Annotated in this window: 48 protein-coding genes (2 of these 48 running past the window's edge); 25 read left to right on the top strand and 23 right to left on the bottom strand. The window is 58.2% G+C overall.

Annotated features, from left to right (window positions below; genetic code table 11):
• Positions 1-2875, top strand: partial view of a bifunctional [glutamine synthetase] adenylyltransferase/[glutamine synthetase]-adenylyl-L-tyrosine phosphorylase gene (locus IEU99_RS02605; RefSeq protein ID WP_128889460.1) — the 3' portion only. The gene continues 272 nt to the left of window position 1, outside the view; the window shows 2875 of its 3147 coding nt (coding positions 273-3147); its start codon lies beyond the left edge, outside the window; the stop codon is at positions 2873-2875.
• Here the strand turns inward: IEU99_RS02605 and IEU99_RS02600 are convergent.
• On the bottom strand, positions 2872-3447 hold the full coding sequence (locus IEU99_RS02600) for a nitroreductase family protein (protein ID WP_128889461.1): 576 nt from the start codon (positions 3445-3447) through the stop codon (positions 2872-2874). The two genes, IEU99_RS02605 and IEU99_RS02600, sit on opposite strands and share 4 nt — an antisense overlap.
• 360 nt (positions 3448-3807) lie before the next feature.
• Here IEU99_RS02600 and IEU99_RS02595 point away from each other — a divergent pair, with 360 nt between their 5' ends.
• From IEU99_RS02595 to IEU99_RS02575, 5 genes are all read left to right on the top strand, one after another.
• Positions 3808-4056, top strand: coding sequence for a Cgl2226 family protein (locus tag IEU99_RS02595; protein WP_229718348.1), 249 nt, complete (start codon positions 3808-3810; stop codon positions 4054-4056).
• 95 nt (positions 4057-4151) lie between these two features.
• A complete protein-coding gene (thrC, locus tag IEU99_RS02590; RefSeq protein ID WP_128889463.1) occupies positions 4152-5594 on the top strand; it encodes a threonine synthase in 1443 nt (480 codons plus the stop codon).
• Between the two features lie 5 nt (positions 5595-5599).
• Positions 5600-5752, top strand: coding sequence for a hypothetical protein (locus IEU99_RS02585; RefSeq protein WP_164931143.1), 153 nt, complete (start codon positions 5600-5602; stop codon positions 5750-5752).
• A complete protein-coding gene (locus IEU99_RS02580) occupies positions 5752-6288 on the top strand; it encodes an NUDIX hydrolase (protein ID WP_128889464.1) in 537 nt (178 codons plus the stop codon). The genes IEU99_RS02585 and IEU99_RS02580 overlap by 1 nt, the downstream gene beginning before the upstream one ends.
• Before the next feature lie 84 nt (positions 6289-6372).
• The gene (locus IEU99_RS02575; protein ID WP_229718347.1) at positions 6373-7290 is read left to right on the top strand and encodes a DMT family transporter; all 918 of its coding nucleotides are present in this window, start codon (positions 6373-6375) and stop codon (positions 7288-7290) included.
• Between the two features lie 10 nt (positions 7291-7300).
• Here IEU99_RS02575 and IEU99_RS02570 read toward each other — a convergent pair whose 3' ends face one another.
• Both IEU99_RS02570 and IEU99_RS02565 read right to left on the bottom strand, forming a co-directional pair.
• Positions 7301-8527: an acetyl-CoA C-acetyltransferase gene (locus tag IEU99_RS02570; protein WP_128889465.1), complete on the bottom strand. Its 1227-nt coding sequence runs from the start codon at positions 8525-8527 to the stop codon at positions 7301-7303.
• Positions 8528-8536: 9 nt separating this feature from the next.
• Positions 8537-9322, bottom strand: coding sequence for an IclR family transcriptional regulator (locus IEU99_RS02565; RefSeq protein WP_128889466.1), 786 nt, complete (start codon positions 9320-9322; stop codon positions 8537-8539).
• 129 nt (positions 9323-9451) lie between these two features.
• Here IEU99_RS02565 and IEU99_RS02560 point away from each other — a divergent pair, with 129 nt between their 5' ends.
• Positions 9452-10195 carry a CoA transferase subunit A gene (locus tag IEU99_RS02560; protein ID WP_128889467.1) on the top strand — a complete coding sequence of 248 codons (744 nt, stop codon included), beginning with the start codon at positions 9452-9454 and terminating at the stop codon, positions 10193-10195.
• Complete coding sequence (locus IEU99_RS02555) at positions 10196-10837, top strand: 3-oxoacid CoA-transferase subunit B (RefSeq protein ID WP_128889468.1); 642 nt, start codon at positions 10196-10198, stop codon at positions 10835-10837.
• 106 nt (positions 10838-10943) lie between these two features.
• Here IEU99_RS02555 and IEU99_RS02550 read toward each other — a convergent pair whose 3' ends face one another.
• Positions 10944-12305, bottom strand: a complete 1362-nt coding sequence (locus IEU99_RS02550) for an MFS transporter (RefSeq protein ID WP_128889469.1) — start codon at positions 12303-12305, stop codon at positions 10944-10946.
• Between the two features lie 501 nt (positions 12306-12806).
• Here IEU99_RS02550 and IEU99_RS02545 point away from each other — a divergent pair.
• From IEU99_RS02545 to accC, 3 genes are all read left to right on the top strand, one after another.
• Positions 12807-14357 (top strand): hydroxymethylglutaryl-CoA lyase-like TIM-barrel protein, encoded by a 1551-nt coding sequence (locus IEU99_RS02545; RefSeq protein WP_128889470.1) that lies wholly within the window; start codon positions 12807-12809, stop codon positions 14355-14357.
• Between the two features lie 2 nt (positions 14358-14359).
• Entirely contained in the window at positions 14360-14890 is a 531-nt protein-coding gene (gene accB / locus IEU99_RS02540) for an acetyl-CoA carboxylase biotin carboxyl carrier protein (RefSeq protein WP_128889471.1), read from the top strand.
• A 66-nt stretch (positions 14891-14956) separates the two neighbouring features.
• A complete protein-coding gene (gene accC / locus IEU99_RS02535; RefSeq protein ID WP_128889472.1) occupies positions 14957-16321 on the top strand; it encodes an acetyl-CoA carboxylase biotin carboxylase subunit in 1365 nt (454 codons plus the stop codon).
• Between the two features lie 138 nt (positions 16322-16459).
• On the opposite strand, the gene IEU99_RS02530 is transcribed toward accC, so the two are convergent.
• The gene (locus tag IEU99_RS02530) at positions 16460-17407 is read right to left on the bottom strand and encodes a PDR/VanB family oxidoreductase (protein ID WP_128889473.1); all 948 of its coding nucleotides are present in this window, start codon (positions 17405-17407) and stop codon (positions 16460-16462) included.
• 260 nt (positions 17408-17667) lie between these two features.
• Here IEU99_RS02530 and IEU99_RS02525 point away from each other — a divergent pair, with 260 nt between their 5' ends.
• The 3 genes from IEU99_RS02525 (at position 17668) to IEU99_RS02515 (ending at position 21711) form a co-directional block, all read left to right on the top strand.
• Positions 17668-19008, top strand: a complete 1341-nt coding sequence (locus IEU99_RS02525; protein ID WP_229718345.1) for an oxygenase MpaB family protein — start codon at positions 17668-17670, stop codon at positions 19006-19008.
• A 29-nt stretch (positions 19009-19037) separates the two neighbouring features.
• Entirely contained in the window at positions 19038-20213 is a 1176-nt protein-coding gene (locus IEU99_RS02520; protein ID WP_128889474.1) for an oxygenase MpaB family protein, read from the top strand.
• Positions 20214-20334: 121 nt separating this feature from the next.
• Positions 20335-21711 carry an NAD-dependent succinate-semialdehyde dehydrogenase gene (locus IEU99_RS02515; RefSeq protein ID WP_128889475.1) on the top strand — a complete coding sequence of 459 codons (1377 nt, stop codon included), beginning with the start codon at positions 20335-20337 and terminating at the stop codon, positions 21709-21711.
• Between the two features lie 70 nt (positions 21712-21781).
• Here the strand turns inward: IEU99_RS02515 and IEU99_RS02510 are convergent, their stop codons facing one another.
• Positions 21782-23023 carry an RsbRD N-terminal domain-containing protein gene (locus IEU99_RS02510; protein WP_128889476.1) on the bottom strand — a complete coding sequence of 414 codons (1242 nt, stop codon included), beginning with the start codon at positions 23021-23023 and terminating at the stop codon, positions 21782-21784.
• A 326-nt stretch (positions 23024-23349) separates the two neighbouring features.
• Here IEU99_RS02510 and IEU99_RS02505 point away from each other — a divergent pair, with 326 nt between their 5' ends.
• The 4 genes from IEU99_RS02505 (at position 23350) to IEU99_RS02490 (ending at position 27182) form a co-directional block, all read left to right on the top strand.
• On the top strand, positions 23350-23898 hold the full coding sequence (locus tag IEU99_RS02505) for a DUF6230 family protein (RefSeq protein ID WP_229718344.1): 549 nt from the start codon (positions 23350-23352) through the stop codon (positions 23896-23898).
• Positions 23879-25354: a DUF6114 domain-containing protein gene (locus IEU99_RS02500; protein WP_128889477.1), complete on the top strand. Its 1476-nt coding sequence runs from the start codon at positions 23879-23881 to the stop codon at positions 25352-25354. The genes IEU99_RS02505 and IEU99_RS02500 overlap by 20 nt, the downstream gene beginning before the upstream one ends.
• A gap of 115 nt (positions 25355-25469) precedes the next feature.
• Positions 25470-26282 (top strand): NAD(P)-binding protein, encoded by an 813-nt coding sequence (locus tag IEU99_RS02495; RefSeq protein WP_128889478.1) that lies wholly within the window; start codon positions 25470-25472, stop codon positions 26280-26282.
• A gap of 6 nt (positions 26283-26288) precedes the next feature.
• Entirely contained in the window at positions 26289-27182 is an 894-nt protein-coding gene (locus IEU99_RS02490) for an oxygenase MpaB family protein (protein ID WP_128889479.1), read from the top strand.
• A gap of 79 nt (positions 27183-27261) precedes the next feature.
• Here the strand turns inward: IEU99_RS02490 and IEU99_RS02485 are convergent, their stop codons facing one another.
• Positions 27262-28842 carry a succinic semialdehyde dehydrogenase gene (locus IEU99_RS02485; protein ID WP_128889480.1) on the bottom strand — a complete coding sequence of 527 codons (1581 nt, stop codon included), beginning with the start codon at positions 28840-28842 and terminating at the stop codon, positions 27262-27264.
• 123 nt (positions 28843-28965) lie between these two features.
• Complete coding sequence (locus tag IEU99_RS02480) at positions 28966-29895, bottom strand: oxygenase MpaB family protein (protein WP_128889481.1); 930 nt, start codon at positions 29893-29895, stop codon at positions 28966-28968.
• Between the two features lie 95 nt (positions 29896-29990).
• Here IEU99_RS02480 and IEU99_RS02475 point away from each other — a divergent pair, with 95 nt between their 5' ends.
• The gene (locus tag IEU99_RS02475; RefSeq protein WP_128889482.1) at positions 29991-31538 is read left to right on the top strand and encodes an NAD-dependent succinate-semialdehyde dehydrogenase; all 1548 of its coding nucleotides are present in this window, start codon (positions 29991-29993) and stop codon (positions 31536-31538) included.
• 96 nt (positions 31539-31634) lie between these two features.
• Here IEU99_RS02475 and IEU99_RS02470 read toward each other — a convergent pair whose 3' ends face one another.
• The 4 genes from IEU99_RS02470 to IEU99_RS02455 all read right to left on the bottom strand — a co-directional run bounded on the left by IEU99_RS02470 (position 31635) and on the right by IEU99_RS02455 (position 35856).
• Entirely contained in the window at positions 31635-32411 is a 777-nt protein-coding gene (locus tag IEU99_RS02470; RefSeq protein WP_128889483.1) for a hypothetical protein, read from the bottom strand.
• 22 nt (positions 32412-32433) lie between these two features.
• Positions 32434-33705 (bottom strand): MFS transporter, encoded by a 1272-nt coding sequence (locus IEU99_RS02465; protein ID WP_128889484.1) that lies wholly within the window; start codon positions 33703-33705, stop codon positions 32434-32436.
• A gap of 71 nt (positions 33706-33776) precedes the next feature.
• The gene (locus IEU99_RS02460; RefSeq protein WP_229718343.1) at positions 33777-35117 is read right to left on the bottom strand and encodes a dihydrolipoyl dehydrogenase family protein; all 1341 of its coding nucleotides are present in this window, start codon (positions 35115-35117) and stop codon (positions 33777-33779) included.
• 25 nt (positions 35118-35142) lie between these two features.
• The gene (locus tag IEU99_RS02455) at positions 35143-35856 is read right to left on the bottom strand and encodes a DsbA family oxidoreductase (protein WP_128889485.1); all 714 of its coding nucleotides are present in this window, start codon (positions 35854-35856) and stop codon (positions 35143-35145) included.
• A 69-nt stretch (positions 35857-35925) separates the two neighbouring features.
• On the opposite strand from IEU99_RS02455, the gene IEU99_RS02450 reads away from it, so the two are divergent.
• Positions 35926-36495, top strand: coding sequence for a DUF421 domain-containing protein (locus tag IEU99_RS02450; protein WP_128889486.1), 570 nt, complete (start codon positions 35926-35928; stop codon positions 36493-36495).
• Between the two features lie 6 nt (positions 36496-36501).
• Here the strand turns inward: IEU99_RS02450 and IEU99_RS02445 are convergent, their stop codons facing one another.
• Together IEU99_RS02445 and gltB are read right to left on the bottom strand one after the other, a co-directional pair.
• Positions 36502-38049 carry a glutamate synthase subunit beta gene (locus IEU99_RS02445; RefSeq protein ID WP_128889487.1) on the bottom strand — a complete coding sequence of 516 codons (1548 nt, stop codon included), beginning with the start codon at positions 38047-38049 and terminating at the stop codon, positions 36502-36504.
• Positions 38049-42644, bottom strand: a complete 4596-nt coding sequence (gene gltB / locus IEU99_RS02440) for a glutamate synthase large subunit (RefSeq protein ID WP_128889488.1) — start codon at positions 42642-42644, stop codon at positions 38049-38051. Before gltB ends, IEU99_RS02445 begins: the two co-directional genes overlap by 1 nt.
• A gap of 455 nt (positions 42645-43099) precedes the next feature.
• On the opposite strand from gltB, the gene IEU99_RS02435 reads away from it, so the two are divergent.
• The 3 genes from IEU99_RS02435 (at position 43100) to IEU99_RS02425 (ending at position 45926) form a co-directional block, all read left to right on the top strand.
• Complete coding sequence (locus IEU99_RS02435) at positions 43100-43966, top strand: hypothetical protein (RefSeq protein ID WP_128889489.1); 867 nt, start codon at positions 43100-43102, stop codon at positions 43964-43966.
• Positions 43967-44167: 201 nt separating this feature from the next.
• Positions 44168-45517, top strand: coding sequence for a Na+/H+ antiporter family protein (locus tag IEU99_RS02430; protein WP_128889490.1), 1350 nt, complete (start codon positions 44168-44170; stop codon positions 45515-45517).
• Between the two features lie 202 nt (positions 45518-45719).
• Positions 45720-45926: a CsbD family protein gene (locus IEU99_RS02425; RefSeq protein ID WP_128889491.1), complete on the top strand. Its 207-nt coding sequence runs from the start codon at positions 45720-45722 to the stop codon at positions 45924-45926.
• A gap of 175 nt (positions 45927-46101) precedes the next feature.
• On the opposite strand, the gene IEU99_RS02420 is transcribed toward IEU99_RS02425, so the two are convergent.
• Positions 46102-47124, bottom strand: coding sequence for a PTS sugar transporter subunit IIC (locus IEU99_RS02420; RefSeq protein ID WP_128890792.1), 1023 nt, complete (start codon positions 47122-47124; stop codon positions 46102-46104).
• Positions 47125-47598: 474 nt separating this feature from the next.
• Between IEU99_RS02420 and IEU99_RS02415 the strand changes: the two genes are divergently transcribed.
• Entirely contained in the window at positions 47599-47874 is a 276-nt protein-coding gene (locus IEU99_RS02415) for a YrhK family protein (protein WP_128889492.1), read from the top strand.
• A 103-nt stretch (positions 47875-47977) separates the two neighbouring features.
• Here the strand turns inward: IEU99_RS02415 and glnA are convergent, their stop codons facing one another.
• On the bottom strand, positions 47978-49414 hold the full coding sequence (glnA, locus tag IEU99_RS02410) for a type I glutamate--ammonia ligase (protein ID WP_128889493.1): 1437 nt from the start codon (positions 49412-49414) through the stop codon (positions 47978-47980).
• A 166-nt stretch (positions 49415-49580) separates the two neighbouring features.
• Here glnA and IEU99_RS02405 point away from each other — a divergent pair, with 166 nt between their 5' ends.
• Positions 49581-50096, top strand: a complete 516-nt coding sequence (locus tag IEU99_RS02405) for an RDD family protein (RefSeq protein ID WP_128889494.1) — start codon at positions 49581-49583, stop codon at positions 50094-50096.
• 83 nt (positions 50097-50179) lie between these two features.
• Here the strand turns inward: IEU99_RS02405 and IEU99_RS02400 are convergent, their stop codons facing one another.
• From IEU99_RS02400 to sucB, 7 genes are all read right to left on the bottom strand, one after another.
• On the bottom strand, positions 50180-50956 hold the full coding sequence (locus IEU99_RS02400) for a DUF4191 domain-containing protein (RefSeq protein ID WP_123959871.1): 777 nt from the start codon (positions 50954-50956) through the stop codon (positions 50180-50182).
• A gap of 32 nt (positions 50957-50988) precedes the next feature.
• Complete coding sequence (lipA, locus tag IEU99_RS02395; RefSeq protein ID WP_128889495.1) at positions 50989-52044, bottom strand: lipoyl synthase; 1056 nt, start codon at positions 52042-52044, stop codon at positions 50989-50991.
• A 45-nt stretch (positions 52045-52089) separates the two neighbouring features.
• The gene (gene lipB, locus IEU99_RS02390) at positions 52090-52842 is read right to left on the bottom strand and encodes a lipoyl(octanoyl) transferase LipB (protein WP_128889496.1); all 753 of its coding nucleotides are present in this window, start codon (positions 52840-52842) and stop codon (positions 52090-52092) included.
• A gap of 105 nt (positions 52843-52947) precedes the next feature.
• Positions 52948-53340, bottom strand: a complete 393-nt coding sequence (gene gcvH / locus IEU99_RS02385) for a glycine cleavage system protein GcvH (protein WP_128889497.1) — start codon at positions 53338-53340, stop codon at positions 52948-52950.
• A 48-nt stretch (positions 53341-53388) separates the two neighbouring features.
• The gene (gene gcvT / locus IEU99_RS02380) at positions 53389-54495 is read right to left on the bottom strand and encodes a glycine cleavage system aminomethyltransferase GcvT (protein ID WP_128889498.1); all 1107 of its coding nucleotides are present in this window, start codon (positions 54493-54495) and stop codon (positions 53389-53391) included.
• Between the two features lie 12 nt (positions 54496-54507).
• Positions 54508-57327 carry an aminomethyl-transferring glycine dehydrogenase gene (gene gcvP, locus IEU99_RS02375; protein WP_128889499.1) on the bottom strand — a complete coding sequence of 940 codons (2820 nt, stop codon included), beginning with the start codon at positions 57325-57327 and terminating at the stop codon, positions 54508-54510.
• Positions 57328-57492: 165 nt separating this feature from the next.
• Positions 57493-57671: the end of a 2-oxoglutarate dehydrogenase, E2 component, dihydrolipoamide succinyltransferase gene (gene sucB / locus IEU99_RS02370; RefSeq protein WP_188358273.1), read on the bottom strand. It continues 1966 nt past the right edge of the window; only the last 179 of its 2145 coding nucleotides appear in the window; the start codon falls outside the window, past its right edge; the stop codon is at positions 57493-57495.

Raw genomic sequence — 57671 nt, 5'->3', positions numbered from 1 at the left:
CCTCTTCGCCCTTCTGGGCGGATCATCGGTGCTCGGCGATCACCTGGTAGCCCACCCGCACCTATGGCGCGACTTGGAAAAACCGATGCCGCACCGCGCTGGGATGTTCGTGGAATTGCTCGGCTGCGTTCAAGCAAAGCCAGCGCAATTTGAACAAACTCCACCAGAAGACGCAGAGCTTTCCTTCGGCATGTCGTTTGCTACCGAGGATCCCGCCATCGATGAGTGCTCTACTGCTGGAACCTACTGCGCAGGAATCGGTGGAACCGAGGCTGAGGTCATTCTGAGAAAGACCTATCGCAATCTGCTGCTGCGCATCGCCGCCGTTGATCTTGCAGGCACCTACCTAGAAGACCCTCGTAGGGAAGGGCAGCCGGAGGTAGATTTCAGCGTCGTCACCGCAACACTGGCTGATCTCGCAGATGCAGCCCTCACTGCGGCGCTGGCAGTGGCAGTGCGCAATACCTATGGCGATGAACCACTCGATACCCACCTTGCGGTGTTGGCGATGGGCAAATGTGGCGCCAGGGAATTGAATTACATCTCGGATGTCGACGTCATCTTCGTTGCCGAACCCCCAAGCCCAGCCGCCACCAAGCTCGCAGGGGAATTCATCCGAATTGGTTGCCGTAGCTTCTTCGAAGTCGACGCAGCCCTTCGGCCGGAAGGCAAACGCGGTGCGCTCGTGCGCACGCTCGATTCCCATGTTGCCTACTACAAGCGCTGGGCGGATACCTGGGAATTCCAAGCGCTGCTCAAGCACCGACCCATGACGGGCTACATTCCGCTTGCACAGCAATACTCCAACGCCATTTCTCCTTTGGTGTGGAACGCCAGCCAGCGTGACTCTTTTGTGGATGATGTGCAGTCGATGCGCCGGCGGGTATTAGAAAATGTGCCTTCCGCGCTGAAATCCCGCGAGCTGAAGTTGGGCGAGGGCGGTCTACGCGATGTGGAATTCGCGGTGCAGCTTTTGCAGCTCGTGCACGGTCGCACCGATGAATCGCTGCACACCTTGGCTACCGTCGACGCACTCTCGGCGCTGGTAGAAGGTGGCTATATTGGCCGCGAGGACGGCGCTGAACTGACTCGCGCCTATGAGTTTTTGCGCTTGCTGGAACACCGCCTGCAACTGCATAAAGTCAAGCGCACCCACACCCTTCCTGCGCCGCAGGACCAAAAGAACCTGCGCTGGCTCGCGCGCTCTGCTGGTTTCCGTAGCTCCAAACAGGGCAGTGCCATCGATGCGATGGATGAACAACTGCGCAAGGTGCGCCTGCACATCCAAAACCTGCACCGCAAACTGTTCTATCGTCCGCTGCTGAACTCGGTGGCAGTGATGGATGCCGACACCATCAAGCTTTCCCCCGAGGCAGCCAAACTGCAGCTCGGAGCACTCGGATACAAATTCCCCGACCGTGCCTTTGAGCATCTGCAAAAGCTGGCGGCAGGTTCGAGCCGCAAAGCGAAAATTCAGAGTATGCTCCTGCCAACCCTGATGGAGTGGCTATCGCAAACTGCAGATCCCGATGCCGGATTGCTGAATTATCGCAAACTCTCCGAGGCGTTGAATGATCAAACCTGGTTCCTCAGGATGCTTCGCGACGAAGGCATCGTGGGACAACGCCTGATGCGAATACTTGGCAATTCCCCCTATGCCTCGGACCTGATTCTTTCTACACCCAACGTGATTAAGCAATTTGGTGATGGCGCAAGTGGCCCCAAACTGCTTGATACCAAGATCGGTACCGTGTCGAAGTCGCTAGTGGCTGCTGCCGGGCGCCACGAAAATCCCAAGAAGGCGATTGCGATTGCGCGTTCACTACGCCGCAAAGAGCTCGCACGCATCGCCAGCGCAGACCTGCTGAACATGATGGAAGTAGAAGAAGTCTGCCGCGCTTTGTCCTATGTGTGGGATGCCGTATTGGAAGCAGCCTTGGGTGCAGAGATCCGCGCGTCGGTGGCGGAAGAAGGCCTTGAACAGCCACCTGCCCGTATTGCTGTGATCGGTATGGGGCGCCTCGGCGGCGCAGAACTTGGCTATGGCTCCGATGCCGATGTGATGTTTGTGTGCGAGCCAGTCGAAGGCGTGGAAGAAAACCAAGCTGTGAAGTGGGCCATCTCGGTGTGCGATCGCATGCGCCAGCGTTTGGCAAAACCGAGCGGCGATCCTCCGCTGGAGGTCGATCTTGGGCTTCGTCCTGAAGGGCGCTCGGGTGCGGTGGTGCGCACGCTGGAATCCTATGAGCGTTATTACGAGCGCTGGGGTGAAGTCTGGGAAATCCAGGCGCTGCTTCGCGCCACCGGCATTGCCGGTGATGTGAAACTCGCCGAACGTTTCCTCCTGATGATCGACCGCTTCAGGTATCCCGACGCTGGGGTGACGCAAAAAGTCATCCGTGAAGTGCGCAGGATGAAGGCCAGGGTGGATAATGAGCGCCTGCCACGAGGGGCCGACCCGAAGACACATACAAAGCTAGGCCGTGGTGCCCTTACCGATATTGAGTGGACCGTGCAGTTACTTACCCTGATGCACGCGCACAATGTTCCGGAGTTGCGTAATACCTCAACTCTGGAATCGCTCGATGTGATTGCTGATCAGCAATTGTTGGAAAAAGAAAAGGTAGAAACGCTTAAAGAGGCCTGGCTTGCGGCCACCGAGGCGCGCAATGCGATTGTGCTGGTCCGAGGAAAGCGTGTGGATCAACTGCCGCAACCAGGGCCACAGCTTGCTGCTGTGGCTGGTGCTGCAGGGTGGAATCCCGAGGACTATCAAGAGTTCCTAGAGCACTACTTAAGGCTCACCAGACGTGCGCGCCAGGTCGTCGATGAAGTGTTCTGGGGTGAGGCGATGCCCACCGAAGATGAGCGCTAGTAGCGGTTGTTAATACGGCGGTTGGCGGCCCTGCCTGGGTGCTCTGGTGTTTCCGCCGGGTATCCCATGCCGATAACCAGGCCGATGCCACGGTCTTCGCGGCCGCCAAGACCAATCGCCTGCAGCACCTTCGACTCATCCCAGCCGGTGGTGGGGGAGGTGGCAAGACCTTCTCCCTGGGCAGCGATAAGAGCAAAGCCTGCCAGCAGCATGGCATCTTTCATCGCAGTTTCACGCAGTGCTGCCTGATCGAGTTTGCCAAGGTAGCCGCGGACGAACTCGGCGCGCTGAGCGCCAAGGATCTCCTCGAGATCTTCAGGAATATCTGCGCGGGCGACGCTAATCAGTACCGCCGGTGCATCACGCAATTGTGCCTGGCCGGAGGCCTCGTACAGGGCATCTTTGACGTCCTGGTCGCGCACCACCACGAGGTCTGCTCGCTGGGCATTAAAAGCCGATGGGGCTTCCAAGGTGAGCTCTACTACCTTGTTCAGTACCTCATCGCTAATGGGTTGCTCGCTATATGCCCTGGTGGCGCGGCGGCTACGGATGGCTTCTTCAACAGTTCGCATTCTTAGCTCCTTAGGGCCTAAGCCCCTTCTAGGTGATGAATCAACAATAATGTAGAACCCGCCGGCTCGTGATGCAAACACCCAGGCTGGCCAGACTTTTCCTGGACCGGTTGTTCCTGGCGCGGCTGTTCCGAGCCCTGTTGTTCCTGACCCTGTTGTTCCTGACCCGGCCCGGTTGTTTCCGGCCCGGCTGTGCTGCAAAAACTTGGGCGGGCGATGTCTCACCCTGCGGCTCCGCTTGTGCCACTGGCCGGGTGTCAGCTTCGCCGCGCTTGTGCTGTGGCCTTGTTCGGTGTTGGCCCAGGTGCCGAGTGTGGGAACGATCCGAGCGGCTCACACGTTGAAGCAAATATGATCAACATGAGTTTAGATCTTGAAGGCGCAACCATCGGCGAGCTGCAAACCTTCCTGCGTGCAGTCGAATCAACTGGTGCAAAAAGCCGCACCCCACTGCAACTGGAGGGCACGGTGCTCAGCGTGCGCGCCGAGGCTGAACAAGCTCGCGGTGCAGCGGGGCCATTGCCGAAGGTTGAAGGTGATAAACCGCTTGGCGATCAAGCACTGAAATCAATCATCGACGCCCTGGTCAACCGGGCCACTGGCGCTTAACTCAAGGCCATGTTCGCTATCCGTCGTGGCATATTGGGTGCGCCTGCTGGGCTGGTGTGCCTTGCTTTCCCGCGATGCCCGCTAGGGTAGTAGCCGTGAAATATATTTCTACGCGTGATGCTTCCCAGACCCCAGCGAGTTTTAGCGACATTTTGATTGCAGGCTTAAGCCCCGACGGCGGCTTGTATCTGCCTGAGCACTATCCGCAGATCGATGGTGCCCAACTTGATCAGTGGCGCAAGCTTCTTGCTGAGCAGGGTTATGCAGCATTGGCAGCCGAGGTGCTCAAGCTCTTCGTCGATGACATTCCCGCCGAAGATCTTGAAGGTATTGCTGCGCGTGCTTATACCACGCAGAAGTTTGCCCACGAGGACATCGTTCCCGTCTCGCACCTGGAAGATCGCATCTATCTCGGCCACCTTTCTGAAGGCCCGACGGCTGCATTTAAAGACATGGCCATGCAGATGCTTGGCGAGTTATTCGAATACGAGCTTGCTCGCCGCGGCGATACGCTCAATATCCTGGGCGCAACCTCAGGCGATACCGGTTCTTCTGCTGAGTACGCGATGCGCGGCCGCAAAGGCATCCGCGTTTTTATGCTCACCCCGAAAGGTCGCATGACGCCGTTCCAGCAGGCTCAAATGTTCGGCCTTGATGATCCCAACATTTTCAATATCGCCCTCGACGGTGTGTTTGATGATTGCCAAGACGCAGTCAAGGCCGTGTCTGCTGATGCCGACTTCAAGCGCGTGCAACGCATCGGTGCCGTCAATTCCATTAACTGGGCTCGTTTGATGGCGCAGGTGGTGTACTACATTTCCACCTACCTCCGCATGACTGATAGCAATGAGCAAAAGCTAAGCTTCGCGGTTCCTACCGGCAACTTTGGCGATATTTGTGCAGGACACATTGCGCGCCAGATGGGCTTGCCAATCGACCGTCTGATCGTTGCCACCAACGAAAATGACGTCCTTGACGAGTTCTTCCGCACCGGCAATTATCGCGTTCGCAGCTCGGCGGACACCTTCGAAACCTCTTCGCCTTCGATGGATATCTCGCGCGCCTCGAACTTCGAACGCTTCATCTTCGATCTGCTCGACCGCGATGCCGAGCGCACCGCTGAGCTCTTCGGGCAAAAAGTCAAGCAAGGCGGTTTCTCGCTTGTCGACGACCCAGCGTTCCCCAAGGCAGCGCAAGACTATGGCTTTGCGTCTGCTACCTCCACCCACGCCGATCGAGTGGCCACGATTCGAGATTGCTACGAGCGCACCGGCACGTTGATTGATCCGCACACCGCGGACGGCGTCAAGGCCGCTCGCGATTGGACTGAGCAGGTAGCAACCCCCATCGTGGTGCTCGAAACCGCATTGCCGGTGAAGTTTGCCCAAACCATCAAAGAATCAATCGGTGAAGAACCAGAGATTCCCGAGCGCTTTGCAGGAATTATGGACGCTGAGCGCCACGTTGCTGATCTGCCGAATGATCCCGAGGCAGTCAAGCAGTACATCCTTGATTCCATTGCAGCATCGGAGGTGTAGTCGAAATGGCACAAGAACGCACGGCACCGGCGGAGTACTTCAATGAATTCGATCCCGCAGCGCTGGTAGAGCAACTCAAAAACGGTGCCCTCCAACAGGAAGAGGATGAATCGGCAACCGCCGAGGCACACCACGACGCCCAGAAGGAGCAAGACTAGTGGCCACCCCGGAATTCGTGTTGAAGCTGCGCGAGAAAATCGGCAATGACATGCTCTTTATGCCAGGCGTGACTGCCGTTGTCATCCGCGATGTTCCTGAAGGGGCTCCAATCAGTGCCGTCCCCGAGGTGCTCTTGGTCAAACGCGCCGATAACGATCAGTGGACGCCGGTTACTGGCATCGTTGATCCCGGTGAGGAACCACATATCGCTGCGGTGCGTGAGGTCAAAGAGGAAACCGGCCTTGACGTTCAGGTGGAGGCATTGTTGGGCGTTGGCGCAGCAGGCCCTGTGACCTACCCGAATGGCGATCAGGCTAGCTATATGGATACCGCGATGCGGTGTTCCGTTATCGGCGATGATCCACCCAGCGTTGGTGATGATGAGAACACTGAGGTGGCTTGGTTTTCCATCATGCAGATGCCGCCGATGAGCCCTCGTTTCCGCCTTGTCATTGGGGATGCGGTAGCACAATTGCGCCGTCCAGAGGGCTTCAGGCCTCGTATGGGATTTCAAAAGCGCGACCGCCAGCGCTAAAACCTGAAGGTGCTGAGTACCCGCTAGGCTTGGTCTAGGTCACAGTTTTCCTGGCCGATACGCCAATAGCGGGGAGGAGCGCTTGTGCTGTTATTAATCTGCGCCGTCCTAGTCGGGGCGGTGGTGCCAATCCAAACGGGGATTAACACCCGTTTGCGGCAATCGGTGGGCTCACCGATTATCACCGCAACCTACAGCTTCATTATCGCGGTGGCGTCGGTGGCGCTGCTGATGGCCATCGCCAGAAATAATCTCCTTGGCCGGCTCGATTCGTTGATCGGTCAACCCTGGTGGCTGTGGCTAGGTGGGTTTATGGGTGTTGCCTTCATCGTGGGCAATATCGTGATCTTCCCACGTATCGGCGCGGTGCAAACGGTCATTTTGCCCATTCTCGGTCAGACCTTCATGGGGCTCTTCGTCGACGCTTTCGGGCTCTTCCACTATCCCAGCATCCCTATGACGCCCGCGCGCCTTGGTGGCGCTGCCATCGTGTTATTGGGCGTAGCGTGCGTGCTTGAGCTTCCACGCCGTGGCGCAGGTGGGCGCACAGAAGGTGCACACACGTGGGCATGGCGTTGCTTCGCGGTGGCCATTGGGATGGGCTCTGCAACCCAAACTGCCGTCAATGGTCAGCTTGGTCGCGTGCTGGATTCACCGATCCTCGCGGGCGAAATTTCGCTCGTCGTGGGGCTTGTTTTGCTCTTGGCTCTCAGCGCTGCTGTGATCTGGCGGGGCAATGCGAAGGTTCGCCCTGCTTCAGGCCCCTGGTGGATGTGGCTTGGTGGCGTGCTCGGAGCGGCCTTTGTTATTGGCGGTGCCACTCTTGCCCCAATCATTGGCACCGGCACGATGGTGATCGCCTCCATTTCCGGTGCCATGATTACCGGTCAAGTACTTGAACTTCGTGGAGCCTTTGGAGCACCACGCACCAAGATCAGCGCGATCAGAATCATTGGTTTGGTGCTGATCTTTGGTGGCGTGAGCTTGGTGCGTTTTAGTTAATCGGTTTGGGCTAGGCGTCTTCGCGCTCAATCACCGCGGCGAGGCCTTGGCCTCCACCGATGCACATGGTCACCAGTGCGCGGTGCAGCGATTCGCGCTGCATGGTGTGCGCCGCCGTTACCATCAGGCGAGCGCCGGTTGCACCAACGGGGTGTCCGAGCGAGATGCCGGAACCGAGCGGATTGACGCGAGGATCTTCAGCATCAATACCCCAATGCTCAAGGCAGGCCAATGCCTGAGCGGCGAATGCCTCGTTGAGCTCGATGAGGTCGATATCGTCAAAGCTCAAGTCGAGGCGAGCAAATAGCTTTTCGACGGCAGCCACGGGCCCAATGCCCATTGTCTCCGGAGGAACACCTGCCACAGCCCAGCCGCGCAGACAGACGCTGATATCAAGACCCAATTCCTGAGCCTTTGCTCGAGTGGTCACGATCATCGCTGCTGCGCCATCGTTTTGGCCAGAGGCATTGCCCGCGGTCACGGTGGCCTCTTCATCGCTGCGACCCATCACAGCTCGCAGCTTGCTCAAAGACTCCTCGGTGGTGCCGGGGCGAATGTGGGCGTCTTGGTCAAAGACCACCGGCTCGCCCTTGCGCTGAGGAATCTCCACCGGCACGATCTCCTCGGCAAAAATGCCGGACTCCTGCGCTTTGGCTGCCCGCTCATGGGATGCAGCAGCGAAGGCATCCTGTGCCTTGCGGCTAATGCCGTATTCGCGACGAAGATTCTCGGCGGTTTCAATCATGCCACCGGGGATGGGGTGGTTCTTACCACCGGCGGTTTCACGCGCCTGGGCCAGTCGGTCGCGAAACACCATGTTGCCTCCCTTTTTACCCCAGCGCACATCAGCATCAACGGTGTATTCGGTACGCGACATCGACTCCGCGCCACCGGCAATAATGAGCTCGGCTGCCCCGGACGCGATATGGGCTGCTGCCGTGGCAATGGCTTGCAACCCGGAACCGCAGCGTCGATCAAGCTGCATACCCGGCACCTGGTTGCCAAGGCCGGCATTGAGAGCCACCACGCGACCAAGGGCCGGTGCAGCGCCATTGGGTGAAGCCTGACCAAGAATCAGATCGTCGATGACGGCGGTGTCGATCTGGGTTTCGTCGATAATTGCCCGAACCACGGCAGTAGCAAGATCTTCAACCGGGACGTTGACGAGCTCCTTGCCGTAGCGGCCGACGGCGGTGCGCTTGGGGTGGCAGATAACAATATCGGAAGGATTAGACATGGCCTTCTCCTAAGAAATGGTGGGGGAGGAAAGTGTTGTATTACGAAGATCGTTCGAGATCGCTTGGCAGGTGTTGAGCAAAGCGGGAAGAAAGCGGGTGCGCAATTCTTCCTCCTCGTGCATGGCGTAGGGGGTGGAGATATTCACAGAGGCAACGAGGCGTCCCTCGTGATCATGCACAGGGCCTGCAATGGACCTCAACCCTAATTCGAGTTCTTGGTCCACGATGCACCAACCCTGATCACGCACTTGTGCGATTACCTTAAAAAGCTCAGATTTTTTGCTAATTGTTTTCGGGGTAATCGCCTTGATGGTTGTGGCCTGCCAGTAGGCGTCGAAAGCCTTCTCGTCGAGGCCGGCGAGCAGCACGCGCCCCATCGAAGTGGCATAGGCAGGAAAGCGGGTACCGATTGTGATTGAGGTGCTCATAATCTTGCGTACCGCAGCACGGGCAACGTACACCACATCTGGACCATCGAGCACGCTGAGTGAACACGACTCATCCACTTCGCGCGAGAGCTGCTCGATATGCGGCTGCGCAATAGTGGGAAGTCCCAGGCTAGAGAGGTAGGCGTAGCCTAATTCCAGCACTTTTGGGGTGAGCCAAAACTCGCTGCCGTTGGTGGAGGCATAGCCTTGAGCCATCAAAGTGTGAAGGAAACGGCGGGCCGTCGCGCGTGCAAGCCCGGTAGCTTCCGCCACTTGGGCGAGCGTTTGGCGCGGGTGTTGTTCATTAAAAGCGCGAATTACTGCTAGCCCGCGAACCAGCGATTGCACCTCCGCAACCTCAGCCATCGTGCCTACTTTCTTCTTGCTCGAAGCTCCAAAATGTGAAGCGTTGTGGGGTTAAGACTAGCGCATTTTCCCTAAATGTGCGCACAGAGAACCCTTGTGCATTATGTGAACAGCGGATACCATGGACACATGTTGGACAAGGTATTGAAAGACGTGAAAGAAGCCGTCGCTGATATTCCTGAAGGCGCCTCGATCGCCGTCGGCGGCTTTGGTTTGGTGGGCATTCCCGCCCGGTTGATCGAAGGACTGCGTGAACTCGGCGTCGGCGAGCTCACCATCATCTCCAATAACCTCGGTACCGACGGCTTTGGGCTCGGTCTTCTCCTTGAAGATAAGCGCATCGCCCGCTCGATCGGTTCCTACCTCGGCACAAATAAGGAATACGCTCGCCAGTACCTGGCCGGCGAGCTTACCGTCGAGTTCACTCCTCAAGGCACGCTTGCGGAGCGCATGCGTGCAGGTGGTGCCGGAATTCCTGCCTTCTACACCAAAGCAGGTGTGGGCACTCAGCTTGCAGAAGGTGGCATCCCGACTCGCTACAACCCCGACGGCAGCGTGGCGCAGTACTCCAAGCCGAAGGAGATCCGCGAATTCAACGGCGAGGCCTATGTCTTAGAAGAGGGCATCCGCGCGGATTTCGCCTTCGTGCATGCACACAAGGCCGATCGTTACGGCAACCTGCGTTTTAACAAGACGGCTCAAAACTTCAATCCCGATGCTGCGATGTGCGGTCGCATCACCATCGTGCAGGCAGAACATGTAGTAGACCAGTTGCTTCCAGAAGAGATCGATCTCCAAGGCATCTTCGTGGATCGCGTGGTCGAGGTAGGCCCTCAAGAAACTGGTATCGAATTCAGGACGGTGAAAAAGTAAATGGCTTGGACACGTGAACAAATGGCGGCTCGGGTTGCGCAAGAACTCGAAGACGGCCAGTACGTCAATCTCGGCATTGGTATGCCCACGCTCATTCCCGACTACCTGCCCGAGGGGCGCGAGGTTGTCCTGCACTCCGAAAACGGCATCCTCGGAGTGGGCGCGTACCCAGAAGACGACAAGGTTGATCCCGAGCTGATCAACGCCGGCAAGGAAACCATCACCGTGGCCCCCGGTGGCTCCTTCTTCTCCTCTTCCCAGTCCTTTGCCATGATCCGTTCGCGCTCAATCGACGTCGCAGTCCTTGGCGCAATGGAAGTATCCCAGCACGGCGATCTGGCCAACTGGATGATTCCCGGCAAGATGGTCAAGGGCATGGGTGGCGCGATGGACCTGGTGCATGGCGCAAAGAAGATCATCGTGATGATGTTCCAAGTATCCAAGCACGGCGAATCCAAGATCATGGAAGCCTGCAAGCTGCCACTGACTGGAGCCAAGTGCGTAGACATGATCGTGTCTGATCGCGCTGTGTTCCGCGTGGACGCTGAACAGGGACTCACCCTGCTTGAGTGCGCCGAAGGCGAGACGGTTGAATCGGTGCGCGAGGCAACCGACGCTCCCTTTGAAGTAGCGCTGCTCTAAACCAAAAGCATCAGGCCCGGCTTAAGCATCTTCGTTGCTTGAGCCGGGCCTTCGGCATGAACAAGGCCACCCGCTTGGGCGGGTGGCCTTTGATGTGTTCTTTTCGCTAGGCGTGCTGGAGCTCGATGCCCTTGGTTTCTGGCAAGAAGCGCATGGAGATCAAGGTGAGCAGGCACAGGATGATGACGTACACCGACGACATCCAAGCAAGGTCGCGGGCGACAAACATCTGGAAGATGTATGGGGCAGTACCACCGAAGACCGCCACCGAGATGGAGTACGCCAGGCCGATGCCCTTGGTGCGTTGGTTGGTGGGGAATACCTCCGACATCACCGATGCCAAGAGTGCACCACCGGCGGAAACAACAACCAGGGCAACGGTGGATGCCACAAGCAGCGTCCAGGGGCGAGAATCAATCAGATTCATCATGGGAAGCTGCAAGATGGCGAGCAGGACAGCGAAGGTGTAGATCACTGGCTTGCGGCCAATACGGTCCGAGAGTCGTCCCCACAGTGGCAGTGAGATCAGCGCGATCACCTGTGCAACCACGGTGACCCAGTAGGTGCCCTGGGTGCTCATGCCTTCGTGCTTGATGGCGTAGGTAGATACGTAGGAAGACCAGGTGTAGTGCGAGCTTGTCACACCGGAGACCATGCCGATAACCAACAGGATCGATACCAGTACGGAGTGCTTCTTGCGCTGCTTTACCTGCACAAAGCGGGGGTCTGGGTGGGGGAGGTTATCGTGGTGCTCCTCGCGTGCCTCGGTGGCAGAAGCGGGCTTATTCGACTGCTCGTACACCTCAGATTCCTGCATGTGGCGACGCATGATCATCGCAATCACCGCGGCAACAGCACCCAAAAGGAAGGGGATGCGCCAGCCCCAGGAAGCGATCTGCTCTTCGCTGAGTACCAGGGAGATCATGCCACCAAGGGTGTAGGCAATCACGGAGCCTCCGAAGATGGCAACGTAGACCAAGCTGCCCCATTGGCCGCGCTTGTGCTTCGGTGCAATTTCGGGGATGTAGGAGTTCGCTGCCGCCGATTCGCCACCGTGGGCAAAACCCTGAAGGACGCGAATGATAAGCAAGCCGAGGGATGCCCACACGCCGATGCTCTCGTAGGAGGGCAAGATGCCGATGACGACGGATGCTGCGGCCATCATCAAGATGGTCGTCATCAACACATTCTTGCGACCCTTTTTATCGGCGATGATGCCGAAGATGATGCCACCGAGCGGGCGTGCAAGGAAGCCGATGGCGAACACACCGAAGGTGGCTAGCAGTGCGGAGGTGGGGTTCGACTTATCAAACATCGCCGCTGCGATAAATGGCGCGAATACGGCATAGGAGCTCCACTCGTACCATTCGAGGAGCTGCCCTACGACGGATGCTCCGAGGGATTTGCGATCGCCGTCTTTCGCCTTGGCCTGTGGCGAGTGGGGTGATGTGGTACTCACGCTCGTCATATTTCCTCCAAAGTGTGATCTGAATTGCGTCGAACTGTAGCAGCAGTCACAAGGTTCGGAACATGGCTTTCTACTGCTGTTTGTGGCCGAAGATGTGCGAAAGGTGTCACGCTTAGGCTTTTTTACTGCCTTGAGCAGGGTTTTTAGGCCGCGCCGGGTGTGATCAAAAGTGTTCGCATAATGAACCCGTGTGCGCCTAGTGACCCCAGATGGGGGTATGTTCGGACATTCTTCGGGATGATTTTTCGCCTGAAGCCTCAAAAGCCGGGGTGAGAAAAAGCGCTAAATTGCCAGCTAGATACCTATGTGTGGGTGAGATGCACAAGGGCGGGAGTGAATTTGGTGCACTTTAGACGTGAGGTGTGGGACACACTGCTAGGTAGGCTGTGATTTGTAAGCACGGACTTTGCAACTGGACTCACGACCTTGCTTGCTTGAGAAGAGTTCGAAAGTTCAACAACGCCAAACAATTTCAGCGCACAACACGTTGTAGGAGGCACGATGGCTGGCTTAAGCCCAGAAGAACTCAGTACCGAAACCATCGCGGAGATCTTTGCCGCAGGTGGTCGCCCCGCCGACAGCATGGGCGAAATCAAGATTGTGGATACCACCTTGCGTGATGCGCACCAGAGCATCTGGGCCACTCGCATGACCACCGATCACATGATGTCGATCATCGATGACCTGTCGCATGCAGGCTTCGAGCACGTGGACCTCGTGGCTCCCATTCAGTTCGACGTGCCGGTGCGTTACCTCAAGGAAGATCCCTGGGAGCGTGTGCGCAAGATTCACCAGGCCGCACCGCACATGAAATTCCGTGCGATGATCCGATCGAAGAACCTCGCGTCCTTCGACTTTCTGCCGGATGATGTGATCATCAACTGGATCGACCGTCTCTACGCCAACGGCTTCCGCGTCATCGGTTCCTTCGACGGCCTCAACGACATGGACAACATCGTTCCCGGCCTGGTGCACGCGAAGGAACTCGGCGCTGAAACCTACGGTTGCCTTGCGTACTGCCTGAGCCCGGTGCACACCGATGAGCTCTACATTGAAAAGGCCAAGGAGCTCGTCGAGCGTGCCGATGTTGATCGCATCATGCTCAAAGACGCCGGCGGCCTGCTCACCCCGGACCGTATCCGCACCATCATTCCTGCGATCCGCGAAGCCATTGGCCCGGACCGCACCCTGGAGCTGCACACCCACAGCCTGACCGGTGTGTCTCCGCTGGTGTACATCTTCGCCGCGGAGCTGGGCGTGAACGCCATTCACTGCTCCACGGAGCCTTTGGCCAATGGTCCCGGCCAGCCAGGCACCTTGCGTATGGCTCGCGATCTGCGTGCTCTCGGCTACACGGTCAATATCGATGATGAGCGCCTTGAGCGAGTCTCTGATCGGATCCGCGAGATCGCAGATCTCGAGGGCAAGCCTTTGGGTCAGCCTCGCGCATACGACGGTCTGCACTACATGCACCAGCTCCCCGGCGGCATGCTCACCAACTTCGAGTCCCAGCTTGCTACCGCAGGCTTGGAGGATCGCTTTGAAGAGCTGCTCTACGAAACCGCTCGCGTGCGCAAAGAGCTTGCATACCCGATCATGATCACGCCTTTTGCCCAGTTCGTCGGCACTCAGGCCGTGATGAACGTGATCTCCGGCGAGCGCTACAGCTCGGTGCCGAATGAGATTAAGAAGTATGTGCTTGGCTACTACGGCGAACCACTTGCTCCTATCGAGCCTGAGGCTTTGGAGAAGATCCTTGCCAACGGTTCGGCACAAATTCCTGAAGAGCGTCCCACCTTGGAGCCGATGATGCCCGGGCTCAAGGAGCGCTACCCCGATGAGGACATCGACACCCTGCTGCTGCGCGCGATGTTCGCTGGTTCGCAAGTCGATGCCATGAAGGAAGCCGTAGCCAATGGCACCAGTGGCGATGAAGCCCCTGGCGGACACCTGGCGGCACTGGTACAGGAGATGTACAACGTTGCCGAAAAGGGCCAGTTCTCCATCAAAGCCAACGACCTTGAAATCAACCTCACCAAAGGAGAGAAGTAACCATGTCTGAGACCACCAACCTCCAAGAACTCAAAGCCCTGCTCAAGTGGGTCAACCTCGCTGACGACATTCAAGAGCTCAAGGTCAAGCACGGCGATATTGAACTCGCCATGTCTCGTACCCCCGGTGGACTGAACCAGGCACCGGCACCTGCTGCTCCTCCTGCACCTCCTGCGCCTGCAGAGGCTCCCGCACCTGCTCCTGCTGCCGAGGAAGCTCCCGCGCAGCCTGAAAAGGCTCCGGCTCCTGCTGAGCCCCAGCCCTCCGCTGAAGCTCAGGCACCAAGCGGTGATGGGGAAGTAGTGAAGTCGCCCATGGTGGGTACCTTCTATGCTGCTCCGCAGCCTGGTGCTCCGGCCTTCGTCAAGGTTGGCGATGAGGTTGAGGTAGGCCAGGTGCTGTGCATCGTTGAGGTTATGAAGCTGATGAACAACATCGAGGCCAAGGTGGCAGGCACCGTGACCGAGATCCTGGTTGAAAACGAAGACGCTGTTGAGCACGGCCAGCCGCTCATGGTGATCGATCCGAAGTAATTAAGCGTTGGGCCTCGTGTTCGTGCGAGGCCCTCGTGCCATCGTTATCGAAGGAAAAGAGCAACCATGACCGAATTACTCAATAGCGTGCTGATTGCCAACCGTGGCGAGATCGCGCTGCGCATCATCCGCGCATGCAAAGAGCTGGGGATTAAAAGCATCCTCGCCTACTCGGAGGGCGACCGTGACTCCCTACCGGTCAAGCTCGCTGATAAGGCGGTGTGCATCGGCCCGGCCAATGCTGCCAAGAGCTACAACAGCCCAGAACTGATTCTTTCTGCTGCCATGGCCTTTGGTGCAGAAGCCATCCACCCCGGCTATGGCTTCCTTTCTGAGAAGGCCGACTTTGTCAAGATGGTGGAAGAAGAAGGCATCACCTTCGTCGGTCCCGCCGCTGAGCACATCGCGCTTATGGGCGACAAGATTCAGGCAAAGAAGATCGCCAAGAAGGCCGGCGTGCCCACGGTCCCTGGTTCAGACGGAGTTGTGTCTGAGCCTGAAGAGGCCCTGCAGATTGCCAAGGAGACTGGCTTCCCCTTGCTGATCAAGGCCGCAGCCGGTGGTGGTGGACGCGGTATGCGCGTGGTTAATAGCGAAGAGACCTTGGAAAAGGACCTCAAAGAGATCATGTCGGAGGCCCAAACCGCCTTCAACGATCCCTCGGTATATATCGAGCGCTATCTCACCGATATCCGCCACATCGAGATCCAGGTGCTTGCCGACGGTGAAAACGTCGTCGCCCTTGGAGAGCGCGACTGTACCTCTCAGCGTCGTAATCAGAAGCTGATCGAAGAGGCTCCTTCACCAGCCATCGACGAGGAGCTGCGTGCAGGCCTCGAAGAGGCAGCGATCAACCTGTGTAAAGAGGTTGGCTATCGCAACGCTGGCACCATCGAGTTCGTCTTCGACAATATTGAGCGCAAGTATTACTTCATTGAGATGAATACTCGCATCCAGGTGGAGCACCCCGTCACCGAGATGGTCACCGGTGTGGATCTCATCCAGGAGCAGCTTCGTATTGCTTCTGGCCAGAAGCTTCGCCACACCCAGGAAGATGTGCAGATCAACGGCCACGCCATCGAGTGCCGTATTAATGCTGAGGATCCCACGCAGAACTTTGCGCCGCGTCCCGGCAAGATCGAGCACTTCCGCCAGCCGGGTGGTTTTGGAGTGCGCATGGATACCCACATTGAGGCTGGGTACACCATTCCGCCCTTCTACGACTCCATGGTGGGCAAGCTCATTGTGTGGGCTGAAACCAGGGATGAGGCCATTGCGCGCATGCTTCGTGCCATCGATGAGATGGACGTGGGCGATGTCGTTACCACCGCTCCCTTCCAGGCCACCTTGCTTGATAGTGAGCAGTTCCGTTCAGGTGAATTCAACACAGGCTATGTAGCCAAGATGCTTGAGGCAGGCATCGAGTTGTAGCACCTGTTGCGATATACCCCGGGTCGAGCTTTTCGACGCCGGGGCATTCGCATTGCCTAAATGCTGTTCACAATACGAACGTGCACAATATGAATTTGATGCGGTGGCTGCTTGCTTGCAACCACCGCAATCGGGTGCCTAGCGCCTGCGATTAATTCTTTCTAGATGCAGTTCGGGGGAGGTGGCCCTCGATACGCAGGTGGCAAAATATCCGTCTTTATGTTGCTGATCGCTCAGCACAGAATCGCGATGGAGGGGTTCGCCGCCTACCACCCTCATCACGCAGTTGCCACAGGTTCCTTCTTCGCAGGAAGAAAGGACGGGAATATCTTCGGCGTCAAACACCGATAACACGCTCTGATCAGCGGGAATCTCATATGTTTCGCCTTCGAATTTCACCACAAATGACAAGGTTTCACCACGGTGAAGCACCTCAGGGTCGGCCTCAAAGGCTTCATAGTGAATACGTTCTTTTGCCAAGAACTCAGCAGCCACAGATCGTGCGGTATCCATAAACCCAGTCGGGCCACAGACATAGACGGCTGTGTCGTCCGGGCTTTGGCTGAGTAAACGTCGATAAAGCGCAGGCTGTACATCGCGCCTACCGCTTCCAAACACCGGAATAAGCGCATCCTGGTGTTCCTGCGCTAATTCATCAAAGAATGCTGCCTGCTCTTCGCTGCGGGCGAAATATAACAGGGTGTACTTCGCGCCTCGGGCTTTGAGTGACCGTGCCATGGAATAAATCGGCGCAATGCCCACTCCGGCTGCGATCAACACATAGAAGCTTGCGTGATAATCCAATTCGAAATTATTCCGTGGCTCGGAAATCTCGAGTTCTTCACCGACCTTGATCTGGTGCAGCGCTTTCGAACCGCCACGGGAATCGGGCTCTAATTTCACCGCAATGCGGTATTCATTGCTATCCGCGGAACATAGGGAATATTGGCGGATAATGCCCTGGTCAAGGGTGATATCGATATGTGCCCCTGGTTCATATGGCGCAAGTGTGGTGCCACTTTTTGGCTGCAGGCTCATAATGGCGATATCGCCGGTGTGTTGGATCTGAGAAACAGTCACTTTCATGGCGCATCCTTTGTGCAAAGTGCTTGATAGCTAGCGGTGTGTTTGTGGGAATCTTCCAAAGCTTGCAACTCATTTGCTGTTTTTCCGGCCCATTTTTGGCAATCATCGAAGAATCATTGCAGCGAAGTGTGAGCTAGATTAAACTTCGGAATATGATCTGAGTTACAAAGTCAGATTACTTAGGATCCCAATCACGCACAGCGTCCTGATCCCAAACTTTACTCCATTTCCACTGCAGCTTCTTCCCCTAGGAGGACAAAGTGACTGCACCATACAACCTGGAAGTGCTTCCTCGTTCGGAAAATCCCTACGAGGATTATCGCTACTTCTACCGCGATGGCATGCCCCTTCGCCCCGCGCCTGAACGACGCACCGAGAAACCATCGTGGAGCACGTTGCGCCACAACCTCTTTGACCGTTGGCATGACGTCAAAGACGACTGGAGCTACAACAATCCTCAAACGCTCCTGCTCGACGACCACATGTGGCAAACCGATGAGCAAGGCGCAGCCGTTGCCGAGATGTTTAAACGTGTTGGTGCACAAAAAGGTCGTGCGGACTTCGAAATCGCATTGAACCAGGGCATTGACAAGGTTGAAAATCCCGAGCCGGAACTCGTCGAACTCTTTAAGCAAATCGACAATATCCCGTCCTGGATCGACCTTGAGGCAGCAGAGCGCGGCCGCGTTGCCTACTACAACGTCACCCCAAGCGCGGAGCTGCTGTCCATTGCCTTTGCGTACTGGGCCACCGCGATGGAAGACCGTACCTCCGCCGCCACCGCTGAAACGGCCATGTTTGAAAACCAGGCCATGCAGCGTGTGCTGGAAACCGTCAAGTTCTTCGTCGACCTTGGGCGCGATGACGTATTTGATCGCTATAGCCCCGGCCTGAAGGCAGCGGTGCGCGTGCGCATCGCCCACGCACAGGCCAACCGTGGCCTGGAGCGTTTGTGGGGTCCTGAGCACTACAACACTTATGGTCGCCCCATCGGTTCAAGCTTCCTCGTCTCCGGCGAGGGCTGGTTCGCCCTCATGCCGATCGCAGTGGATGAATTCTTCGGCCGCCCTCACTCCGGTCAGGAATGGGACGATGTGGCCATGTACTGGGCATACGTGCTCTACATGATGGGCGCAGAAGAGCGCATCATTCCCAAGACCGGCGACGAGATGCGAAAGATGACCGACTTCATTTACGCCAACGGCGGAATGAGCTCGAGCTATCGCGTCCAGATTGCCAATGCGCTCATGGGCGTATTGGAAGAGCTCGACGAGAAACTCCCGGTCAACGTGCTTGCGGCGCTGTCTACCATCATCGGCGAGCACGACACCCGCTACATGGTGCGCGGCACCAAGTGGGAGGACGCAAAGATCAAGCTCATCGCCAAGGCCTTTACCGCAAAGGCAAAGGCTGAGGCCCTCGCGTACCGCATCAAGGATCAACTACCCGGTGCCGAGGAGCGCAAGATCCGCAAGGCCCACGACGGTAAGCCACCGTGGATGGACATTCTGGAAGTGCAAGAAAAGCATATTCGCGAGAACAAGCTGAAGGTGGACGTCACCTACGCGCTTCACGATGAATCTGAAGTTTCAAAGCACTAAGCACACCACCTGAAGAATCGGAGCATGCAATGAATCAACCAAATACTTGGCCCCCAAAGCGCGGTAGCCAACAGGAGTTTGCAAAGGCTCACGGCGAGGAGCTGGCACAGCGCTACCAAGAAGCCTTCTGGGCAATGGATCCGGTGGCAGACGCAATTTTCGCCTCCGATCACTCCGTGCGCGAGATCATGCCGAATCTGCGTGAGGCGCTGCAGCGTGGTCACGCAGATGAGAACACCTTCCCCGAGGTGGCTGCACTGATCGACGACATGAAAAAGGCCCTCGAGGGCATCGACGAGGAACAGCTCGAACGCGGTCGCAGGGTGTACCTGTCCATCCCGCCGCTGGCTCACGGTATCGCGCTTGGACCGGGCTCGCTGGTACACACCTACTCCACGCCCTCCATTGCTGATGTGTTGGTCAATACCGGCGAACTCACCGTCGGCGCCGTCAAGCGCCTGGCCTACACCACCAACTGGACCTACTCGCTGTACCTCACCGACGGCCTACAGCCAGGCGGCCTAGGTTTCTACCACACGGGCATGGTTCGTGCGATGCACGCGCATGTGCGTCGTGTGCACAACAAGCGCGGCTTCGACTACAGCGACTGGGGCTCACCGATCAATGAGTTCGACATGCTGCGCACCTGGCTGGACTTCACCATCATCCCCTATGCGGGACTCGAGAAGATGGGCTGGAAGCTCAGCCAAGAAGAGCAGCGCGACGCCTTCTACCTGTGGAAGGTTGTCGGCCGCATGGTCGGTATCCCCAGCGATCTGATCGAGCCGCTGGATGATATTGAGAGCACTCAGCCCTATCTCGATGCTGTTCACGAGATTGATGGCGAACCCAATGAGAACTCTCAGGCGCTGGTAGACGCACTCATGCACGGCTTCGTGGTGAACGCTCATGCCATCACTGGCCTGCCGGAAGATTCACTCAAGGAGTGGACTGAGGCACATGTGCGTATCATTCACGGTGATGGGCCTGCTGAAGCGTATGGCATTGCCACAACGAACATGCAACCCATCTTGGAGATGTCGGTGCCAACGGTGCAGCAACGTTTCGATCTGCTTCGTGCAAACCAAGAGGCTTTGGATGAAGAGATCAAAAACAATGAGCAGATGCTCAAGGACTTGCTCGATCCGGAAGCCTCCTACCTCAAGCAGGATGATGGCGTGAAGACGGCAAGCACCGCGAGCTAATCACTGGATGCGGGCCACGCTCGCACCCACTAGCTTCGGGTCGAGGAATCGGCCCCAAGCAAGCGAGATCCCTTAGACAACCAACATCACTTCAAAACAAGAGAAAGGAACATAGATCACTATGTCTCTTACCTACCGTGTGCAAAACCCCGTCAACAACGAGGTTGTGGAGGAATTCGAAACCGCAACTGATCAGCAGATCCAGGATGTGCTGGCAGCTTCCGCCGAGGCTTTCAAGTCTTGGGCAAAGACCTCCTATGCCGAGCGCGCCGAGATCCTCAACCGCGCTGCTGACCTCCTGCGTGAGCGTCGTGCAGAGCTAGCCAAGATCGCTGCCGAGGAGATGGGCAAGCCCACCCCGGCCGGCGAGTGGGAGATCAACTTCGCCGCAGACATTATCCAGTTCTATGCCGACCGTGCAGAAGAGCACAACGCAGATACCCCGATCGAAGGCGTCGAGGGCGGCAAGGCCATCATGCGCCGTCTGCCACTCGGCCCGCTGCTCGGCATCATGCCGTGGAACTACCCCTTCTACCAGGTAGCTCGCTTCGCCGGCCCGAACTTGATGAACGGCAACACGGTGATTCTTAAGCACGCCGAGATCTGCCCGAAGTCTTCTGCAGCCATCGCCGATATCTTTGAAGAGGCCGGTCTGCCCGAGGGTTGCTTCATCAACGTCTACGCTTCCCACGATCAGATCAGCACCATCATCGAGGATCCCCGCATCCAGGGTGTGTCGCTCACCGGTTCCGAGCGCGCAGGTTCTGCTGTTGCAGCCCAGGCTGGTAAGGCACTGAAGAAGTGCGTGCTTGAGCTCGGCGGCACCGACGCCTACATCATCCTCGACAGCGATGACATCAAGCAGGCTGCTGCCGATGCTTGGGAGAAGCGCATCGAGAACGTTGGCCAGGCATGTACCTCGAATAAGCGCATCATCGTCATGAGCGATATCTACGACGAGTTCGTCGACGAGATGGTTCGCATTGCAGAGTCCTACAAGCGCGGTAACCCCCTCGAGCCCGGCGAGAACGAGTACTACCCCGTGTCCTCGCGTCAGGCTGCTGAAAACCTTGACGACCAAGTCAAGCGTGCAGTTGCCGCTGGTGCGAACCTGCGCACCGGTGGTGAGTTGGACGAAAAGGGTGCATACTTCAGCCCCGCCGTGCTCACCGACGTGCCAGTTGGCTCCGAGTCCTTCTACGAGGAGTTCTTCGGCCCCATCGCAGAGATCTACTCCGTGGACTCCGAGGAAGAGGCAATCGCCCTTGCCAACGACTCCCACTACGGTCTTGGCGGCGCAGTCTTCTCCACCGACGAGGAGCGCGCAAAGCGTGTGGCATCGCAGGTTGAAACCGGCATGATCCACGTGAACCTGGGTCAGGCTTTCAGCGCCGCCTTGCCCTTCGGTGGCATCAAGAACTCCGGCTTCGGCCGCGAGCTCTCCACCCTGGCTCTGGATGAGTTTGTGAACAAGCAAACCTTCTACGTCAACGACTAATCGCTGACGAAGCCAAATAACTAAAAGTGCCCGGCCCCCTGAACAAGAAGGGGAGGCCGGGCACTTTTGCTTATACCTTTTCTTTTTTCAGAACCTGATCGCCAAACCAGTGAACAAGTTCGAGTGCGGTGTGCACATCCGATGAGGTGGAGGCTTCCTCGCCAACCACATCTTTGAATTTATCCACTCGGTATTTCACCGTATTGCGGTGCGCCACCATCGAGGTTGCTGCGCCTGCAATGCCATGGCGTAGATAATTCCTCGCTGTTTCGAGGATCACCATGTTGTAGTCATTGGCCTCGGCAAGTTCCCCGAGCGCACTGGAAACCAAGCGCTTTGCCAGAGGTAGGCGATCTACAAACGCCGCGGCCGTTAAAGCGCCATCGATCCTGGCAGTGACCACCGGCTTTTTGGGATCGTCTCGTCGTTCAGCGACTTTCCTCAGACGCTCTGCCTGGAAGTGGGAGTCTCTAAAACCATGGGCGCCGGAGCTGCGAGAGGCTACCGAGAGGCCAACGTGGTCGGGAAGCAGCTTCGCCAGGGCTTTGGTGTCTGCATCAATCAAACGGCCGGGAACACCAGGCTGTTCATCCACGTGGCACCAGCCCCAAATCAGCAGGGAAGAGGAATACACAATCAGCGGTTCACCCTGGCCGCCAAGCTGCTTGCTAATGGCTCGAGCTACTCGGTAAAGCGCTTCAGTGGAAGGCCCTGCCGAAGAAGCGCTCCACAATTGAAAGGAAATGTGGCTGCCGCGGAGGTTATAGCGACCAATCTTTGTTGCATTCGTCGGATCGCGCAGCACCCGCTGCGTCTCAGAAAGCAGGCCCGGGTCGCCAGGGGTTTTCAGCCTCGCGGCTTCCTCGGTGTAGATCACCGATAGTTGATTAGCGCGGGTACGCACATAGCTATTGGTAAGAATGCGAAGATCTTCAAGGATTTCCAGTACCTCTTCGGCAGAGTGATCCTTAAAAAGCTCTTGGGTTAATTGCAGTAGCTTATGTTCGACGATGTTGTGTGCGCTGTGAAAGAGCATGATCAGCGTGGAAAGGGGCATGCCCCTGGCTGCCATGGTGCGTGCCATTTGCTGCAAGGTGGAGCCTGGGCGGATCGTCCTTCGGTCACCATCGGAGCCGATGTATTCGGTAAAGAGGTCGATATTAGCCCTTGTGCTCTTCAGCATTACTTCATAGAATTCCGGTGTAAATAAATCCGGTTGTTCCTCGCGCGTTTGCTGCGCGATCTCCGAGGCCAGCTCAGGGGCATGTTTAGCTAAGCCGTTATACAACATCTTCCTAGGTTTGGCCTGCATGAAGGAGCTCCGATCATGAAATAGCTGGCGACACCATCAATAAAACAGACTATTCCCTTTGTGCGTGCTGCACAAAGTTATCGGAATTAAGGTGCTCGTCACTTCGATTTTTAATCTAGGTGTTCCAGCCTATAGCCCTCCCAGGTAGTGTTCTGTGCCACAGACATTGTGATGCCCCCTCCATCGCAACACGCACGGCGGGGGTGAAGTGCGAAATGACAACGTTCCCGGCTTCGCGAGTGATTCGCCAAGGCTAGGGGAGAGCAAACCTTCAAGGAGTTCCAGTGGGTTATACGCGGACATGGAAGCTTTTAACGGCTTTGACCGTGGGATTTGTAGCGGCCGGTGGCGCCGGTGTGGCAATGGCCCAAGGCGGGCTCAGCGCCAACCTCGCATTATCGGGCACCATCTTTAAGGTGACAATCGGCGACGCCGATGGCCAGGACTTCTCCCTCTTCGTCGACCGCGAAACCCTCGGCCAAGAAGGAAATACCGAACCGGTATCGCGTCTTCGCTTCGGCACCGTGACCGCTTCCGATTTGTGCGTTTCGGCCAAACTTCCTGATATCCCCGGAGTGGGCAACGTGAGCTTCAAGCTGGAATCTGCAGGTCAGAACTCCGTTGATGGCGAAAACCTCGTTGTGGGCGCGCGAGTGCTCCAAGGTGACCTCACCTTGTCCAACCCACAGTTGGGTGTAGACACCAGCCAGCGCAACCCCGATGCGCCGCCGAACTCCTGGGGTTTGGTCTCTGATGACATCGATGTGCAAGCGCGCAATATCGATGCCACCTCGGTAGCGGCAAATACGCTCACCGTGCGAAACGCCACGGTGACGGTGGAACGAGGTTCGGATAATGTCTGCGGAAAGCAATAACACCCCTCCGGCCGACACCGCCGTCACTCCCGCGGTACACGACACCGCCGCCATCACTCCAACCAAGGCGGAAGAAAAACAAGCGCGCCGGGAACGTCGAAAAGCTCAAAGCCAAAGCTTTCTTGCCCGCTTTAAGCAATGGAAGCGCCATCGCCCCTTCATGGGCGGGCTGCTGATGGTCTGCTCCGGTGCGGTGATTCTGGCGCCGGCATACCTTTCGCTTCGCATTAAAGACCTCCTCGTGGTGATTTCCGCAATCTCCGGAGTATCCACACTGATGCTTGGTCTGCTGTTGATCATGTTTGGTATCGGTGCCTGGACTCGTCCCGCAACCGCTCCCTACCTTGGTGCTCTGGGCATTGCAGCCGCAGTGGTATCGCTGCCGACATCGAATTTTGGTGGCTTTATCCTTGGCGCCCTCTTAGGCATCGTCGGTGGTGCGCTCACCCTGGCATGGGAAGAAGGCGAGCCGAAGAGCAAGCGTAAGCAAGCACGACGCGCCAAAAAGGAAGCCAAAAAGCAGGCAGCGGCGCAGCCGGTCGTCACCGAACAAGCAGCAAGCGAGCCGGAAGGTGCGGTTGAGCAACCTGGCGACCAACGCTCGCCCATCGTCCGCGGCGGCGGCCTGTTAAGCACACTCTTGGCGGTTGCTGCTCTCGGCTTCGTGCTCAGCAGCGCGCAGCCACCGGCCGTGGCTCAAACTGCACAGGGCGATCTCGTTGGGCGTACCAGCGTGGTGACTGCCAGCGAAGTCTCTGTGATTGGCAATGTCCAAGCCGCGGTGGTGGAAGTGCCCACGCAAATGGGGCCGAAAAAGATGATCCGGCTCAGCGGCAATGAGATCACCGTGGACAATATTGCGCTTGAGCTACCAGGCACCCAAGGGGGAGTGGGGTACCTCACCACCGCGCCCGGCACAATTGCAAAACTCTATGGATCCCCGGCGGTGCTGCTCACACGCACGCTTACCGCAACTCCGACCATCGCAGGTGCGCCGACTATTCCCATCACCGTTGACGCGGAGGGCAATATCGACTTCGTTACCGAGCAGCTTCTGGCATTGGGCTTTCCACCAGTCGACCTGCCTGATCCTTTGATGCAGCACGTAAGCCTGCGCAATGTGCACCTCGATGCCTATGGCGTATTCGGTGATTCCCTCGACGCGCCCGGCCTGACGGTGGCTGCTTCTGCACAGGAACCTTCGGCACCTGGCCGATTCGGTTCGAGCATGCCAGGGATCGGCGCAGGGGAGCGCGGCTCAAGCGATGGATCTTCAGGATCCTCCGGTAGCTCGCCGCTAGACCTGCTGCCCGATGTGTCCGAGGTGATTCCTCCACTGCCAGGTGCGCAGCCTCCCGCGGAGGATCCTGCCCCGCTGGTACCGCTGCCGCTATCGCCTGAACAGCTCGTACCTTTGCCGATGCTTCCCGGTGGACGCGAAGCCGGAAACGGATAGGCGGTGGGCCAATCGAAGCTTCTTTAAGGCCGCGCATTCTCGAAGCTATTCGGCTGTGATGCGCAGGGCATATTTCCGAACTACATAGCAAGTATCTACAACATAAGGAACCCCAATGACTCAACTGGAATATAGAAGGCCAGTCGTTGCTGTGGTTGGCGCCGGTGCCGCCGGTGTCGCGGCAGCCGCCGAATGCCAGCTCATCGGTTTCGACACGCTGCTCATCGACGAACAATCACGCATTGGTGGCCGCTACGCAGCCGATAACCCCGCCCAACCACCGAAGAAATTCGGATTCCGCAAGGGCAACCTCAAGCATCACCGCTTTAGCGGCAGCGCAGCATCTGCCTGCGAGCACCTGGAAAAGGCAGTGGAGTTTGCAAAGCCACGCGTGGCGCTCAATACCCGCGTCACTGGCGCCAGCTTTGATAAAGAGCGCGCACAGTGGATCCTCAGCACCGAACCCAGCAACCAGGCCGCTGCCTCCAATGACGATGAGCAGGTCATTGCCGATGTGATCATCGTGGCAACCGGCAACTCGGATATTGGCGAGGTCACCGGCCCGAATGGCCGCAGCTTTGACCTCCCGGGTGCCCACCTCCACCAGTCCATGGAGCCGATCGGCATTCCAAATATCTTGGTCGTCGACGCCGAAGAACCTGCTCCGGCCGGCTTCTTTGGCTACCCGCTCGACATTGTGGAGGCCAAAGCCGATGCCGCGCAGCGTTGGGTGCGTCAGCTTGAGGTCCACGGCCCCGGTGCGCTCCAGGTGGACGTGACCTACTGGCTTGCCACCGCGCCGACCAGGGCGAAGGTAAAGAATGCGGTCAGCACCTTTAGCGAGCGTTCCCACGTGTTTACTCCTCGCCAGCACTTGCAAAAGAAACCCGAGCGCGCACAGCGTTCCTCATCCAAGAAGGGGGCCTAAGCCACCATGACCGAAGCACACACCAAACAAGTGGTCCATGACGAAGAGGCCGATACCTACCTGGCTCAGGGTGAAGCAGACAACCTGCCCAAGCTCGGCCCGGATTCCATCCTGTGGCAGCGTTTTGGCGATTGGCGCTCCCTGTTTTCTGCGGTGTACGCCGGCGTGTTGCAGGTTACCCAGAAGGATGTCAGCCGTGCGCTGATCCAGCACTCGAACTTCTTTGATAACGAAGTTGGTCGCCTCGTGCGCTCCGCCTTCCCGATTGTTCGCACGGTTTATGAAGGCGATGAGCCCGGTGCGATGATCCGCGACTTCCACCGCAACATCAAGGGCACCCACGAAGACGGCACCCGCTATCACTCGATGAACCCCGAGGCGTTCTATTGGGCGCACGCCACCTTCTTGCTCATGCCCTATGTGCTTGCCGGCAAGTTCAGCCCGGCGTTAAGCGATGCCGAAAAGGAGCAGCTCTTCCAGGAGTCTCGCACCTGGTATTCCTACTACGGTGTGGCTGAGCCGAAGAATGCGCCCACGAACTACCCCGAGTTCGAGGCCTATGTGGAGGACTTCTTCCAGAACAACCTCCACCAGACCGAAACCTTCGAGCGTTCCCGCATCGTGCGCGTGCTGGATATGGATCCGCCGCTGCCTTGGATTCCGAAGTGGCTGTGGAAGCCGGTGTCTCCCTACGCTGCACGCCTGCTGGTGTGGGTGACCACTGGTTTGCTGCCGCAGAACCTCCGCGACGAGTTCGGCTGGAGCTGGACTCAAAGCGATGAGCGCCGTTTCAAGGCTTTCTACCGCACCGTTCGCGCAATCTTCTCGGTCCTGCCGCGCAAGGTTCGCATGGTGCCGATTGCAGAGCGTGCCTTCAAGCGCGCAGAGGCTCAGGCTTAAGCTTTTCGACGCTTCAAAGCCGGGTATCCCCTTTCGGGGATACCCGGCTTTGTTCTGTCTTCACCTGCTAGGGCGTTGTTTATGGCAGGAAGCGCAGCTTCTTGCCCAGCAGCAGTGCATTCGACATCACTGCGGCATAGGCCTTGCGCGAAAGGCCCTTGGGGCCGCGGATGGAAATCACGCGCTGTTCTGCAACGTTGCGGGCCTCGGTGTACTTTAATAAGCCCTCGTCGCCGTGGCGGCGTCCCATACCGGATTGCTTCATGCCGCCAAGAGGCGATGCCACCGATGCCCAGGTGGCGGCGTAGCCGTCGTTAATGCCCACGCCACCTGATTGAATGCGGCTGGCTACATCCCAGCCGGTGTCAGAGGATGCAAACACGCAGGCGTTCAGGCCGTAATCAGTGTCGTTGGCAAGTGCCACGGCCTCGTCGAGGTTGGCGACCTTTTCAATGAACACCACAGGGCCAAAGACTTCTTGGGTGCGCAGCTTGGCGTCTTCTGGCACGTCTACCAACACGGTGGGCTCGTAGAAGTAGGGGCCAAGATCGGGACGAGCCTTGGCGCCGGCCAGCACCGTGGCGCCCTTTTCTACGGCATCGTCGACGAATTCGCTCACACGATCAAGCTGATCTTGGTTGATCAGCGAGCCCATCTCGATATCCCAGTCGAAGCCTGCACCAAGGCGCATTTGCTTGACTGCCTCAGCGAAGCGGCGAGTGAACGTGTCGTAGACCTCGGCTTCGACGTAAATGCGCTCGATGGAGACGCACAATTGGCCGGAGTTGGAAAAACAGGCGCTGGGTGCTTCACGCACCACGCGATCCAAGTCGGCATCGGCGCTGATGATCATGGGGTTTTTGCCACCAAGCTCAGCGGAGTAGCCAATCAGACGCTCACCTGCGGTCTTGCCAAGAATGCGGCCGGTAGCGGTGGAGCCTGTAAACATCAGGTAATCGCAGCGCTCTGCAATGGCAGCGCCAACGACTTGTCCGGATCCGGTGACCACCTGGAAGAGGTCGCGGGGCAGGCCGGATTCGTAGAGCAAATGGATAACAGCCAGTGCGGAAAATGGGGTATTCCAGTCCGGCTTGGCCACTACCGCATTGCCCGCCAAGAGGGCAGGGATGGCATCGGAAATACCCAGTGCTAGGGGGTAATTCCAGGGGCTGATTTGGCCAACCACGCCCTTCGGTGCGCGCTGCACCACGTTCTTGGTTACTAGCGGAAATGCGCCCGAGTTGCTGTGATCGGCGAGCAGACGTCCAGCCTGGTTGGCATAAAAGCGTGCATTGCTGGCTACGTCGAGGACTTCGTCGAGGGCGGAGAGGCGATTCTTGCCGGTTTCCAACTGCACGACGTCCATGAGGTATTCGCGCTCGCGGAGCACACGATCATGGAAATCCTTGAAGATGGCCTGGCGCTGTTTCACCGGGGTTGCAGCCCAGGTGCGCTGCGCCTGGCGGGCGCGATCGAAGGCGAAGTCCACGTCGCGCTCATCGCCGGTGTAGACATACGCGATTTCCTCGCCGCTAAACGCAGAGCGAACTGAATAGCGCTCCTGCTCCTCACGGTGCGGGGTATGGGTATTAGCGCAGAGGCGAAGGAGTTTGCGCTGGATTTGTTCGGGTAAGCGGCCTTGCTTTAGTCGAGTGCTCATAGTGATTTCAGAATAGCTTTCTGCAGGGTAGGGAAGTGGGCAAAAACGGCGATCGCTTAGAACAAGCCTTGCTATGAAGGTGCTGCGATCGCCGTCGTGCTGAGCCTTAGATCAGGCTGGGGTTTAGCGGATGGTGCCGATTGGCTTGAGCTGGTCGTTTTCGTCGAACATGCCGTGCTTGATCATCTCGTCGCGGCCGGGGTTCATGTAGCGAGCCTTCAAGCTGAGCTTCGGCCATACCTTGCGGATGACATTGCATACTCGATCGAAGCGCTTCTGGTCGCGCTTAGACCAGGAAACCTGCAGGATGTCGCGCTGGGACTGCTCGAGGGTGCCCACCGTCATCCAAATCAGGCTGCGCATGACCGGCTTCCAGATCACCTTCCATACCAGCGGAGACACGTTGTCGGGTGCCTTCACCGGCTCCACGCGGGCGGTGCGCAGGGCGAAGTCCACCGTCTCATTGCGCTCAAGCACAGTGTTGGTCATCTCTTCGAGGTAGTCCACCAAGCCCTGGTAGTTGTCGATGACCGGGCGGTTGGACATGCCGTACTTCTCCCACCAGGTCACGCCCTCTTGTACGACCTGCTCGCGTTCTTCGGCGGTGAAGGGGGTGCCGAAGAGATCCTGGGTGCGGATCACGCGGTAGACGAAGGTTGCGTGCGCCCACCAGTAGGTGTCGGGGTCCATGGAGTGGTAGCGGCTGCCGTCGCGAAGCTTGCCTTTGATGTTGATGTGATAGTCGCGAATGCGGTGCGAGAGTTCATCATCGGGGGTGTACATCGAGGCGATGATCTGCGGGGTGGAGCGCTCAAGGCGTGCGAAGGGCTCTTCAAAGAACTTCGAGTGATCCAGCAGTGCCTGACCAATAGCAGGGTGCATATTTTGAAGAATGCCGGTGTAGCCGCGCATGAGCTGGATGCGGCCGTCGGCGCCATAACGCCACAGCAGTGAGTCCACGTTCAGAGGCGCGCGCTTCAGCTCGCGCTTTTGACCCTCTTGCTCGGTGTTCTGGGCTTCGGTGCCCGGTTGATCATGATCGCTAGAAGTCATGCTGTTGTCCCTTCTACTTTGGTTGTGCTCATGGTAGTGATGTAGTCAGTAATGAACAATAAGTTTTGAAGTGCGTCACAAGGAGTTGTGCATAAATGACAAACACAGTGCATAGGGTGGGTGCCCAGGAACAAAGAAAAACACCGCTTTGCTCGGATTATTTGGATCCTGAACGTCACCTCGCGCTTACTCACAGCGTACCCGCGGAACTCTTTATCAACGGCGCCTGGATGCCTGCCACAAATGGGGGTACTTACGAGGTAGAAAATCCCGCGACCGGGGAAGTTATCGCCACCCTCGCCAATGCCTCGGCAGAGGATGCACAAAAGGCTGTGGATGCCGCTGCACAGGCTCAGCGATCCTGGGCAGCCACCCCTGCCACCCAACGCGCCGAACTCCTGCACCGCATCTTTGCACTCGTCCAACGCGACGCCGGGGATATTGCAGCCCTTATGACCTTAGAAATGGGCAAACCCTATGACCAAGCCCTCGGCGAAGTAACCTACGGCGCGGAATTCCTACGCTGGTTTGCAGATCATGCCCGCAACATCGGAGGCAGATACACCGACGCACCCGAAGGCCACCTGCGGATGATTATTCGCCGGCGCCCCATCGGACCTGCCTACCTTGTCACCCCGTGGAACTTCCCACTGGCAATGGCTACCCGCAAGCTTGCCCCCGCACTGGCGGCTGGCTGCACCACCATTTTGAAGCCTTCGGAGCTCACACCTTTAACCTCACACAAATTAGTGGCCCTGTGCCAAGAAGCAGGCGTGCCAGCCGGCGTGGTGAACCTGCTGAGCTCCACCGATGCTCCCGCTGTATCCGACGTGGTGCTCAACGACTCGCGTATGCGAAAGATCTCCTTTACCGGCTCGACGGCCGTGGGGCGTCACTTGATTAAACAAGCCGCCAACAATGTGCTTCGCACCTCGATGGAGCTTGGCGGCAACGCCCCTTGTGTGGTGCTGGCAGACGCCGATCTCGACCTCGCCGTCCAAGGTGCACTTGATGCCAAGATGCGCAACATGGGTCAGGCATGCACCGCAGCCAACCGCTTTATTGTCCACGAATCCATCGCTGATGAATTCGCCCAGCGCCTTGCCGAGCGCATGGGGCACATGCAGTGCGGCTTTGGTTTAGAACCCAACGTCGACGTAGGGCCTGTCATCGATGCCCGCGCACTTGATCGCATCGCAGCCCTAGTTGAAGATGCACAAGCCCAAGGCGCGACGGTGCTCTGTGGCGGCAAACGAATCGAAGGCCCAGGCAATTTCTACGCCCCCACCGTGCTTGCCAACGTCCCCGCCGATGCAGCAGTACTGCGCGAAGAAATCTTCGGGCCCATCGCCCCGGTGATCAGCTTTAGCAGCCTCGAAGAGGCAGTGGAATTAGCCAATAATACCGAATATGGGCTGGCCTCCTATATCTTCAGCCAAGATATTGAACTGGCCCTCGACCTTGCCGAGAACATCGAAGCAGGCCTCGCCGGCATCAACACTGGCCTGATCTCCAATGCAGCAGCTCCCTTTGGTGGCCTCAAACAATCCGGCACCGGCCGCGAAGGCGGCGTAGAAGGCCTCGATGATTACACCGACACCCAGTACCTTGCCCTGCCCCGTGGCCGTCGCTTTCAGCCCTAAACCCCAGCCCTAAACCCCAGCTCTAAACCCCGGCCCCACTAGCCCATAGCCCCCGCGTGACCTGGCGATCAAACAGGCCACACGGGGCTTTTGGCTTTAGTGCTCTTCTTCCACCCAAATTCCTGAAGAGCCGCATAGGAACGCACGGCCATCAACCACCCCGCCAGGTGTTGGCGCCGGGGTGGTATCGATGGGCATGACCAAGGGGATGTCCACGCCCATATTGATGCTGAGGCGATAGAACTGCTCGCCTGTGATTGCGTTGGTGCAGGTATCCACGGCATTGATCACGCCGATGACGTGGGATACCGGGGAGATCTCATCCTGGGTGGCTTCGCCACTTGCGAGTGCAAACAGCCAAGGGGAGGTAACAAAGCGCGGCCCGATCATTACCTCTTTGCCATCGTCGAGCACGACCAAATTCTGCTCCTTGGTGGCCTCCCTCCAATCCTCGCGGGTGTCGTAGCACTGCATGTCCACGGCAATGGCCCCGAGGTGAAAATCGTCAAGGTGTGCTGCATGCGTGATGTTGTGAAAATCCTCAAGGGGATAGGCCTGGGGATCATCGACGAATGCCAAGACGCGGGTCAGCATCGAACCATCGGCATCATAAACATCTAGCATCGCCACACCGGGTAGAAGCTGCACGGCATCGACCCGCAGCGTGCCCTGTCCAAGCACCGCGAAACCGACCTCGACGTCTTCTTCAGCAATCATCACGGTGGCGCTGATCCCGGAGGGGTCGGTGAGGTTGGCGATGTGCTCGAAGCGAGGGTCGCCTTCCCACTTGGAGGTGCAGTGCTCAAGCACATGCAGCACCGTTTGGTTCATATCATCCGGCAGACCCATGGCCGTTAAGAATTGTTCCGACATAGCCCCAAGTATTCCAGTGCTTCTAGGTTTTGGGGGTCTGCTGCGTTCTGATCTTCTTGGCGCACACCACGATGCCGATGGCGCCAATGGCCCACACCACCACTACGGCCCACCAGGCCACCTGGAAATCTGCCCAGCGAAACTCTTTGCCACCGGCGTGCCAATCGAGGATGCTGCCAAGCAACTGGGCCCCGAGCATGGTGGCGATGAATCCGCCCATGTTCGCCAATCCGGTGCCGGTGGCAAGCACGGAGTATTGGAGCTTTTCGCGGACCGAATCAAAGCCATAGTTCGCCGCGGGCGTAAGCAGCGCCACCACCAGGATCATCACCATCAGTGTTGCCTGGCTTCGTGGCTGTTCGCTGCTGAGGAACCAAATAAAAAGCCAGCAGTTCAGCAATGAGGTAGCTAAAGCCACCACATCGCGGTGGCGTCCCGCGCGAGCAGAGATAAGGCCGTGCAAAGGCCCGGCACATACCGAACCAATGGTGGCGGTAATCAGCACTGTTGCAATGGCACTGGGGCTTAGCCCCATGCCTAACTTCATCAACGGCACGCCCCATAACAGCAGGAAGATATTCAAAGGAGAAAGGTTGCTCCAGTGAATCCATACGCCCTGCCAAGCAGTCACACTGCGCAGCACCATGCGAAGGCGCATGCCGAGAGAAAGCCGCGGGCCTGCTGCAGCAGGCACCTTGAGGCTGCGTTGGGAGCGTGCAGTATCGGGTGTATCGCTAATGCAGATCCACGCAGCCGCGGCGATCAAGATGCCCACCGCCCCGAGGCTGAGAAAAGCCCAGGTCCAGCCGGTGGTGTTGAGCATGTATAAGAAGGGCACCGCGGAGATAAACTGCCCCGATTGCCCAAGTGCGCCGGTGAGCTGGGAGAATAGTGGTGCGCGTTTGGCCGGAAACCACACCGGGATCAGGCGCATCACCGATAGGAATGCGGTGGCGTCACCGGCGCCGATGAGCACGCGGGCAGCGATGGCCATCCAATAGGCCGGAGCGAAAGCGAGCAGGATTTGCCCGAGCCCCATCACGATGGCACCAGCAAGCAGCAGGGCACGCGGGCCGAATTTATCTACCAGCATCCCGGTGGGGATCTGGGCTAATGCATATACGCCTACTTGCACGGCGGTAAATACCGCCAGGCGCGAGGCATCGATCTCGAAGCGACCCATGGCCATCACGCCGGCAACTCCAAAGGAGGTACGGCCGGTGATGGCCACCACGTACACCGCCACCGCCGCTAGCCAAACAACCATGGCGCGCCGGGTGAGGCGATTGGGCATGAGGGCTCCTGGACGTCGAAAAGCTAAGAACGCCACCCGATGCTATCGCATGGCGTGAAAGCTCCCGGCGCTTAGCCAAGCACCCCGTTCAAGACCTCGGAGTTGGCCGGGTGGGTGATGATTTGTCCGCCAAGTTCCGTGGCCGTCATGCCCACGCGCATGGCAAGGGCGACGGTGTTGATAATTTCCTGGGAATCCACGCACCACAGGGTGGCGCCGAGGATCTGGTCGTCTTCGCCAATGAGGAATTTGGCCATACCGGTGGTTTGCTCGACGATTTTCGGCCTTGGCATCACGGCAATATCGGCAATCTTGGCCTTTTTCGCCTCAAAGCTGATGCCCTCGCGTTCAAGCTGTGCCTCGTTGCGGCCCACCGTGGCCAAAGGCGGATCGATATAGGTCGCAGTGGGGATCACACGATCGGCGGTATCACGAGCCCCCTCGCCCCATCGATCGTCAAGCACCACGCGGTGATCATCAAAGGAGATATAGGTAAATTGCGGGCCACCGTTGACATCTCCAACGGCATAGACCCCATCAGCGGAAGTATGCAGGTGCTTATCGACGACCACCGAACCGCGATCATCAACATCAACACCGGCATGCTCGAGCCCGAGATCTTGAGTATTCGCCTGCCGGCCGATGGCTACCAGCACCGCATCGGCATCGAAGCTGCGCTCGGCACCATCCACCGTGGCATGCACCTTGAGCTGCTCATCGGCATCAATGCGCTGCACATCGGCGCTGGCAATGAATTCCAGGCCCTGGTCTTGGAGGTGCTCAAGCACCGCATCGGCAACATCCCGATCAAAAGGCCCACCGAATTGCGGGCTCTGATCGAGCATCCGCACCTGCACATCGAGTGAGATAAACAGTGATGCAAACTCCATGGCGATCGGGCCGCCGCCGACGATGAGCAACTGCTTTGGCAACTGCTCTAAAAACTGCACGCCGGTGGAATCAACCACTCGTGGATCATCAATACCTGGAATATCCAAGGTCCTGGCACTCGCGCCGGTATTAATAATCACCGTCTTGGCACGGTAACGCTGCTGGTCTGCTTCGATCTCTCGAGCCCCCACAAATTTCGCCCGAGCCGTCACCACCTTCACGCCCGCTTGTTCCACCATGTCCAGATTGGCCTCGTTCATCGTGGACACCAGCGCATTGCGTGCCTCTTTGATTTCCTCCCAGCGGGCTCGGGCATCCGAGCCGGTAGTCTTGTGGGCTTCAAAGAGCAGCTTCTTGGTAGGAACGCAGCCGACGTTAATGCAGGTACCGCCGTACATTCGGGGCGATTGCTCAAAGAGCACCACCGAATCCCCGGCCTCGGCGCGTTTGCGTGCAATGGTTTTGCCGGCTTTGCCAAAGCCGATCACTGCAACGTCGTAGTCGTGTTGTTCTTGGTTCACAAAGTGCCTCTTTTCGGTGCTGTGCTTACTGTTGTTCGGATCCACCGCAGCAACCATCGGAGCCGCAGCAGCCTTGTGCTTGGGTGGGTTGAGCAAGCAGGTTCTTCTCATCTGCCCAAGCGTGTTCGAGCCCTTGGAGCATCACCTCTACTGGTTGTGCACCACTAAGCGCGAATTTAGCGTTCAGCACGAAAAATGGCACGCCCTGCACACCAATCTGGTGGGCCTGGGCCTCATCTGCGCGCACAATATCGCCGTACTCATCGCCTTCGAGCAAGGCGGCAACATCGTTTCGATCACAACCTACGCCGGTGGCAATATCGAGCAATACTGCGTGCTCTGCAATATTCTTGCCCTGCTCTAAATATGCCCGCATGAGGGCATCTTGCATCTGCGTGCCCTTGCCTTTGTCCTGGGCAAATTGGATCAAGCGGTGTGCATCAAAGGTGTTGCCGAATTTGGCATGTTCCCAATCAAATTCCACCCCGTATTCGCTTAAACGCTGCGCCATTTGGCGTTGGCTATTGGCGGCATCTTCCACGCTCACCTGATACTTCTTGGCAATGGCCTCCACCAAGGTGCCTTCAGGTTGAGCGGACAAGGTGGGGTCAAGCTCGAAGGCTCGCCAGTGCACCTCTACTTCGTCGGCGTGCTCGAAGGATTCCAGCGCCTGATTCAAGTGCTCCTTGCCCACAAAGCAGAAGGGGCATACGACGTCAGTCCAAATATCAATTCGCATGTCTAGTGCAACGATTGCGTCGTCTGCACTATTCCGTGGAGCCAGCTTTGCTAGGGCATACTGAAGCCCATGTGGTTTTCTGGTCTTGATCCAATCATTCGAATTTTGCTCGTAGGAAGCTGCTCCTACGTCGCACTTCTGGTGATGCTGCGCATCACCGGCGCACGCTCATTGGCAAAGTTCAATGCCTTCGACTTTGCCGTCACCGTGGCTGTGGGCTCTATGCTCGCAACGGCAGTGACCTCCACCGACTTGGCCTTTAGCGCGGGCGTGACCGCCATCGCCTTGATGCTGGCCCTGCAATTCATTGTGGCCAGGGTGATTCGTGATCGCCTGGGGCTGCGCAAGCTCGTCACTGCCTCACCGGTGGTGCTGGTGTACGACGGCCGCATGGTAGAAGAAGGCCTCAAAGCCGCCCGGCTGGGAGAAGCCGACGTGCGCCAAGCCGCACGCCAGGCAGGCCACGGCAGCTTCCACAATATTGCCGCGATGGTGCTTGAAACCGACGGCACGGTATCCACCATCACCAGAGAACAGCTTGGCGATGGCGATACCCTCGATGATCTTCCAGATCTCAACGCCGTCGGTGCCCAGGGGATGCGCCGCGGCTTGGGCGGCGCGGGGGCGTCGAAAAGCTAATCGACGCTAGGCACGCACGCTCAAAGGCTCGGTGCGCGGGGTCACCGCCACGGGCAGTGCCGTTTCACCCATGAGGTCGGCGTCCACGGCAGCAGCGCAGGCACGGCCTTCAGCAATGGCCCACACGATCAGCGATTGGCCGCGGCCATTATCGCCTGCCACGTACACCCGTGGCTTAAAGCCAGGAAACAGCGGCTTGGTTTGTGCTCGGTAGTCCTCATCACGAACCATCCGGCCACGCTCATCAAAAGCCACACCAAGCTCGTGGATCACGCCGCCGCGCTCGGCACCACTAAAGCCCAGGGCAAGGAGCACGAGATCTGCGTCCATTTCAAAGTCGGTGTCCTCGATCGCCTCACGGCGACCATTGACCACCTGCACCTCATTGGCACGCAACGAGGTCACACGACCATCCTCGCCATGGAAGCTCACGGTATTGACGTTATACACGCGGTTACCCAGCGGTGAACCAGGCTCACGGCTAGCCAGGCCGAGTGCTTCGATCTCATCGGCAGACTCATTGCCCTGCACCACATACTCGCCTTCCTCATGAGCCGTGGCGGTGCGATATACCAGCGGATACATCGGCCAAGGGGTAGAGGCAGCGCGGTGCTTCGGGGCGCGCGGGCGAATATCAAATTGCGTCACGCTGGCAGCACCCTGGCGCAAAGCGGTACCAAAGCAGTCGGTGCCGGTATCGCCACCGCCGATGATGACCACCTTCTTGCCTTCGGCACTAATGGCCGGGGCGTCCGTATCGCCCTCGCATACGCGGTTTTGGAGGTTGAGATACTCCATCGCCGGGTAAATGCCTTCGAGCTCGCGGCCTTCAACGGGAAGTTCGCGCGGAATTGGTGTGCCGGTGGCAAGCACCACCGCATCGTAGACATTCAAGTCTGCGGCAGTGGGGGATACGCCGGTGCGGAATTCGGTGCCCTCGGCGCGCATTTGCTCAAGGCGACGGTCAATCCAGCGGTTTTCCATCTTGTATTCCGGCACGCCATAGCGCATCAGTCCGCCGAGGCGATCATCGCGTTCATACACCGTCACGGTGTGACCAGCGCGAGTCAATTGCTGGGCTGCTGCCAGACCCGCAGGGCCAGAGCCTACGACTGCCACGCGCATGCCGGTGTCGAGGGTTGGGCGCATTGGTTGCACCCAGCCTTCTTCAAAACCGCGCTCGGCAATAGCCAGCTCCACGTTTTTAATGGTCACCGGATCATCATTGATCCCAAGCACGCATGCACCCTCGCAGGGGGCGGGGCATAGCCTGCCGGTAAATTCCGGGAAGTTATTGGTGGCGTGGAGGCGGTCAAAGGCTTCGCGCCAGCGGTTTTGACGCACCAGGTCATTCCATTCGGGAATGATGTTGCCCAAAGGGCAGCCTTCGTGGCAAAACGGCACACCGCAGTCCATGCAGCGGGTTGCCTGACGCTCAATCTGGCCTTCGGGTGCAGCCTCGTACACCTCTGAGTAATCCATCAAGCGCAGCGGCACAGGACGGTGCGCTGGCTCTTCGCGGTCGAACTTAAGAAATCCTTGTGGATCAGCCATTATTTCACTGCCTCCATAATCGCTACGTTGACGTCCCTGCCTTCGGCAGTGGCCGTTTCGATCACGTCCAGCACCTTGCGATACGGTGCGGGCACAATCTTGATAAAGTCATCCGGCTCAAGATCAAGCTGCCTACCAGTGGCCTCAGCGTGCGCGTTGAGCAGGTCGCTGATGGTCTCGCGGTCTTCGCTGAGAAGTTCCTCGACGCCATTGGCAACATCCGGGTTCAGCTTGGATTCGAGCTGCTCTTGTTTGCGTAGGTAGGCGATGCCGCCGGACATGCCGGCGCCGAAGTTATCGCCGACCTCGCCTGCGATCAGCACCGTGCCGCCGGTCATGTACTCACAGCCGTGGTTACCAACGCCTTCGACCACCGCGGTGGCACCGGAGTTACGAACGCAGAAGCGCTCGCCAACAGAACCACCGATCAACAGCACACCACTGGTGGCGCCATAACCGACCACGTTGCCGGCAATGATGTCCGGATTGTTTTCCAATTGCTGTGGTGCATCCGGATGCGGGCGAACCACGATCTGGCCACCGGAAAGGCCCTTACCCACAAAGTCATTGGCATCGCCGGTGAGCTTCAGCGTCATGCCCTTCGGAATAAAGGCACCGAAGCTGTTGCCGGCAGAGCCCGTGAAGTTGAGTTGCAAGGTGTGATCCGGCAACCCGGCGGCACCGGCTGCGCGGGTGATGCGCGAACCAGTCATGGTGCCCACGGAACGGTGCACATTGGAAATGGGGTAGTGCAGCTCGATATGGGGGTTTTCGCCGGCAGCCATCCAGGCCGGTGCGCTCGCCGAACTCTTGGCGGCAGCAGCGTCGATCGTCAGCTGCGTATCGGCAATGATCTGGTTATCCAGTGCCTGCTCCAGGGAGTGTTCCTGAGTCTTAGTGCAGCGCAGGTTCTGGTTGCGGAAGTGCTGGGATTCAACGCGCTGGAAAATCGGCGAAAGATCCAGCTTGCCGGCGCGCTCGGTGGCAGCATCCTCGGTCATGCGCAGTACCTGTGCTTGGCCCACGGCCTCGTCAATCGAGCGGAAACCGAGCTGGGCTAGGTACTCGCGAACCTCTTCGGCAATGAAGGTAAAGAAGTTCACTACATGTTCTGCGCGGCCGGTGAACTTCTTGCGCAGCTCCGGGTTCTGCGTGGCAATACCCACCGGGCAGGTGTCCAGGTGGCACACGCGCATCATGATGCAGCCTTCAACCACCAAGGGGGCGGTAGCAAAACCGAACTCCTCGGCACCAAGCAGTGCCGCGATCACCACGTCGCGGCCGGTCTTGAGCTGACCATCGCACTGCACGCGAATACGATCGCGCAGGCCATTGAGCAAAAGGGTCTGTTGCGTTTCTGCCAAGCCCAGCTCCCAGGGGCCACCTGCGTGCTTCAGCGAGGTCAGCGGGGAAGCGCCAGTACCGCCATCGTGGCCAGACACCAACACCACATCGGCGTGAGCCTTAGACACACCTGCTGCCACAGCGCCAATGCCTTGCTCGGCGACGAGCTTGACGTGAATGCGCGCATCGGGGTTGGCGTTTTTCAGGTCGTGGATAAGCTGCGCTAGATCCTCGATGGAGTAAATGTCGTGGTGTGGTGGGGGAGAGATCAAACCAACACCGGGGGTGGTGATGCGAACTTCTGCAACCCAGGGGTAGACCTTGTGCGGAGGCAACTGGCCGCCCTCGCCAGGTTTTGCGCCCTGAGCCATCTTGATCTGAATATCAGTGCAGTTGCTTAAGTAGTGGCTGGTAACACCGAAGCGACCCGAGGCCACCTGCTTGATGGCAGAGCGCTTCCAATCGCCATTGGGGGCTACGTCGAAACGTGCTGGATCTTCACCACCCTCACCGGAGTTAGACATGCCACCTAAGCGGTTCATGGCAATGGCCAACACCTCGTGGGCTTCAGCGGAGATCGAGCCGTAGCTCATCGCGCCGGTGGAGAAGCGCTTCACAATATCTGCAACCGGCTCCACCTCATCCACGGAGATCGGCTCGCGATCCGAGGCGAACTCGAACAGGCCACGAATGGTGGCAAGGCGCTTGGACTGATCATCCACCTTGCGGGTGTATTCCTTGAAGATGTTGTACTGACCAGTCTTGGTGGCGTGCTGCAACTTGAAAATGGTCTCGGGGTTAAACAGGTGGTATTCGCCTTCTCGACGCCACTTGTACTCACCACCCAAGTCCAACTCACGGTGGGCATGTTCCTCAGGGCGAGGCAGGAATGCACCACGGTGGCGTGCGCGAACATCATCGGCAATATCTTCAAGGTCTGCACCTGAGATGGGCGAATGCACCCCGCCGAAATATTCATCGAGCAGCTCTTGGTGTAAGCCGGTGACGTCGGCAAGCTGAGCACCACGGTAGGAAGCCACCGTGGCAATACCCATCTTGGACATCACCTTCAACACACCGGAGGTAGCCGCTTGGATGTAGTTGCGGCAGGCCTCATCCAGGCTCAGCTCACCCAACTGGCCTTTCATGCGCAGCTCATCGATGGTTTCAAAGGCCATATAGGGGTTAATGGCATCGGCGCCGAAGCTGATCAGCATGGCCAGGTGGTGTACCTCGCGGGCGTCGCCGGACTCGATCACCAGCGAGGCGCGGGTGCGGGTGCGCTCGGCCACGAGGTGCTGGTGCACCGCGGAAGTCAGCAGCAAGGAGGGGATCGGGGCGAAACGCTCATCGGATTCGCGGTCCGAAATCACGATGATCGACTTGCCTTCTGCAATGGCTTCAGAAACTTCTCGACGCACGCGCGCAATAGCCTCGCGCATACCCGCACCGTGATGCGCCACCGGGTACAAACCAGAGATCACGGCAGCGCCGAAGGTAGGCCAATCGCCATCGTCATTGGCGTGGATCAAGGTAGCCAGCTCGTGGTTATCGATAATTGGCCGATCCATGTGGATGCGCCGCGCTGCCTCAGCATCGGGGTTGAGCACATCGGACTGCGCACCTAAAAGGGTGAACATGCTGGTGACGGGCTTTTCGCGAATCGAGTCCAGCGGCGGGTTGGTCACCTGTGCAAAGCGCTGTGCAAAGAAATCGAAGAGCATGCGTGGGCGAGCAGAAAGCGCCGCGATCGGGGTGTCAGACCCCATGGAACCAATCGCCTCGGAGGCTTCCAGCGCCATCGGGCGGATGATCAGATCGACGTCTTCTTCAGTAATGCCGAAGACGCGCTGGCGCAAGACCGCACGATTGTGCGGCATGTACTCATAGCGGGTCTGGGGCAGATCCTTCAGGTGGACGAAGTTCTGCTCGATCCACTCGCCATAGGGCTCGGCCGTAGCCAGTTCGCGCTTGATCTCTTCGTCTTCAATCACGCGGCCTTGGGCAGTATCGACCAAGAACATCCGGCCAGGCTGCACGCGGGTGCGCTTGACGATTTTCTCCGGTGCAATATCAAGCACGCCGGCCTCAGAGGCCATGACCACCAGACCGTCGTCGGTGATCCAGATGCGACCAGGGCGCAGACCATTGCGGTCTAGGGTGGCGCCAACGAGGGTGCCATCGGTAAAGGCAACGGCGGCAGGGCCATCCCAAGGCTCCATGAGGCAGGAGTGGTACTCATAGAAATCGCGCAGTTCAGGCGCGATCTCTGCGTGCTCCCAGGCCTGGGGGATGGTCATCATCACCGCATGGGGCAGGCTGCGGCCACCGAGGTGCAGCAGCTCGAGTGCTTCGTCAAAGCGAGCGGTGTCCGAGCCGGTGGGCGTACAGATCGGCAACACGCGATCTAAGGAACCAAGTTGCTCCGAGCGGATCAGCGATTCACGCGCACGCATCCAGTTCTCGTTGCCGCGCACGGTGTTGATCTCACCATTGTGAGCCACCAGGCGATAAGGGTGAGCCAAAGGCCACGCCGGGAAGGTGTTGGTGGAAAAGCGCGAGTGCACCAAAGCAATGGCACTGCTGAGGCGAGGGTCGCGCAGATCCGGGTAGAACTTGGCCAACTGCGGGGTGGTGAGCATGCCCTTGTACACGATGGTGCGGGCGCTGAGCGAGGGGAAGTAGACGGTTTCCTCACCGTTTTTGGTGCCCAACTCGCGCTCGCAACGCTTGCGAATAAAGAACATCACGCGGTCGAGTTCGATGCCGCTGAGAAGCTCGGAGTCGGACTCTGCATCCGAAGGTTGAGCAACCTCGATAAACACCTGGGCGAAGCTGGGCATGGCATCAAGTGCCATCTCGCCTAAGCCTTCGGGATTGGTTGGCATGTCGCGCCAGCCGATCACCCGGGCGCCTTCTTCCTTCGCGATGGCTTCAATTTCGCGTTTGGCGTCCAACATGGCCATGCGAGCCCTTGGTAAGAAGGCGATGCCGGTGGCGTAACTGCCCTGTGCTGGCAAGTCGAACTCGCACACTTCGCGATAGAAAGCGTCTGGGATCTGAATCAAGATTCCAGCGCCGTCACCAGTGTTTTTCTCTGCTCCAGCGGCACCACGGTGATCGAGGTTGACGAGCGCTTGGATGGCGTGATCGACAAGCGTTCGTGAAGCCTTGCCGTGCATATTGGCCACGAAGGCTACACCGCAGGCATCTTTTTCGTGTTCTGGGTTATACAAGCCGATAGTGCGCATGGAAACCTCTGCTACTGGTGCGAATACTTATCTGTTACTCAACAGGTAAATGATAGCTTCGCACAAATCGCCTGCATGCGCGAGGTGACACGGGGGTAAATCGCTTTGCTTTTAGCCATTTTTTCCCGCTTCAGACCAAGGTTTTGGAGCCAATGAACAGTTTTCAAGCACTCAAGGAATGCACTTCCAACTTCCACGGTGTACGTGAGGGCGATCCGGCAGCCGCGAGGGGGTGCGATGCAGGGCTTGTGGCAGTAACTCCAAGGTGGGCGTTGTGGGGTTGGCGGCAGGGGGACGTCGAAAAGCATTATTGGATCCAAACAGCCCAGGAGTAGGCTGCAATGTGTTCCCAACACCGCCTGCAGGCTCAGTGGTGGAAGTGGCGGCGAGCAAATCTGCGACGCGATCCCCAACGATCCAGGCATCAATGAACCCAGAAAGCAAAAGAGGCTTTGATGATTCCTTCCATGCAAACGCTCGGCCCTCGTCGCTCATCGCGCATCGCGAGCCTGGTGCTCGCAGCGGCGCTTCCTTTTGCTGCAGCGCCCATGGCTCAGGCGCTAGAAGTGCCAATTAATGGCGTGCCGGATCGCACCCAGATCACGGTGGATACCCCGATTGGAGTTCGTGCAGCGACGCCGAATGCTGACCAGTCGCGTCCTGCGCTATCACTTTCCAAGCTTTATCTCGGCTACTGGGTACTGCATCACGGTGCGGCTGAGGATAAAGCCAAGGTGGAAACCATGATCCGCTTTTCCGATGATCGCATTGCCACCGAGTTGGATAGGAAGTATCCGCAGGCCATTCCGGAAGTCATTGCCCAATTCGGTTTGGGGCAAACCCACTACAACGGCTTCTGGGGCAATACCACCACCTCCACCAATGACATGGCGCGCTTCCTTCAAGCCATCGCCCTCGACCCGGTGGCGTGGCCGCTGATCAATGGCATGCGCACAGCAGCCCCGGTGGCAGCAGATGGGTATCGCCAGGATTATGGAACAGCCACCTTGCCGGGAATCTGGGCCACGAAATTCGGTTGGTCTGATGATCGCCAAAGCGTGCACGCCTCAGCCAGCTTCGGTCCTGGCTTTGTGGTGGCGGCCAATACCTTCGGCCCGGCAGCGCAATTAACCCAAGATGTTCAGCAGGCCTTGAGCGTCCAAGCACTGGTGGGGCAGGGCTCTTCTACCGTCCCGGCAGTGCCTTTGTGGTCGGTGCGTGAGCAACTGCGTGGGATAGTCGATCCCTCAGTGCTTTCCACCCTCGCCGATAGTGTGCTTGTTCCGCTACCGGTATTGGACGCGCTACTGCCGCCGAAATAACGCCTTCCAGGATCTCCAGCTCTGCGCGGTTTCGAGCCGGGCGAGGGGCTGGGGCTGGGTGGCTGCAGGGGGTCGCGCAGGGGCTGTGAAGGGGGTTGTGCAGCGACTGTGCTGGGGTTGTGCAAGGGGTGAAAAAAGGGGCTAACCCCACGAGGGGTAAGAATCTGGAATATGCGCCCTAGTGGATTAAATTTATAAAGCATGAATGCTGTCCTGATCGCAGTGGTAGTCATGCTTGTGCTGGCACTGCTGCGCGTCCACGTTGTAATTTCCCTGTTCCTCGGCGCCCTCGTTGGCGGCCTGCTTTCGGGCCTGGGCATCGATCAGACCATGATCGCTTTTGAAGATGGCCTCTCGGGCGGTGCAAAAATTGCCCTGAGTTATGCACTGCTCGGCGCGTTTGCCATGGCGGTGTCCTCTTCCGGACTACCGCAGCTTCTGGCGGATTGGATCATGGACAAGGTGGGGGTGAGCTCCCAAGAAACCCGCTCGAAGGCAGTCTCGGTGGCGAAATGGCTCATGCTTGCCGGCATCCTCGCCATGAGCGTGATGAGCCAGAACCTCATCCCGGTGCACATTGCGTTTATTCCGCTGATCATCCCGCCACTGTTGGCCGTGATGAATAAGCTCAGGCTCGACCGTCGCCTCGTGGCCTGCGTCATGACCTTCGGTTTGGTCACCACGTATATGTGGATTCCGCTGGGCTTCGGCTCGATCTTCCTCAATGACATTCTGCTTGGCAATATACAACAAGCTGGCATGGACACCGACGGCATCAACATCCTCAAGGTGATGGCCATCCCCGCCATGGGTATGGTCGCTGGCCTGTTGATTGCCGTGTTTTTCAGTTACCGCAAACCGCGCGACTACGAAACCATTGATATCGCCGCTGGCGTGGAAGACCAAACGGTTTCGCGTTATAAGGTGATCGTCTCCATCATCGCGATCATCGCCACGTTCGGTGTGCAGGTATGGATGCAGGCTATCGGCACTGAGGCCGATTCGCTGCTGATTGGTGCACTGGTTGGTCTTGCCATCTTCATGGGCACTGGTGCTGTGCACTGGAAGGCCGCCGACGATGTCTTTAGCCAAGGTATGCGCATGATGGCACTGATTGGCTTCATCATGATCACCGCCCAGGGCTTCGCCTCCGTGATGAAGGCAACCGGCGAGGTGGAATCTCTGGTTACGGCCTCTGCCAACCTCGTTGGCGATTCCAAGGGGCTCGCGGCCTTTGCCATGCTCTTGGTTGGTTTGGTGGTCACCATGGGTATCGGATCTTCCTTTTCCACCCTGCCCATCATCGCCACGATTTATGTGCCCCTGTGTGCAACGCTTGGGTTCTCCCCGGCGGCTACCGTCGCCATCGTCGGTGCCGCAGGTGCGCTTGGCGACGCAGGCTCGCCCGCATCAGACTCCACACTCGGCCCCACAGCCGGTTTGGATGCAGACGGCCAGCATGACCACATTCGCGACACCGTGATTCCAACGTTCTTGCACTTCAACCTGCCTTTGCTGGCATCTGGTTGGATCGCTGCCATGGTGCTGTAAACAGATTTAGCCGTATTGCAAAACAATAACGGTTGCCTTGGAACTTCCTTTGAACGAGGCTCAAACCATGCGCCTTGCGCTATAGTTGTGAGGCAGCGGCGCACGGTGCCCTAGGGCACACTCACTGCCCCCGGAGGCGAAAGCTTCCAAGCAGTGGCGCGTTCGCACAAAAGAAATTCAGTATAAAAATTAGGAGGATCTCATGGGCGATTTCGAAAACAAGGCTGAGGATCTCGGCGGCAAGGTCAAGGAAGGCTTCGGCGAGGCTACCGGCAACGACGACATCAAGAACGAGGGCAAGGCCGACCAGGTTAAGTCCGACGTGAAGGAAGCTGCCGACAACGTCGGCGAGAAGGTTAAGGAAGCTGCCGACAAGGTTATCGGCGCTTTCAAGGGCGACGAGAAGTAAGCCCTCAAGAGCTTTCAAACCTAAAGCTCTAACCCCCGCTTCACCTACGTGAAGCGGGGGTTATTTTTGTGCCACTCCCGAGTACCCGAGCCTCCGCATCGCGCTGAGGGAGCGTCTTGCAACGCCAAAAAGCCCCGCAACATCTGTTGCGGGGCACCGGTTCTAGATAAGGCTGTTAGATGAAGCTCAAGCGGTAGTGATCAGGGCGGATCAGGCCTGCGCGCTGGAAGAGGCGAACAAACACAATCGAGCACAGCAGCGGCAGTACGACGAAGATGCCGATGATGATCAAGATATTGCCAAAGCTCCAGCCCCAGCCCTCAGCATTCAAAGCGGTAACAGGGCCTACCAAACCGGAGATGCCGAAGCCCGCGGAAATCGGCGTGCCGGCAATGCCGAGCCAGCCGCCAACGGCGCCCACGATTGCCGAGCTGCACAGAATAGGCAGGAAGTTCAAGGGGCGACCCATGATATTGGCCATGTGCACCTTGGGCGAACCAATCACGGGCAGGAGGGAGGCAGCTACGGGATTCGCGCGCCAGCCGGCAACACACACGCCAAAGGCGGCACAGACGCAACCGAGGTTCGCGGTACCGGAAGCAATACCTGAGAGGAAGATGGCGGTGGCGATACCCACGGTAGAAATCGGGCTCAGAATTAAGAATGCGAAGACGACGGCCATGATCGTGCCCATCAAGATGGGTTGGAGGTTGGTTGCACCCACGATGACTTCACCGAGCCAAACGCTGAATACCTTCACGGCAGGGTAGGTGACCATCCAGCCGATGCCACCGGCAACAACCACGACGATCATGGGCAAAAACAGCACCATGTACTGGCCTAGTTTGGGGCCGATGTACTTAGCAATAAGCACACCAATGCCGGCGGTAAGACCGGCGTTGATCACAAGCCCTGTGCCTTGGAGGTGGAAACCGCCATTGGGATCGACCTGAGCTACGCCTGAACCAAGGACGGAAGCCACAGCAACGGTGGCGTTTTGGATGGGGTTCAGCTTGAACTGCATGCCCACCAAGAAGCCGATGATGGCCGGCAACATGGTGGCCGAAAGCGCGATCAGACCAAGGAAGGTTTGCAGCGACGGGAAGTGCGGAACGAGCGCTTTGAGCAGCTCACCAAGTAGTGCCTGGGGGACAAGGGCGACGACCACTGCGATGGAGATACCGTTGAGCACCTTCATAATGAAGCTGCCCACGGTTTCCCTGCTCGGTGGGGTAGTGGTGGCGTCTGGGTTTGCTACTGGTTGCTGTGGCTCCTTGGCCGCATTCGTCGCTGCAGTGGTCATAATTGCGTCATCTTTCATCCTTGATGGCAGGTTGCTGAAAAAGACAACGATGCATCGTTGCCTCCGGGGTAAGGGAGTAAAAGTGTTTCATTCCGTTACCAGTACGGTGCAAAAATGTACAGGCTTAAATTCTTAAAACCTAACCGCATCCCCTGTCTGTGCACCTGCTCTTTGCCCACCTCAGGGGTGGTGCTGCCCGGAAAAAGGAAGGAATGTTTCGGGCCAAAACACCGTGGGGTATCAGGGCTTACCCAGCTACACGGCGGTATTGCGCGTCCAGGCGTGAGGTGACACGCCTAAAACGGCGGGCGTTGAAAAGGTGGTGAAGACAATGGTGTGCTGTTGCTCACCGCGTCTATGCTGATGCTCATGCCAAAATTCTTTGATCCCCGTAATGCGCTCAAATCCAAGCAGCATATGGAAGTTGCTGCGATCTATGAATTGGCCTACACCATTGTGGATGTGGTCGCAGCGGCAACCTTCCTCATTGGGTCTTTCCTCTTCTTTAGCGACCGCACGATGGTTGCAGGTACCTGGCTTTTTGTTATCGGCTCTGTGTTATTTGGTATCCGCCCCTGCATCCGTTTGGTCAAGGAATACAAGCTGATGAAGATGGGCGATTATGCAGACGCAGTCAATGCTTAAGGCCTGAGATCGCATATCGCAGCTTCAAGTGGGTGCCGAAAGGCTCCGGAAATAACAACAAGGCGGCAAGCAGATGCTTGCCGCCTTTATGCGTTGCTGCTTTTTAGCAGTCGAAGTACAGCTCGAACTCCTGCGGGGTGGGGCGCAGACGAACGGGGGTGATCTCGTTGTCGTACTTCAGCTTGATGTAGGTGTCGATCAAGTCCTCGGTGAAGACGTCGTTGTCGGTGAGGAACTCGTGGTCTTCTTCCAGAGCCTTCAGCGATGCCTCAAGCGAGGTCGGTGCCTGCGGGATGGAAGCTGCTTCCTCCGGAGGAAGCTCGTAGAGGTCCTTATCCACCGGTGCGTGCGGCTCGATGCGGTTCTTGATGCCGTCGAGACCTGCCAGCATCATGGCAGCGAAACCGAAGTAGGGGTTGCCCGATGGGTCCGGTGCACGGAACTCGATACGCTTTGCCTTGGGGTTCGAGCCGGTGATCGGGATGCGCACAGCGGCAGAACGGTTGCGCTGCGAGTACACCAGGTTGATCGGAGCCTCGAAGCCGGGCACCAGGCGGTGGTAGGAGTTCAGGGTCGGGTTGGTAAACGCCAGCACAGCGCCTGCGTGGTGGAGGATACCGCCGATGTAGTAGCGGGCGATATCGGAAAGGCCTGCGTAACCGGACTCGTCGTGGAACAGCGGCTTGCCGTCCTTCCACAGCGACTGGTGGGCGTGCATACCGGAGCCGTTGTCGCCTGCCAGGGGCTTGGGCATGAAGGTGACGGTCTTGCCGTGCTGTGCTGCAGTGTTCTTAACGATGTACTTGAAGGACTGCAGATCGTCGGCAGCGTGCAGCAGGGTGTTGAACTTGTAGTTAATTTCCTGCTGGCCACCGGTGCCCACCTCGTGGTGGAAACGCTCGATCTCGTAACCACACTGCATGAGGTTCTTCGTCATTTCGTCGCGAAGCTCAAGGGTCTGGTCGTATGGGGGCACCGGGAAGTAGCCGCCCTTCAGGCGGGTCTTGTAGCCCAGGTTGGGGGTGCCATCGAGTTGGGTTTCCTTACCGCGGTTCCACCAACCTTCGGAGGAATCTACTTCGTAGAAGCCGGTGTGAGCGTCGGTGGCGTAGCGAACCTTGTCAAAGAGGTAGAACTCCGCCTCGGCGCCGAAGAAGCAGGTGTCGGCGATCCCGGTGGATGCAAGATATTCCTCTGCCTTGCGAGCCACGTTGCGCGGGTCGCGGGAGAAGGGCTCGCGGGTGAAGGGATCGTGGACGAAGAACTTCATGTTCAGCGTCTTCGATTTCCGGAAGGGGTCAATCTTCGCGGTTGCGAGGTCCGGCAGGAGGTTCATGTCGGACTCGTCAATGGTGGTAAAGCCGCGAACGGAGGAGCCGTCGAATGCGAGGCCTTCTTCGATTGCGTCTTCGTCGAGGATGCTCGCCGGGATCGAGAAGTGCTGCTCGATGCCGGGAACGTCGGTGAAACGGATGTCGATGAACTCGACTTCTTCGTCCTTGATGAACTTCAGTACGTCGTCAGCGGATTGAAATGCCACGATGTCTCCTAAAAGCCGCGGGCTTGCGCCGGGGTAGGTTGCGTTGTGCTTGCCCCAAATGGGGTTCAGGAAAGAGTCTAACCCAATTTTCTATCGACTGACTAAAATTCGCCCATTCCGAGTGCCTTACCCCCGAATTTCAGGCAAGAAGCTAAGGTGAAACTCTATGAATAGCCGGCGAAATACCCCCAAAGACGAAACGGATCAAACACCTCGACAGCCGAAAAGAAGTTGGCTTGACGGGCCGCAGATCCCCTCACAATTCGACACCGACAACACCGCTCGCTGGCCTGGTGAGCACCTCGGTTTACCTGCAAAAGGCCCAGGCTCGCTTGCTTCAGTGATGCGGCGTACCGGCGGGGTGTTTATCGACTGGTTCATCTGCCTCGCAATCGCCAATGGTGTGGTAGCCATCACGAGCTCCCTCGGGGGTGTCGCCACAGTTACCCCCATGATCTACCTCCTTCTCGGTGTGATCTCCGTCTGGCTATTCGCCCGAACCCCCGGCCAAGCCATCCTCGGCATGGGGGTAGCCCGCATCGACGCCGATGCCCGAGTCAATTTCCTCCGCGCATTCGCCCGAACCTTTTTCACCCTCTTCATCTTCCCCGCAGTGCTTGTCGACGCCGACGGCCGCGGCATCCACGACCGTGCAACCGGCACCTCCGTGGTGATGGGTTAGGCCCGCAACCTCGCTGTCCCCATCGCAAAGACGACAAAAACTCCCGCCTCGTATCGAGGCGGGAGTGTTCTTTCAGCGTGTTGCTAGCCGCGCTTATTGCGCTCAGCGGCACGACGTGCAGCACGGTTCATGCCCGACATCTTGCCACCGCCGGGGATGGGGCCTTTAGGCAGCGCCTGGCCGGAATTCACCGCATCCATGGCCTCTAGGCGACCAGCGATCTGGTAGACCTCATTCTTCTTGTAGCGCTTGGGCATCTTCATCAGGTGGCGCTGCAAGTTCTTCAGCGGCACCGCATCGCCTTCATTGCCCACCATGACCACCTCGACGGGCACGCCAGGCACGAGCTTTTCAATGCGACGCTTCTGCTGCGCAATGAGGTTATTCAGGTGGCTGCGGTTGCCTTCGCCAACCAGTACCACGCCCGATACGCCAACCACGCGGTGCAGCACGTCCATCTGGCGGGTCATGGCAACACCGGTCTTGGTGCGCCAGGCAATGCCCATGCCGGAGCGAAGATTCTCCAACGCCCAGCCGGCTGCACCAGCTTGGCCATCGGCGCGATCGTAGACGCTATTTTGCAGACGGCGGCTAAACAGCCACATGGCCAGTGCGGCACCGAAGGCGAGGCCCACGATCAACATGAACCACTGGCCACCCCAGAGGGAGCCGAGCAGGAAAAAGACTAAGCCCATGCCCAAGAATGCTGCGAGCATGATCGGCACCAGCGCCTTATCCTGCTTGCGCTGCATCTGGAATGCCTGCCAGATCTGCTTCCGCGTATTCTTGCGCTGCTCACGCTTCGCGCGCTTCTGGGCCTTCTTTGCGGCCTTGATGTCCTGTTTATTCGGGTCTGCCATGTTCAATAACCTTACAAGCTCACCTTGGATGCTTAGGAATTGGTGCGAGAAGACACCACCGGAGTGTCTTCAGATTTACCGTACTTCTGCAGCAGCGTCGATGCCTCCTGTGCGGTGCTGCCCTGAGCGGTTTCTGCCAAGTGGCTCAGATGGCTCGGCAACGCTTCACCACGGGATTCAAGCGCCTGGGCATAGAGCTTGCCTGCACGGTAGGAGGATCGAACCAACGGTCCAGACATCACTGCGCCGAAGCCGATTTCACGAGCATAATCGGCGTGCTCGATAAACTCCTCGGGCTTTACCCAACGATCAATCGGGTGGTAGAGCGGGCCTGGGCGAAGGTACTGGGTGATGGTAATGATGTCGCAGCCAGCATCGTGAAGATCATCGAGAGCCTCACGAATTTCTTCTTCGGTTTCACCCATGCCCAAGATGAGATTGGACTTGGTGACAAGGCCAAAGTCGCGTGCCTGGCGGATCACGTCGAGCGAGCGCTCATATCGAAACGCCGGACGGATTCGCTTGAAGATGCGCGGCACCGTCTCAAGGTTATGGGCGAAGACCTCGGGGCGAGCCTCAAAGACTTCCTGCAGCAGATCGGGTTTGCCAGAGAAATCCGGAACCAGGTTCTCAACACCGGTATGGGGGTTGAGCTGGTGAATCTGGCGCACCACCTCGGCATAAAGCCATGCGCCTTCGTCTTCGAGGTCATCGCGGGTCACGCCGGTAATGGTGGAGTAGTTGAGCTGCATTTCGCGCACAGACTCCGCCACCCTTCGTGGCTCGTCGCGATCCAGTGGTTCTGGTTTTGCCGAGTTGATCTGGCAGAAGTCGCAACGGCGTGAACAATTCGCACCACCAATGAGGAAGGTGGCTTCGCGTGATTCCCAACATTCGTGGATATTCGGGCAGCCAGCTTCCTGGCACACGGTGTGCAAGCTTGCGCCAGACACCTTCTTTTTCATGTCCTGATACTCAGGGCCCGTTTTCACGGCGGTGCGAATCCAGCGAGGCTTGCTCTCAATTGGGGTCTGCGAGTTGCGAGCCTCAACTCTTAACAGTCTGCGTCCTTCAGGTGCTGTAGTCACCCCACGTACCCTACTCGTTGTGAGCAAAACGTGCCCACAGCGCTATTACCTGCGCTTTATGCCCTTGGTGGGATCAGGTGCTTGATCAAAACTATGATTGGCCACCTGCAATTCGCCAGCAAGCGCCCGGGTAATTTCCCGAATGAGCGGAGCCGTCATCGATTCGGTGGTGATATCGCGGCCAAGCTCGGCACTCATGGTGGTCACCCCTGCATCGTCGATGCCACAAGGGACGATGTGCTCGTAGTACTCCAGGGTGTTATTGCAGTTCAAGGCCAGCCCGTGCATGGTCACCCCTCGGGTGATTCGAATGCCTAGGGCTGCGACCTTGCGGTGCTGTTGGCCGTTGGTGCCTGGCACCCACACCCCTGAACGTCCGTCGATGCGCCCGGCGGTGGTGATGCCCGCCTGGCGCACGCTTTGAATCAGTGCCTCTTCAAGGCGGCGCACATAATCAACCACATCGACCGGCTCGGCTAGACGGATAATCGGGTACATCACCAATTGGCCTTCGCCATGCCAGGTGATTCGGCCACCGCGGTTAACGTCGATCACCGGCAACCCATTACGAGGGCGATCCTCCGGCTGGGTTCTTTTCCCAGCGGTGTAGACATTGGGGTGTTCGAGCACGAGGAGGGTATCGCCGATGCTGTCTTGGGCACGTTCGGCTGCAAGCTCGGTTTGTAGATCCCATGCCTGCTGATAATCGACGGTGCCAAGCATGCGCACGTCGATAGGCTCGCTGGAGGCGCGAATGGACTGGTGGGCTGGAAAAAATGGATCGCGAGGTGCGCTCATGGGCATCTAGGGTACTCCTCTTGCACACAGGCACCGTGGGCGCCTCAAAACAACAACACCGCACCTTGAAAAGCTTGAAGGTGCGGTGTTGGGTGGCTTGGGTGATTAATTCACGCCATTGGCCTCGGCATAGGTTGCAGCGTCCATGAGTTCGCCGGTGGATTCGACCTCGACTTCGAAGAGCCAGCCCTCGCCGAAGGGATCGTTATTGACTACCGCATAATCATCGTGGACTGCGTCATTGACCGCGGTGACGGTGCCGGTGACAGGGGAGTAGAGATCGGATACAGATTTGGTGGATTCCACCTCACCGCAGGTTTCTCCGGCCTCTACTTGGTCGCCTACTTCAGGAAGCTCCGCGAATACGACCTCGCCCAAGCGATCGGCGGCAACGGAGGTGATGCCGACGCGCACGGTTGCGCCCACGGCATCTTCGGCGGTGGCATTGATCCACTCGTGGTCTTCGGAGTAGGAGAAATCTTCAGGCAAGTTCGACATGGGGTGTTCCTTTCCTAGGGTGTTAGCTTTTCGACGTTGGAACCAAGCTTATTGTTCGCGTCGATAAAAAGGCAGCGTTTGAACTACAAATGGCAACCTTTTTCCGCGAACATCGGCCTCAAGCTCGGTGCCCTCGGCGGTGTACTCACGGTCCACGTAGGCCAGTGCGATGGGATGACCCAAGGTGGGTGAAGGCTGACCGGAGGTGACCTCACCAACAACCTGCTCGCCTGCATAAAGCTCGGCACCCTGCCGGGCGGCGCGACGCTGCGTGGAGCTTAAGCCCACAAGCACACGCTCGGATTCCTCAGCATTGAGCAAGGCCTGCTTGCCCACGAAATCGCCTTCTTTTTTCTTGCTCACCAAAACCCCGAGGCCAGCATCTGCAGGGGTGCGCTCCACACTGAGCTCATTGCCGTATAGCGGCATGCCTGCTTCTAGCCTGAGCGAATCTCGTGCGGCAAGGCCACAGGGTACGAGGTCGAAGTCTTGGCCGATCTCAGCGATGGCCTTCCAAAGATCCTCGGCCTCTGCACAGGGGATATACAGCTCGAAACCATCCTCGCCGGTGTAGCCGGTACGTGCGAGCAGCACGCGGTGTCCGGCCACCACCATCCAGGTGGCGGCATAGTATTTCAATTCCTGCACGGTGGTTGCATCCTCGGGATCAACCAATGCCTCAATTACTGCCTCAGCCTTCGGGCCTTGCACAGCAATCAAAGCGGTGTCGCGCGATGCGTCGACAAGCTCTACTTCAAAGCCTTCGGCGCGTTCCTGCAAAGCGGCCACAACCGCCTCGGTATTACCGGCATTGGGCACCACGAGGAATTCCTGTTCGCCCAGGCGGTAGGTGATCAGATCGTCGATCACGCCACCTTGCTCATTGACCATCATGGAGTACTTGGCTTTGCCCACGGCAATGGCAGAGAGCTTGGATACCAGCGCATAATCCAACAACGCCGCAGCATCGGGGCCGGTGACTTTCACCTCGCCCATGTGCGAGAGGTCGAACATCCCACAGCTTGTGCGCACCGCGCGGTGTTCGCCAAGCTCGGAACCGTATTTCAGCGGCATGTTCCAGGCGCCGAAGGGGGTAAAGCTTGCGCCTAGAGATTCGTGCACAGCGTGCAGGGGAGAGTGCAAAAGCTTGCTCATAAACATTGCTCCTTAACCGGTGCAGCAGAAATTGCGATCGCCATAGGCCTCGTCGAGGCGGCGAACGGGCGGGAAATACTTGGCTTCGCGCAAAGACTCAACTGGGTACACAGCTTCTTCGCGCCCAAAGGCATATGGCCACTGATCAGCACAGGCCACCTGCGCATTAAAGGGCGCATGATGCAGCATGGATTCCTCGTAGGCGGTGGTGCCTTGTTCAATCTCAGCAATCTCTGCCCGAATTGCCCGCATCGCTTGAATAAAGCGATCGAGCTCGGCTACATCCTCAGACTCCGTGGGCTCTACCATCAAGGTGCCAGCCACCGGGAAGGAGAGCGTCGGGGCGTGGAAGCCAAAGTCGATCAGGCGCTTGGCCACATCCGCGGCGCTCACGCCAGTGGCATCACTGAGCGGACGCAAATCGAGAATGCACTCATGGGCCACCAAGCCGCCCGGGCCTGTGTAGAGCACCGGGAAGTCCTCTTTGAGCTCAGCGGCAATGTAGTTGGCGTTCAAAATGGCCGTGGCCGTAGCCTGGCGCAAGCCCTTGGCACCCATCATCGCGATATATGCCCAAGAAATGGGCAATACGCCGGCGGAGCCATAGCGAGCCGAGGCAATCGGTACGCCCGCGTCACCTGGTGCAGGTTGCGTGGGATCGGTGCCCAAAGGATCACTGGGCAGATACGGAGCCAGGTGCTCGGCTACACAGACCGGGCCAACACCTGGGCCGCCACCGCCATGAGGGATGGTGAAGGTCTTGTGCAGGTTCAGGTGCGACACGTCGCCACCGAATTCACCCGGTTGGGCAATACCGGTGAGCGCATTCATGTTTGCGCCATCGATATAGACCTGCCCACCGTGCTCGTGGATCTTGGCGCATACCTCGCGCACACTCGCCTCGAAGACGCCGTGAGTGGAGGGGTAGGTGATCATGATGCCGGCGAGGCGATCGCCAACCTTATCGATCTTGGCCTCAAGGTCAGCCATATCGATGGAGCCTTCGCGGCCATCATTTTCCACCACCACCACGTCGAGATTGGCAAGCTTTGCCGAGGCTGCATTGGTGCCATGAGCCGAGCGCGGAATCAGCACCACATCGCGCTGTCCCTCGCCGCGGGCCACGTGATAGCGGCGAATGGCCAATAGGCCTGCGAGCTCACCTTGGGAGCCAGCGTTCGGCTGCACCGAGACCTTGGCATAGCCGGTAATGCGTTCCAGCCAGCCTTGGAGCTCTTCAATCAACGCGCGCCAGCCGGCGGTGTGACGATCCGGTGCGTAGGGGTGAATATTGGCAAAGTTAGGCCAAGAAATCGGCTCCAGACCAGCGGTGGGGTTGAGCTTCATGGTGCAAGAACCCAAGGGGATCATGCTGCGGTCGAGAGCCAAGTCGCGATCCGAAAGCTTGCGCAAGTAGCGAAGCATCTGGGTTTCCGAGTGGATCGAAGAAAACACCGGATGCTTCAAGGTGGGGTTGCTGCGCTCAAGGCTTTGGGGGATCGCCGAGCCTTCAGCCTCGCGAGCCTGCACGCCAAAGACTTCCGCCAGCGCCTCCACATCGGCCTGGCTTGCCGATTCACCGAAGCTCACGCTTACTTTGTCGGCGCCGATGGCGCGCAGCAGGTAGCCGCGTTCCTCAGCGCCTTGGACAATCGCTTCTGCCTTGCCGGGGGCGAGCACCGTCACCGTGTCAAAGAAGTGCTGGTGGGCAAGCTCAAAGGAATCCTGAACGCTTGCGGCAAAATCGCAGGCACGAGCGTGCACACGCTGTGCAATCTGGCGCAGGCCATCAGCACCATGCCAAATGGCGTACATGGTGGCAGTAACAGCTAACAGCGCCTGTGCGGTGCAGATATTGCTTGTGGCTTTTTCGCGGCGAATATGTTGCTCGCGCGTTTGCAAGGCAAGACGCAACGCAGGATTGCCGTCGGCATCGCGAGCAATACCGACCACGCGACCGGGAAGCTGGCGGGTGAGCTTGGAGGTAACGGCCATAAAGGCGGCGTGTGGGCCGCCGAAGAAGAGCGGCACACCAAAGCGTTGAGAAGAACCAAAGGCGATATCGGCACCGAGCGTGCCAGGAGCTTCAAGCAATTGCAGCGCCAAAAGATCGCAGGCTACTGCCGCTAGGGCGCCGCGGGAATGAATATCTTCGATGGCGCGACGGATATCGCTGAGGTCGCCCTCGGTGCCGGGGTAGGCAAGGATCATGCCCACCAGATCTTCGCCCACGAGCCCCTCGGTGATGTCGGTGATTTCAACTTCCAAGGCCAAGGTGCGTGCGCGCTCTGTGGCCACGGCCAACACCTGCGGGTGCAGGCGCTGATCAAAGATGATGCGCCTGCCCTTGCGGCTCACGCGGGCCATGAGTGCCACGGCTTCCGCTGCGGCGGAAGCTTCGTCGAGAAGCGAGGCACCGGCAACAGGAAGGCACGTGAGTTCGCTGACCATGTTCTGGAAGTGCAGCAAAGCCTCAAGGCGTCCCTGGGAGATTTCCGGCTGATACGGGGTGTAGGCGGTGTACCAGGCTGGTGATTCAAGGACATTGCGACGAATCACCGGGGGAGTGGAGGTCTCGTAGAAACCCTGGCCATAAAAGGGCTTCAGCGCAATGTTTTGATCGGCATAGCCGCGCAAGCGCGCAAGTGCTTCGTCTTCACTTAAAGGCTCCGGCAGATCGAGTGCTTCGCTGTGGATATCTTTTGGCACAGCGGCCTCAATGAGGGCCTCAAAAGAATCGAAGCCCAGGCGCTGCAGCAATTCACTGCGATCATCGGCAGTGGGGCCGATGTGCCGGGCTACGTAGGGCGAATAGTGTGTGGGTGAACCCATGAACCTACCTTCTTCTCACTCCAAGATATGTAGTGACCCCCGTCATTATAGGTAAGTTCGGGTGTATTGGTTCACCAGTTGATGGCCATCGAAGGTGAATAAAACACAAACACCCCACGACCTGCCCGCTTGGAGCGGGGGTGGTGGGGTGTAGTGGTGAATCGCTTAGAGATCGAGGTCGGACTCGAAGTCGCCCGTTTCCAGACGATCCTTGATGGTGGCGGTGAAGCGACCAGCGTCTGCACCATCGACGATCTGGTGATCGTAGGAGAAGGGCAGGTAGCACATCTGGCGAATGGCAATAGCGTCCACGCCGTGCTCAGTCACAACCACCGGGCGCTTCT

The sequence above is a fragment of the Corynebacterium pelargi genome (assembly GCF_014635485.1).
GTDB lineage: Bacteria > Actinomycetota > Actinomycetes > Mycobacteriales > Mycobacteriaceae > Corynebacterium > Corynebacterium pelargi.
The sequence above is the reverse complement of the archived record's forward strand: the minus strand, read 5'-3'. Positions and strand labels throughout refer to the sequence as shown.

What these genes read in the sequence shown, in the direction of transcription:
- IEU99_RS02600 (WP_128889461.1), bottom strand. Translation starts at nt 3,447, where the DNA reads ATGCGAACTGTTGAAGAAGCCATCCGTAGCCGCCGCGCCACCAGGGCA.
- IEU99_RS02595 (WP_229718348.1), top strand. Translation starts at nt 3,808, where the DNA reads ATGAGTTTAGATCTTGAAGGCGCAACCATCGGCGAGCTGCAAACCTTC.
- IEU99_RS02585 (WP_164931143.1), top strand. Translation starts at nt 5,600, where the DNA reads ATGGCACAAGAACGCACGGCACCGGCGGAGTACTTCAATGAATTCGAT.
- IEU99_RS02570 (WP_128889465.1), bottom strand. Translation starts at nt 8,527, where the DNA reads ATGTCTAATCCTTCCGATATTGTTATCTGCCACCCCAAGCGCACCGCC.
- IEU99_RS02565 (WP_128889466.1), bottom strand. Translation starts at nt 9,322, where the DNA reads ATGGCTGAGGTTGCGGAGGTGCAATCGCTGGTTCGCGGGCTAGCAGTA.
- IEU99_RS02560 (WP_128889467.1), top strand. Translation starts at nt 9,452, where the DNA reads ATGTTGGACAAGGTATTGAAAGACGTGAAAGAAGCCGTCGCTGATATT.
- IEU99_RS02555 (WP_128889468.1), top strand. Translation starts at nt 10,196, where the DNA reads ATGGCTTGGACACGTGAACAAATGGCGGCTCGGGTTGCGCAAGAACTC.
- IEU99_RS02550 (WP_128889469.1), bottom strand. Translation starts at nt 12,305, where the DNA reads ATGACGAGCGTGAGTACCACATCACCCCACTCGCCACAGGCCAAGGCG.
- IEU99_RS02545 (WP_128889470.1), top strand. Translation starts at nt 12,807, where the DNA reads ATGGCTGGCTTAAGCCCAGAAGAACTCAGTACCGAAACCATCGCGGAG.
- accB (WP_128889471.1), top strand. Translation starts at nt 14,360, where the DNA reads ATGTCTGAGACCACCAACCTCCAAGAACTCAAAGCCCTGCTCAAGTGG.
- accC (WP_128889472.1), top strand. Translation starts at nt 14,957, where the DNA reads ATGACCGAATTACTCAATAGCGTGCTGATTGCCAACCGTGGCGAGATC.
- IEU99_RS02530 (WP_128889473.1), bottom strand. Translation starts at nt 17,407, where the DNA reads ATGAAAGTGACTGTTTCTCAGATCCAACACACCGGCGATATCGCCATT.
- IEU99_RS02520 (WP_128889474.1), top strand. Translation starts at nt 19,038, where the DNA reads ATGAATCAACCAAATACTTGGCCCCCAAAGCGCGGTAGCCAACAGGAG.
- IEU99_RS02515 (WP_128889475.1), top strand. Translation starts at nt 20,335, where the DNA reads ATGTCTCTTACCTACCGTGTGCAAAACCCCGTCAACAACGAGGTTGTG.
- IEU99_RS02510 (WP_128889476.1), bottom strand. Translation starts at nt 23,023, where the DNA reads ATGCAGGCCAAACCTAGGAAGATGTTGTATAACGGCTTAGCTAAACAT.
- IEU99_RS02500 (WP_128889477.1), top strand. Translation starts at nt 23,879, where the DNA reads ATGTCTGCGGAAAGCAATAACACCCCTCCGGCCGACACCGCCGTCACT.
- IEU99_RS02495 (WP_128889478.1), top strand. Translation starts at nt 25,470, where the DNA reads ATGACTCAACTGGAATATAGAAGGCCAGTCGTTGCTGTGGTTGGCGCC.
- IEU99_RS02490 (WP_128889479.1), top strand. Translation starts at nt 26,289, where the DNA reads ATGACCGAAGCACACACCAAACAAGTGGTCCATGACGAAGAGGCCGAT.
- IEU99_RS02485 (WP_128889480.1), bottom strand. Translation starts at nt 28,842, where the DNA reads ATGAGCACTCGACTAAAGCAAGGCCGCTTACCCGAACAAATCCAGCGC.
- IEU99_RS02480 (WP_128889481.1), bottom strand. Translation starts at nt 29,895, where the DNA reads ATGACTTCTAGCGATCATGATCAACCGGGCACCGAAGCCCAGAACACC.
- IEU99_RS02475 (WP_128889482.1), top strand. Translation starts at nt 29,991, where the DNA reads ATGACAAACACAGTGCATAGGGTGGGTGCCCAGGAACAAAGAAAAACA.
- IEU99_RS02470 (WP_128889483.1), bottom strand. Translation starts at nt 32,411, where the DNA reads ATGTCGGAACAATTCTTAACGGCCATGGGTCTGCCGGATGATATGAAC.
- IEU99_RS02465 (WP_128889484.1), bottom strand. Translation starts at nt 33,705, where the DNA reads ATGCCCAATCGCCTCACCCGGCGCGCCATGGTTGTTTGGCTAGCGGCG.
- IEU99_RS02455 (WP_128889485.1), bottom strand. Translation starts at nt 35,856, where the DNA reads ATGCGAATTGATATTTGGACTGACGTCGTATGCCCCTTCTGCTTTGTG.
- IEU99_RS02450 (WP_128889486.1), top strand. Translation starts at nt 35,926, where the DNA reads ATGTGGTTTTCTGGTCTTGATCCAATCATTCGAATTTTGCTCGTAGGA.
- IEU99_RS02445 (WP_128889487.1), bottom strand. Translation starts at nt 38,049, where the DNA reads ATGGCTGATCCACAAGGATTTCTTAAGTTCGACCGCGAAGAGCCAGCG.
- gltB (WP_128889488.1), bottom strand. Translation starts at nt 42,644, where the DNA reads ATGCGCACTATCGGCTTGTATAACCCAGAACACGAAAAAGATGCCTGC.
- IEU99_RS02435 (WP_128889489.1), top strand. Translation starts at nt 43,100, where the DNA reads ATGATTCCTTCCATGCAAACGCTCGGCCCTCGTCGCTCATCGCGCATC.
- IEU99_RS02430 (WP_128889490.1), top strand. Translation starts at nt 44,168, where the DNA reads ATGAATGCTGTCCTGATCGCAGTGGTAGTCATGCTTGTGCTGGCACTG.
- IEU99_RS02425 (WP_128889491.1), top strand. Translation starts at nt 45,720, where the DNA reads ATGGGCGATTTCGAAAACAAGGCTGAGGATCTCGGCGGCAAGGTCAAG.
- IEU99_RS02420 (WP_128890792.1), bottom strand. Translation starts at nt 47,124, where the DNA reads ATGAAGGTGCTCAACGGTATCTCCATCGCAGTGGTCGTCGCCCTTGTC.
- IEU99_RS02415 (WP_128889492.1), top strand. Translation starts at nt 47,599, where the DNA reads ATGCCAAAATTCTTTGATCCCCGTAATGCGCTCAAATCCAAGCAGCAT.
- IEU99_RS02405 (WP_128889494.1), top strand. Translation starts at nt 49,581, where the DNA reads ATGAATAGCCGGCGAAATACCCCCAAAGACGAAACGGATCAAACACCT.
- IEU99_RS02400 (WP_123959871.1), bottom strand. Translation starts at nt 50,956, where the DNA reads ATGGCAGACCCGAATAAACAGGACATCAAGGCCGCAAAGAAGGCCCAG.
- lipB (WP_128889496.1), bottom strand. Translation starts at nt 52,842, where the DNA reads ATGAGCGCACCTCGCGATCCATTTTTTCCAGCCCACCAGTCCATTCGC.
- gcvH (WP_128889497.1), bottom strand. Translation starts at nt 53,340, where the DNA reads ATGTCGAACTTGCCTGAAGATTTCTCCTACTCCGAAGACCACGAGTGG.
- gcvT (WP_128889498.1), bottom strand. Translation starts at nt 54,495, where the DNA reads ATGAGCAAGCTTTTGCACTCTCCCCTGCACGCTGTGCACGAATCTCTA.
- gcvP (WP_128889499.1), bottom strand. Translation starts at nt 57,327, where the DNA reads ATGGGTTCACCCACACACTATTCGCCCTACGTAGCCCGGCACATCGGC.